The following is a 57225-nucleotide window of genomic DNA, read 5'->3' as shown; positions in this document are numbered from 1 at the left end:
AATGGCAAGGCTCAGACTGGGAAGCTGTAGACCAAAAGGCTGATGAGTTGATCGGCATGAGCAAGGAGCATTTCAAACAGACTGTAATCATTCCTCAGGGGAAATTCCGGGAATTTATCGATCAGTCCCCAAAGGAGCGGGCAGATATGATGCAGCAGCTCTTTGGATTGGACCGCTTTGACCTTTCTTCCAAAGCGGGGGAACTCAGAAAAGCAGCCGAACTGGAAAAAACTCGGCTAAAGGCTCTTTTGGATAATCTGGAAAGTATTTCTCCGGAATTCCTTCAGGAAAAACAAACCGAACAGGCCAATCTGGAAACAGAAAATCAAAAAGCTGTGCTAGCCTTGACCCAGACCGAGCAGGAATTTAGAAAGTTGGAGCTAAGCCGAAGGTCCTATCTCCAACTTCAGGAGCTGAAGGCTCAACTGAGTGGCTTGGAAAAAAAGTTGCCTGAACTAGAAGAGCAACGTCAGCTATATAAAGAATTCATCACAGCCAAAACTTACCTTCGGCCAATTTGGGATCAGCTTCAAGACCGCAAAAAGGATTTGGAAAAATACCAAGTCAGCGTGACCGATTGCGAGCGATTTAAGGAAGGTTTTGAAAAAGAAATCGCTCAACTCGAAGTGGAGGAGCAAGAACTACGCAAAAAAAATGAGGAGCGCTCCAGTCGGGAAGCCAAAATCCGGGACCTTCATAAAGTCATCGAAATCCAGGAATGGAGCGGCAAACTGGAAACGGCGCAGAAACAGGTAGAAACGCTACAGCCCGAATTGGAGTCTCAAAAAGCCCTCCTCCGCCAACTCGAGCTCGACATCCAAGCGCTGGAAAGCCAAGCTGAATCTATCCCTTCAGCTGATCCGGCACTTCTCAGTGATCTGAAAACCATCCAAAATCAACTGAAGCCAAACCAGGAAAGATTGGCTGATCTGAAGCGAATCAAGGGGAATTTTGAAGCGGAAGATCATAAGATCAAGACCCTGCTGGAAGAGATCAAGCATCGGATCCCTAAAGGTGAAAAAAGTCTGGAAACCTGGACCGAAACCCAAAAATCGAAAATTAGAAATTTGGAGGCCGAACGTGAAAAACTGATGAGAAAGCAAGGACTAAATGCTCATGCCCATCTTTTGGTCTCAGGCGAACCTTGCCCTTTTTGCGGAGCCATGGAGCATCCCTATCCGATCCAGACCCATTCCGAAGAAAGCGAAATCAAAGCGAAAGAATTGCAAATCAACCGGGAAAAGGACGAATTGGAGAAAATCCTCGCCTTGATCCAAAAGGAAAAAGTTGAGCAAAACAACCTGGATAATCTGGCACGAAACCTTCAGGATAAGCTTAAGGAAATTCAAAGTCTGGAAGTTCAACAGCAAGAGTTTTGGGCTAAGCTTCAGACCTGGAAGATCCAAACGGAGGAAGAGCTGGCTGTGCAAATCACTCAGCTCTCCCAGATCCATTCTCAAAAAGAAGCACTTCACCAGCAAATGCAAGTCAAGCGAAAAAACTGGTCGACCAGTCGGGAAATCACTGAAAAGTCTGAGAAGCAATTGCAGCTTGCACAAATGGCCGCCCAGGAAATCACCTCTAGAATTCGCACCAAGCAGGAGGAAATCAAGGATCCGACTTTCTGCAAACCCTTTTTCTTGAAAGAAACTGCGCAAATCCTACATTCAATTCTCGGCGTAGAAAAAGACATCGAAAAAGCCGCCTCGGAGCTGTTGGGAAAACAAAAGTATCTTCAGGAAAGAAGAGCTGCCCAAACCAAAAACCTGGCAGACATCGAGCACTATAAAAATCAGGTGAAGGAAAACACCGAAAAAATCAAAGGTTTAGAAGAAGAGTTTGAAAAGCTGAAAACCAAGCATGGGTTTTCAGACGAGAACTCCTTAGTTCGGCTTTTTCACCATTCTCTGGATGCGGAAAAAACAGCCTTGGAAATCCAGCAATTCGACCAAAAACTGGCCATTACACGATCTCGAATCGCCGAACTTCAGGCAGAGGAAGGAGTTCAGGCCTTTTCAGAAGATAGTTTTTTATCCAAACAGCAGAAACTTGAGCAGCTTCAAGTCCAGTCCAAGACCCTGCAAAATCAACTTGTTCTGCTTCAAGAATCCCTGAAAGAAATGACCTTGAAGCTGAAAGAAAAGGAAAAATTGGCCCAATCTTTCCATGAAATCGAAAATCGGGAAAGTGGACTTCGGGAGCTGGAAAGACTGTTTTTTGGAAAAGGGTTTGTCAAATACGTCAGTTCCATTTATCTCCGAGAGCTTTGCAATACCGCCAACCTGCGATTTATGAAGCTGACCAAAAACAGCCTGAGCTTGGAAATTGACGACAGCAATACATTTTGGGTGGTGGATTATCTCAACGGAGGGAAAAAGCGCCTGCTGAAGACACTTTCTGGAGGGCAGACTTTCCAAGCTTCCCTTTGCCTCGCCCTGGCCTTGGCAGAAAAAGTCAAAGCACTCAATCAGGCAGACCAAAGCTTTTTCTTTCTGGACGAAGGCTTCGGAGCCTTGGACCGAAACTCCCTACGGGTGGTGTTTGAGACGCTCAAAGCACTAAGGCACGAAAACCGAGTCGTCGGCATCATCAGCCATGTGGAAGAACTGCAGCAGGAGATTGGGGTATTCGCTCAGATTGAACTTGACGCAGAAAAAGGATCTCAGATTCGGTATTCTTATTAGTATTTGCCACAAAGGCCTCCAAGGGTAAATTAAGAGCGCAAAGGGTTTCTAACAATGGAGGCCCTATTTGGTAGCCAAATCTGTGAAAATCTGTGTCTTTTTTCTCTTTAAATCTGCTGGAAACTCTTTCCGAAAAACAATAGAATCTCCTTTCGTACCTTGGTGATTTTGTGGCTAAAGGAATCTATTGAGTAATTTTACTCAGCTTATTGAGTAAAATCTAAAAAAGTGAATTTACCAATTGATATACAGCTATTTATAAAATAATTTTTAAGCAAAAAAAAGACAGCCAAATGACTGTCTTTTATCCAAACAAATCCAATACATTCATCTGCAAGAAGTCTTCCCATGGTATCCCATCGGTGCCGATAACCAGGGATTTTTCAGGACTGAAAGCTTTTGCAAAGGTATTCAAGCCAGCCAATCCACCGACTTTGGAGGTCTTTACTTCCATTGCAATGATCCGTTTTTGGTATTCGACTATGAAATCCACTTCATCATTGGCTTCCCTCCAATAGTAGAGGTTTAGCTTTTTGATCTTGAAAGATTGATTGATCAGGTGGGCACCTACAGCAGACTCGACCCAGCGCCCCCAAGCCCGATGATCGGCCTTGAGAGTTCCGAAGGTCTCATTGGATATCCCCGACATGATGGCAGTGTTGTGCACTTGGAATTTGGGGCTTGAGGAGCGCTTTCGTACCACATTGGGACTATATTTCTCAAGTCCTCCTAATAGCCCAGCCTCATTGAGCAGTACCAGATAATTAGCGAGGGTAGTGGTATTGCCCGCATCGGCTAGCTGTCCCATGATTTTGGTATAGCTGAGCACCTGACCAGAATAGGAAGAACCGATTTCGAATAGGCGCTTCATGAGCGCCGGCTTATCCACCCGAGTCAGCATAAGAATATCCCGGGAAATGCTCGTCTCCAAAAGAGAATCTCGGACGTAGGCCTTCCACCGGTCTTCGTCCTCTTTGAGTGTGATCGCACCGGGATAACCTCCAAACCAGATGTATTCTTCAGCAGTAAGCCCGAAAGCATGTTTCATTTCCAGATAGGACCAATGACCCAAATAGGTGGATTCAAATCTCCCCGCTAGCGACTCGGTCAAGCCCTGCTGTAGCATCAATCGGGACGAACCCAGTAAAATGACCCGAATGTCCAACTCTTCCATCGTATCCCGATCCCATTCGGCTTTGACCTGCTCGCTCCAGTTATCGATTTTTTGGACCTCATCGATCACGAGCAAATAGGGGGTTTGAGGAGATAGCTGCCGCTTGAAGCGGGCATTTTCCCATTGTTGCGTAATCCACATCCGATCCGTAGCGGCCACGGCATCTGCGGCTACCAAGTCATAAGGATAATTCAAATCCCGGATCACCTGACGAACCAAGGTAGTCTTACCCACTTGTCTTGGTCCATAGATAACCTGAATGAACCTCCTAGGCTCATCTTGAAGTCGTCTTTGAATAGTCTCTTTTTCAGCTCTTTGGAAACTCATTAGCTATTTTCTCAATATACTGAGTAAATTTACTTAATACGTTGAGTAATTTCCAAATTACAACCTCTTTTTATTGATTTACAGCGATTTATAAAATAATTTTTTCTTCTTTTTTTGCTCAAGTCAAAAAAAGACAAAAAAATACCCCGACAAGTGCCGGGGACTTTTTACTAAATAGACCTTACAAGAAAAGTCTTATACTCCAAATGGAGGAGTCTCACCTTTGGGTCAGACGAATATATTTTGGTTTACCCAGTTGATTTCTTCAGCCCTAATCGTATGATCCGAATCATCAAACAGCCTAACTGTCACCTCTCCACCCATTTGCTCCAGCAAACTCGCAGACTCCTTAATTCTGGAAGCCGGGACGTGAAAATCCCGATCACTGCTACCGATAAAAATCGGAGTCCCCTGAAAGTCACCGGAATAATTTTCCGGCTTCAAGTTTTCCCCGATTAAACCTCCAGTAAATGCCACCACTCCTCCCCACTTTTGGGCATGACGGGCGGCAAATTCAAGACTCAAACAAGCCCCTTGGGAAAAGCCCATCAGCACCACTTTTGAGGCAGGAATTCCAGATTCAAGAATTTCAGAGAGCACGTTTTGGATCAATTCCAAGGACTCTTGCAGCGCAACTGTGTTGCTTTCTTCAGGAGACATAAACCCAAACGGATACCAAGAATTTCTGTTCGCCTGAGGAGCCAAAATTGCATAATCGGTCAAATTCAAGTACGAACTAAGGCTTAAGATACTGTCAGCGGTCGCCCCTCTCCCATGAATCAGGATTATGGCTTTACCAGCTTCGCCCAATGGCAGACCTTTTTGTTTGATTTCAGACATACTTTTCTGGGTTTAGAGTTACCGGAATCAGCGCGGATTCAATTCTCTTCCTACTGGCTTCTGCCCAATCCGGCAACTTGAGCAATTCACCTAAATGAGCTTCTTCTTCGTCAATCGCAAATCCAGGTTCATCTGTGGCAATTTCAAACAAAACTCCACCTGGTTCTCGGAAATAAATGGACTTGAAGTAGTTTCTATCTTTAACTTCGGTCACCATATACCCATTCTCCATAAGAATCTGCTGGATTTCCAACTGAGAAGCCTCATTGGCGGTTCGGAAAGCGATGTGATGGACCGTGCCAGCACTTTGCATTCCTCGGTTTCCAGCAGGATTGACTAGGATATCCACGATATCTCCTGCTTTTCCTTCTGTCCCGTACCGATACCTTTCCCCTTCCTGACCAATAAACCGGTAATTCATGTGATTCAGTAATAGCTTCTCCGTCTCATCCTTGGATCTGAGGTTGAGTGTCGCACCATAAAATCCACGAATAGAATGTTCTTTGGGAACAGGGCCATAAGTCCAACCTTCACGATCATCCGAATCATTGGCGACCAGTTCGATTCCCATTCCGTCGTGATCCTCAAAACGGATTAGTTTATCTCCAAAGCGAGTTTGGACATCAGAAACCAGCACCCCAAATTTTTTCAATCGCTCAATCCAAAAAGACAGAGAATCCTTAGACACCGAGAATGCGGTATAAGTCAACTCCCCGGTACCTTTGGTTCCTTTCCTTGCTCCTTTGAAAGGAAAGGTGGTGAAGACGGTACCCGGACTCCCTTGCTCATCTCCAAAATAGAAATGATAAACATCCGGAGCATCAAAATTGATGGTCTTCTTGACCAATCTCAAGCCGAGAATTCCGGTGTAGAAGTCAATATTTTTTTGGGGATCACCGGCAATAGCCGTGATATGGTGAATTCCTGTGATAAGGGGTTTCATGATTTTCCTTTCTTTTGGGTTAAAAAAAAGCTGCCCGAAGGCAGCTTTCAAAATTTAGGCAGTAGCTTCTTCTGCTACTTGCTGCTTGACGAGCTGCACACTGAGATGCAATCTTACTTGGTCACTTACCACCACGCTGCCAGCTTCGGTCACTGCAGACCAGGTAAGGCCAAATTCTTTTCTGGAAATCTTTCCTTCGATTTCAAATCCGGCCTTGGTTTGTCCATAAGGGTCAGCAACCACTCCGCCAAAATCTACATCGAGTTCCACTTGCTTTTTGGTTCCACGGATTTCCAAGTCTCCGACCAATTTATAGTCTCCACCGGACTTGGCCACTTTTCCATCAAAAGTCAATTTAGGATGATTTGCTGCATCAAAGAAATCAGGTGATTTCAAATGGGCATCTCGGTCTGACTGATTGGTATCGATGGTGTCAATATCCGCTGAGAAAGAAACTGCAGCTCCGTCAAAATCTTCACTGCTAGATTCTGCAATGCCCTCGAACTTTCTGAAATAACCTGTCACGGTAGAAATCACCAAGTGCTTCACTTTAAACGATACTTCTGAATGTGTGGGATCAATGGTCCATTTTGTAGTACTCATAATTGTTGTGTTTAGGTTTAGAAATTTATTTATACTGTGTTAACATTATTTGTCTATACATTGATTTGGGTAAATTTTTTTACCCTCTTAATTTATCCAAAAGATCATTCAGCAAGTGAACCTCTTCTTCCGAAAGATGAATCATTTCCCGATTGGCTGACTCCACTTGGAGTTGCAAATCTCCCAGCATCTTCAGACCTTTTTCTGTGATGACAATATCCACCTGACGCCTGTCTGAAGGACACTCAGTACGCTCTACAAGGCCCTTGATTTTCAGTTTTTCCACCAACCTTGAGGCATTGGACATTTTATTCAACATCCTTTCCTGAATGGAAGAAACTGTAGTAGGTACCCCATTCTGACCCCTAAGGATTCTCAACACATTGTATTGCTCGGGAGAGATCCCGAAAGGCTTCATGAGTCCATTTTGGGAAGTCACCATGTAGCTATGGGTATACAATAAATTCACCACAACCTTGTTGTAAGGATCTTTAAACTCCTTCTGTTGGATGGCATCTTCTATCTTTCCCATTTTATCTACAAGTAATTTAAATGTATATACACACAAATATGAGAAAAGGTTTCCATTTCTCTGAAAAAAATTATTTTTTCTGAATTTTGGCCGTAGCCCTTGGCGCCAAATTTCTCTTGATCCCGAATTATCATAGACGAAGATTTTTTCAATCTACCGCTTAAGCAGGCATTAAAACCATATCCTCAAGTTACTGGAAAAAAAGCGGTAATAAAGGAGATTATTTTTTCAACTCACTAAAAATCAAACCCAAAGCCGTTTCCAATTTAAAAATACACTTAAGACAATCTATAGCCAAGATCAAAATCTCAGAAGGAAGTCACTAAGGTTTTCCTGCCGTTCTAGCCCAAGTTTTTTCCTGACTCGATATCTTCCTATTTCAACGCCTCTTACAGAGATCCCGAGAAGGTTTGCTATTTCCTTTGTATTTAAATTCATCCTGATGTAGGCACTGAATTTTATCTCTTGTGGAGTGAGATCAGGATATCTCTCCTTGAGCCGAGTGATAAAATTCCCATGTACCTGATCAAAGTTTTGAGAAAAAAGTGCCCATTCTTCCCCTCCTTCCAAATCCTTGTCAATGGACTTGACCAACCTGTTTAATTGAGAATTAAGCTGCTTGTTTTTCTCTTCACTGCTTAGATTTTTTAGGGAGTTTTTGATGTCTTGAAGCAGCTTGTTTTTTTGGATCAAGTGCATCGCAGAGGAAGTCAATTCCTGATTTTTGAAGTTTATCTCTGCCTCAAGTTTTGAATTTTTCAACTTGATGATTTCTTCCTCAGTTCTTTGGGTCAAGTCCTCGAGCTCACTTTCCTTCTTTTGCAAGGCCCGGTTTTTTTCGATTTCGATGGCTTTGGTTTTCTTTTTGTATCTCTTATCCAAAAACATGAAACCCATCCATAATCCTGCAACAATTAGGATCGTGTAGATTACATAGGCCCCAAGCGATCGGTAGATTGGCGGCTTGATCGTAAAGGAAAAAGCTATGGGTTCAGATTCTTCTTCAAAGATATTCTTGGATTTGACCCAAAAGACATAATCGCCTTCCCGGAGGTTGGTGTACTCTTTTCGGCTTTCAGTGGTCCATGGACTCCATTCGGCATCATAATTTTCCAACATCACCTGATATTGAACCATTCCGGAGCTTTCGAAATGAGGGGATGAAAACTCAAACAAAAATGAATTCTGAGAAAAAGTCAGGTCCCGATCCAGACTAATAGAAGGGTCTTGGTCGGGCGACTTATGTCCAAAAAACAAGCCTTTGGATTCCTTTCCATGGTTGGTGATTTCTTTAAAAAAGACTTTGGGGAGCTCAGTTCTTGGGAGATCTTTTTGGGGGTTATAATGAATGAACCCTTCTTTTCCTCCTATCAAAATGTTTTGATTATTCAGTACGATGACATTGGCCAAATCATCATTCCAGAGTCTTTTAATCTTATTGAAGGATTTAGAGTTGATCTGTTTTTTTCCATTCGCCAAGGACTTAATCACTCCCAAGCGATCTTCTTCAATGAAGTAAATGTTTCCTAATTCATCTCCTTCCAAATCTGCTACCCGTGTGCCATATCCGAAAAGATCATTGAATTCATCCCATGGAAAAAATCGGTCTTTGGCAGCTTCGTATTTGTAAAAACCACCGTTTGCAGTGAAGATCAACTGATTGGCAATTTTATAAACATTGATCAGCTCATCGTTTGGAAATCCCTGAGCGCTATTATACAAGACACTTTCCTCGACTTTTTTGAAGTCATCGCTAAATTTAATCCTATACACTCCTTTGTACCCATGAGCCACCCAAAGGGTATTTTCTTCAAATTCCATGACTCTAGAGGATTCATCAAACCCCTCAATTTTTTGAAGGAAAACAGGTCTATCATTTCTCCATTCAAAAAGATTCAAACCTGAATATGTCCCTTGAATCAATAAACTAGGAGAGGAAGGAACCTGCTTAAAAATCCAGGCACCTTGGGCAGAATGGAGAGGAATTGCCTTACGATTCTCTATGAGCATTGCCCCGTTGTTGTGACCTACAATCACTTTTCCCCGGATATCCTGCACTGAATAAACCTGCCCTTCTGTCCCTTCTACAATGCTTATATTACCATTTTCCCATAAAAACAGTCCGTTATTGGTGCCCAAATAAATTGTATTGCCTTTTTTCAAAGCCGCATATCCAGAACCGGTCAATCCTAATCGATCGTCAATTCTGGTAAATGGAGAAACCAAATCAATTCTTGCAAGGCCATTATTCATCGCCAACCATAGCCCCTGCTGATCATCTTCAAAAATGTAATGAATGGTCAGATCCATCAACCCGGATTCTTTGTCCAGATGATAGCGTAATTGACCATTTTGATCCAAAATAAAAACGCCCGCATTTTGGGTTCCAAGGGCAATCCCTCCGTCTTTTAGCCTTGTACTATAATTGATGAGGTATTCATTTTTCCAAAAAGAGCTACTCAGTGGAAAAGGCTTTATCTGTCCGTCATACAAGAATAGGCCATTTGAAAATGTGGAAATCAGCCATCGATTACGATCATACGCGAGAATGTTGGAAATTCGCTTATCCGCAAAAAAATCTCCGTTCAGAACCACTTCAAAACCGGTTTCGGTCAGCTTATTTAATCCTTCTCCGGGAATCTGGGTATAGATTTGATTTTCCACTTGGAAGGAAATATCCAAGCGTTTGGGGGAATCAACTGTACGTAATTCATTTTTTTCGAAGATATAAACGCGCTTGAATGTGCAGAAATAAACCTGGTCACCTTGAGCAAAGACTTTCCAAGTTTCATCAAAATCACGCAAAGAAGTATCCAGACTATCTGCCAAGGAAACATAAGTCAATTCCCCCAAAGGGTCTCCCTGCAAGAATCCAAAATCTCCCTGACTTCCAACATAGATCCTTCCATTCTGACCAAAGAGAGCTGATCTAACTTTGGTATTATTCAGGCCATATCTCTGCCATGACCTGCCATCGTATTCTAAAAGACCCAAATTATTGGCGATAAAAATCCTACCCATATTATCCTGGGTAATGTCCCAATTTTGGATCCCTGCTTCATAAACTGTGGCGGGATAGTTAGTAATAAAAGGAAGACCCTGAAACTCTGAAGTATTTTGAGAAAAAAGCTGGATTACAGGAAAAACCCAAAGAAACAGCCAAACGCTCCCCCTCACGAATCTACTATTGATATGGACTTTCATATTCATCAGAAAATGAATTTAAGTGATTTTCCTGTGAAAAAACAAAATTCAGAAAATCAGCCTTTGGAGCCAAAATAAACAGATTTTCATACAAATGATGAAATTTTGATGTATAGAATTTTTAATTCTGATGAATAGTTGTAGCAGGTGATTTTTTGGGATTAAGAAAAAACGGAAAGATCTTCCAACAAAAAAATAGACCCATGAAAAACGCTTTATCAAAAATTGCAGTTTTGTGCTGCTCTTTAGCCCTAATTTGGGCTTGCGACAATGGATTTGCGGATATACCAGTTAATGACGATCCGCCTAAGATCACTCTAGGTCCAATCACAAGTGGATTGGTGGAAAAGCAAGATTTTAAAGTTCAGGTAACTCTATCTGACGGAAAAGATGAAGGAAGAATAAGTACTCTTTCAAAGTTTTCTTACTCCATCAAAAGAGGTGCGACGGTAATCACTTCCGGTGGTCAGGATCTTTCCGGAGATTTTCAGATTGTTCAAATCGAAGTCAAAGGAGGATTTGATCCAGGAGACTACAACTTAGATCTCAAGGCGACTGATACCAACGGAAATGAAAGCGTTGATAATGTTTCTTTCAAAGTAGCGTCTGCTAAGCCTGCTTTTGACATTTCAGGGGTATGGAAGATGGAGCCTGTAGCTGGAGCCATGAAAGTAGGCCCTGCGCCTGGAAGTTCAGAGTGGTGGCAAAATTCGGCCGGAGATGTAGCGGCAAGAGCTTGTTTCTTCGATGACACCTTCACTTTTGAGACGAATGGATCTTTCAAAATGGATTTGGGTAATTCCACTTGGCTAGAGACTTGGCAAGGTGTGGCAGCCGATGGCTGCGGTGCACCTAAGTCACCATTCGATGGAAAAGGAAGCTACACTTATACCTACACCTCTACTACCTTGACTTTGATCGGCAAGGGAGCACACGTGGGATTAGCTAAGGTGAATAATGCCGGTGAGATCTCCAATGGAGCAGCTATTGCTGATCAAATTGCCTATACCATAGTAGAACAAACCAAGGTAGGTGATACCAGAAAAATGACCCTTAGAATTCAGGCTGGAAATGGAGTTTGGTGGGATTTCAAATTGATTTCCGGCGGAGCATCTCCTGCATCTGCAATTGTTGGCAAATGGAAGATGGAGCCAGTTGAGGGAGCTTTGTCGGTAGGACCTACTGCAGGCAGCCGTGAGTGGTGGTTCAATACTACTGCAGATGTTGCGACCAGAGCATGTTTCTTTGACGACACTTACACATTTGCTGCTGATGGCAAATTCTCCATCGACATGGGCAACCAAACCTGGCTAGAAACTTGGCAAGGCGTAGGAGCTGATGGCTGCGGAACACCAAAAGCACCTCATATCTCTGCAACTAATTTTAATTATGAATACACTGGTTCTACCTTGAAACTTATCGGTCAAGGTGCTCATGTGGGCCTATCCAAGGCTGTCAATGCTGGTGAATTGCCTAATGTAGCAGTTCCAAACGATGTAACTTACCAAGTGGCAAGTTTAACAGAATCCAATGGAATTAAGAAAATGACCCTACAAATTCAGGCTGGATCCGGAGTTTGGTGGACATTTAAGCTTATCTCTGAATAAATTTTTCAATTTGCGTTGGGAGCACGTCTCCCAACGCAATAACCCTGATAATCATGAAACAATGGATTAATCTGATTTTACTTTTTCCAGTCATAGGAATTGCTGCTTGTGTCTCTGAGGATGGAAATAAGCCAAGTACAGGAGGGAATCTTTCTATTACTATCCCTTCCACCGGTTTCACCTCCCCTAAATCCTATCCCGGGATGACCTTAGTTTGGGAGGATGAATTTGAGGGAACTTCTCTGAAATCGGAGTTCTGGTCCCATGAAACCGGAACTGGACAAGACGGATGGGGGAATAATGAACTTCAGTATTATCGACCTGATAACACCTCTTTTAAAGACGGGCACTTGGTCATTACAGCAAAGAAAGAATCATTCGGAGGAAGAGAATATACTTCCTCAAGGATCATCACCAAGGATAAAAGACAATTCCGGTACGGAAGAGTAGATATCAGAGCAGTCCTGCCTAAAGGCCAAGGGATTTGGCCAGCACTTTGGATGCTAGGTTCTAACTTTTCTACCGTCGGATGGCCTGCTTGCGGTGAAATCGACATCATGGAAATGGTGGGTGGAAAAGGAAGAGAAAACACTGTTCACGGAACTGTCCACTGGGAACATGACGGGTCGAGGGCAGAATATGGAGGGAACTATAAGCTATCTTCTGGAACCTTCGCCGATGAATTTCATGTATTTTCCATTGTATGGGATGCGCAATCCATCCGATGGCTAGTGGACAACAAAGAATATCACGTCATCGACACTAGGCCGGCACAATTGGATGAATTTAGAAGAACATTCTTTTTCATCTTCAATGTTGCTGTCGGTGGAAATTGGCCGGGATCTCCGGATGCTACCAGCACCTACCCTCAGCATATGATTGTCGATTATGTCAGAGTATTTCAAACCAATTAAAAAAAGCCCTTCGGGGCTTTTTTTAATTTCCCTCCAACCAAGAACGGATTAAGCTGTTAACTACTTCGGGTTTTTCGATACAGCTACTATGCCCAGCACCAGCAATCCGGTGCAATTCTGCATTTGCGATGCCCATTTGGATAAACTTAGCCTTTTCAGGTTTGGTTGCCACATCTTCATCCCCAACCAAGATCAGTGTGGGGCATTTAATGCTGGCTAATTCTGCTTCCACACCTTTTCGGTAAATCACACCTTCGACCGGCCCTGTGATGGATTTTTTATTCCCCATCAATTGCTTCCTCCAATATTTCACCTGAGGCAAGTTCTTGGGGTCCGATAGCCAGGATTCGGCGAACATGATGGGCATGACCTTGTTTGCCACAGGTAATATGACTCCCATCCATTTGACAATTCCATTGAGCGTCTTGTATTTGGGAAGATTTTCCACAGGTTCAGCGTTCGCCGAAGTTTCCATCAGGATCAGACTTTTGATCAAATCAGGTCTTCTTGCAGCCAGTCTTATGCCCACAAAGCCCCCCATAGACAGCCCAGCAAAGTGTACTTTTCCGAGATTCAAGTTTTCAATCAAAGCGGCTGCATCGGCATAGACCGTTTCCATATCAAAGGGCCCTTTGACTTCGCTTTTTCCTTGTCCTCGATGATCATAGGCAATCACCCGGTGAGTTTTGGAAAGCTCGTCAATCTGGGCAATGAACATTTCATGGCTCCACAATAGGCCATGAGAAAAGACCACAGTCTCCTTCCCCTCCCCTTTTTCTTCATAAAAAAGATTTACACCGTTTGCTTCAATAAAAGGCATTATGATTCATTTAGCTTTGATCATAAGTTAAAAAGAAAATGGGAATGAATCCGTCTTGAACTCATCCCCATTATCTTACGCTATTCCAATAATTACCAATCCAAACCCGGCTGGGTAAGTTTGGCATTTTCTCTGGCTTTGTGCTGATCCACGATAGTCTTCACATCTTCCAGCATTTTTTTAGCATCATAGACGATACCGTCTTTCACAGTGTATTTCACCCCACCAACCCGTACCGGAGTATTGGAATCGTCAATTCGAATGGTTCCCGTACCATACAATACCTTTAGGTTCTGAAGTGGATTTTCCTCCAAAATGACAAAATCAGCCAATTTTCCGACCTCTACGGATCCAATTTCCTTCTCCATACCCAAGGCTTGTGCGCCATACAAGGTGGCACTTCGAATCACTTCCAATGGGTGGAAACCAGCTTCTCTCAACAACTCCAGCTCCCGGATGTAAGCAAACCCATAGAGCTGATAAATAAATCCAGAGTCAGATCCGGCAGTTACCCGGCCTCCACGGTTTTTGTACTCATTGATAAAGGTCATCCAAAGGCGGTAGTTCTCTTTCCACTGTACCTCTTCTTCCGTAGTCCAATCAAACCAATAAGATCCGTGAGACTGTCTGCTGGGCGCATAAAACCTCCAAAGAGACGGCAAAGTGTACACCTCATGCCACTCTTGGGTTCGGGCTCGCATCAAGTCACGATTAGCCTCATAAATATTAAAGGTTGGATCCAAGGTAAAATCAAGCTCCAACAGCTCATTCATGACCTTATTCCAATGCTCGGAATATGGAGGCGCTGCCTGCTTCCAAAGCTTGCCAGCCTCACCGAATCGATGCTGCTCGTTTTGGTAATTGTAATCCAATCTAAAGTCCTGAATGGTTCGGTCTTGGAACAAAGCTTCCGGCAAGCCATACCAGTGCTCCATGGAAGTTAAACCAGCTCTCGCAGAATGCAACACGTTCCAGCGGGCTACATCCATCTGCTGATGGTGCATGGCAGAGCGAAGTCCGATCCGTTTGTTTTCAGAAAGGGCTGCCTGCATGACTTCTGGGTTTGCTCCAAAGAATTTGATTCCATCGGCTCCTTTTGCTTTATTTTCATTGACCCAAGCCTTTGCTTGTTCGGCGGTAGTGATGGGTTTTTCTGCTCCCTGTCCAAATGAGGTGTATGCCAAAATTCTCGGCGCAGTGATTTGATTAGCCAGGGACTTTTTCTTTTGATCCAAAACCCAAGCTAAACCATTTCCAGCAGATGGATCCCGAATAGCGGTCACCCCGTGAGCCATCCATAGCTTGAATACATATTCCGCTGGAGTTCCTTGGCCAGCGCCTCCAATGTGCGCATGCATGTCGATCAAGCCGGGCAATAAAAAGTGACCCTCTAAGTCCAAAACCTTTGTCTTTTCGTCCGCCTTAGGTCTTCTGCCTTCATTGATCGGAAGTCCTGGATAGCCTACAACCTGAATTTGAGCTATCCTGTTTTTCTCCACCACAATATCGACAGGACCAATCGGAGGTGCCCCTGTCCCATCAATCATAGTCACACCCCGAATAATCAGCCTATCGTAAGGACCGTCACCTTCGGCCCGATCTGGTGCGGGCATAATTTGGGAAATTGCCGAAACGGCAAACATCGCCGCGGCAATTAGGGAAAACATAAATTTCTTAAGCATAGCTAGGTGGTTTCTTTGATTGGATAAGATAAGCCAAAATGGGAAATCTAAAAATCGCTTTTGGACGGACGGAAAATGAAAAAGCCCCGGAGTAGTTCCCCGAGGCTTCATTCAAACTAATGTTTGGATTACAGGTCTTTGAATTTCTCCATGATGTCTTCAGAAATTCCCGTGAAGGAGTATCCCCCATCGTGAAATAGATTCTGCATAGTCACCATTCTGGTCAAATCTGAGAACATCGTTACGATGTAGTCCGCACAGGCATCTGCTGAAGCATTTCCCAGCGGAGAAAGGGCTTCTGCAAAATTGAAGAAGGAATCAAAACCTCCGATTCCAGTTCCCGCAGTAGTCTTGGTTGGAGACTGGGAGATCGTATTCACTCTCACTTTTTTCAGCTTTCCGAATCGGTAGCCATATCCTCGGGCGATACTTTCCAACAAAGCTTTCGCATCTGCCATATCCGTGTAGAAAGGATAAACTCGCTGAGCAGCGATGTAAGAAAGTCCCAAAATAGATCCCCACTCATTCATCACGTCCTGCTTCTCTGCTACATGCATCATCTTGTGGAAAGAGATGGCTGACACATCGTAGGACTTCATCGCCCAGTCGTAATTCAAGTCACCGTAAGATCTTCCCTTACGGATATTAGGAGACATACCGATGGAATGAAGCAGGAAGTCAAAGTTTCCGCCCAAAAATTCTTTGGCTTCGGCGTAAAGCTTCTCAATATCCTCCACGACAGTGGCATCCGCTGGAACGACGATGGTGTTACATTCTTGGGCTAGTTCGTTGATAGCTCCCATTCGCATGGCAATTGGAGCGTTGGTCAGTACGAATTTACCTCCCTGTTCTTTGACTTTTAGGGCAGTTTTCCAGGCGATGGAGTTTTCATCCAAGGCTCCGGTGATGATTCCCACTTTTCCTTTAAGCAAATTTTCTGGCATATAGCTATTGGGTTGATTTCAAAATCCGGGTTAAAAATAGGGAAAAATCGGGAGTCTCCGGTCAATTCATCAGGAGCTCTTTGGCACTTTGAACCGCAGAGGCAGAAGGGTTCGAGCCTGCAATCATCTTGGCCAGCTCCTGAACGCGTTCTTCTGAGGAGAGCAATTTGATCTTACTGATGGTTTTTTCGGAAGAATTATCCTTGAAAACAAAATAATGCAACTCACCCTTGGCGGCTACTTGAGGCAAATGAGTAATGCAAATCACCTGATGATTCTCGGCAATTTCCTTCATCATCCTGACCATCTGCAAAGCTACTTCTCCTGAAATCCCAGTATCAATTTCATCGAAAATCAGGGTTGGAAGGGCCATTTTGTCGGCCATGAGGTACTTGATTGCGAAAAGCAAACGGGAGAATTCCCCTCCGGAAGCTACTTTTTTAAGGGGCTGGAGCTGTCCTCCTTTGTTGGCTGAAAAAAGCAATTCCACCTCATCCAGACCATTATGGCTTGGATTGATTTCTTTTCGCTCAAACCTCACCTTCGCATTTTCCATCCCCAGACCTACCAAGAGGCCTTCAATCGCCTGTTCAAAATCTCTGAAGCAAGACTGTCGCTTCTCACTAAGAAGCTTCCCTGCCTCCAGCATTTTGGATTCACTGGCCTGATAAGTCTTTTCCGCTTCAGCCAAGCTTTCATCCAAATTTTGAAACTGAAAAACCTTGTCCGCCAGCTGACTCTCGATTTCCATCAATTCCTCCACGGAATTTACACCGTGTTTTTTCTGAAGCTGATAGATCTTGCTTAGCCGATCACGAATCTGATCGAGCTTTTCGAAGTCCACCTCCACCTTACTTTCCTCATCCCCCAAAGTGTCTTCCAGATCCTTCAATTCAATGAGGACTGACTGAAAGCGCTCCCGAAGTGTTGAAAATTTATGGGCAAGTCTTTCCAGGCTTAGCATTCCTTGCTGAACTTGACCAGCGCTTTGGATCAAGCCAAACTGCTCGTCCTGAAACAGGCCAAGCATTTCGTTGATTTTGAGTTTGATCTCTTCAGCATTTTCCAGGATTTCCTGATCTGATTCCAGTTCACTTTGTTCTCCGGCCACCAAAGAAAGGGCACTCAATTCATCCAGCTGAAACTGGTTAAAATCAGCTTCTTTTTGCAAATCAATGGCCTTTTGTTTCAGCTCTTCAAAAAGCTTTTTGGCTTTCTTGTATTCCTTGAAGGCAGATTGATAAGTCAGCAAATACGTTTCGGTCTGAGAAAACGCATCTACCAAACTCAATTGGTAAGCACCTTCTCCTAGCTGCAAAGTATCATGTTGGGAATGAACATCCATCAGTCTGGCTCCGAGGCTTTTCAGGGCATCCAGCAAAACCGGCGTATCGTTAACGAATGATCGGGACTTTCCTCCAGGGCTTATTTCCCTTCGGATAATGCAGCTTTCTTCATAATCCAGCTCATTTTCTTCAAAAAAATGCTGCAAGCCATACTCTTTGATATCGAAGACTCCTTCGACCACACATTTTTTATCCTCATGAAGCAGGACTTTGGTGTCTGATCTATTTCCCAAGAGTAATCCAACAGCTCCGAGCATGATAGATTTTCCCGCACCTGTCTCACCGGTGATCATGCTCAGGCCTGGTGAAGGCTGCATCATCAGTTGGTCGATCAGGGCGTAATTGGATATGCTGAGAGTTTTGAGCATGGGTGAAAAAACTTAGCGCAAAGCTAAAAAATCAAGGCAAGCTTTTCAGCAGGTCATTGTACTTTTTGGCATTATTTGGATCTACTTCCAAAAGGATCTTTACTGCTTCATCCTTGATTTCAAAGGGAGCATTTTTTAGAATCTGGCTTATCTCTTCACTTTTTGCATCCATAAAGGAAATGGTGAAAATCCCGTTTGGCTGAAGCTTGTTTGCCTCGCCTACAAGTCGAATCGCTTCCAGAATATTCTTGTAGGCCGTCTCTGGATCGGACTGAATCAAATCCATGCCCTGGCGATGGTAGAGGTAATAGGCGTCTCGAATGGGGGCGTAAATCGGAGAAATAAAGATATCATTGATAAGCCAGTACCTGCTCCTGCGATCATTTGGGTTTTGCACCCAGCCGGGTCTACCTGATTGCTGAGCATTGTTGACGATATCATTCGCCACTTCGAAATAGGGATTGCCTCCTCTGCTCGAAAAGGTATCGTAGTCTATCCCCAGTGCGATGTTGGCATAAAAAGCCAGCAGGGAACTGATATTGTTCAAGAATGAAACCCGATTGAATTCCAAGGGCTGGGACTCCAGGTATTCAAAAGTCCAATTTCGGTCGGCAAAATTAAAAACCAGAGATTCATAATTGGTTCCATAAACCGGACGCACCACCTGAATTTGAACTGTGGCATTATATACTCCAATTTGAGGAACATCATTGATGGTGATCAGCAGGTTGCCTTTGATTCTTTCTTCCGGTCGAAACTCATCGTCTGTCCAGGACCTTCCATTGAGGAATTGCTGGAAGTTGTTTTTCATCTGGTTGAAAATGTCGGTGTTTTGAAACCGCGACCGATCACTATTGATGATTACAGAAAAGTTGAGCTCCTGAGCCTGAAGAGTGGCAAAGTTGAGCAGAAAGAAAAGCAAAAGTCCTATTCGCCTCATAGGCTTAAACATAGCAAAAATCCCTCGATCAAACCCAAACAGGAAGCTTTTTTACTTCATTGAGAATCATTTTGGCAATGGCAGATTTTGGCAAAAGCTCGGATTGAACCACAGGGCCTGTTTTGGAAAAAATCTTCACCTTGTTGGTATCATGCTGAAATCCTGCACCCTCCTCCTTGGTTGAATTCAAGACCACTAGGTCAAAGTTCTTCTTTTGCATTTTTGCCTTTGCATTCGCTTCTTCATTTTCGGTTTCCAAAGCGAATCCCACATGAATTTGATTTGGTTTTTTATTTTTCCCCAATTCAAAGGCGATATCGACATTCTTTACCAAATCCAGAGAAAGCGTAGGATCCGACTTTTTGATTTTCTCAGGGGCCACCGTTGCAGGAGCATAATCTGCTACTGCCGCTGTGAATACACAAATATCCATCAGAGCATGTAGTTTGGAGGAAGCCTCATACATTTCCTGAGCTGATCGGATGGGATAGAGATGAAAACCTTCCTTTTCCAAAGGAATACTCACAGGACCTGATACTACATGCACTTCAGCTCCTTTGGATTGGAAAGCTTTTGCTATCGCCAGCCCCATTTTCCCACTGGAATGATTGCTGATAAAACGAACAGGATCCAAAGCCTCCTGCGTTGGTCCAAGAGTCACCAGCACCTTTTTACCTGAGAATTCCTTGGATGTTGAAAAAAAACGCTCCACATGGTGAAGGATATGCTCCGGCTCCATCATCCGGCCCTGACCGGAAAGTCCACTAGCTAATTCTCCCGATTCTGCATCCAGGATCAGATTTCCGAAAGAAGTTAATTTTTCAAGATTTGTCCGAACGGAAGGATGCTGATACATGTCCAGGTCCATCGCAGGAGCCATCATTACAGGACATCTGGCAGAGAGATAGGTCGCAGACAGTAAATTGTCACACAACCCATTTGCAAACTTCCCAATGGTGTTTGCACTGGCGGGAGCAATAATAAAAAGATCAGCCCAAAGGCCCAGCTCCACATGATTGGTCCATTCCCCGGTCTTCTTATCCGAAAATTCCGAGTAAACCGGCCTTTTGGATAAAGTGGAAAGAGTCAAAGGGGTAATAAAATCAAGAGCAGAAGCGCTCATGATGATTTGCACTTCTGCTCCAGACTTGACAAGAAGGCGGGTTAAAAAGGCAGACTTATAAGCAGCGATACTGCCTGTCACCCCTAAGAGAATCCGCTTTCCTTTAAGATTCATGAGAATTACTCTCCTGATTCTTGCACAGGGAATCTGTGGTAAACTTTACCTTCCATAAACTCTTCCATGGCAAGCGTAGAAGGCTTAGGCATTCTTTCATAAAACTTGGAGATTTCAATCTGCTCCTTGTTTTCGAAGACTTCTTCCAAATTGTCTACTGTAGAGGCAAATTCAGAAAGTTTATTGTTCAATTCTTCCTTCAGATTTGTGGAAATCTGCTTGGCGCGCTGTCCTACGATGTGAATGGACTCATAAATGTTGCCTGTCTTTTCAGCAACTTTGTCCAGGTCACGGGTAATGATGGATGGATTGATAGCCATATTATTTGATTTAATTGATTCTGATTGAATTATTTATTTGCAGATTCATCTGCCTCTTGAGCAGCAGCCTTTTGAGCAGCCAAACGCTCATTGTATTCTTTTTTCAACTTCATATGCTCCTCATACTCCTTTCGGGTCTGAGACTCAATTTTCTTGACATTTGAAGCAAATCCGCTGTCCGGATATCTTCTGTAGAAATTGGTTGCAAACTTCAGCGCATCGTTAAGTCTTTCTTCTTTTTTGTCGAAAGCACTGTTTTTGGCATATCCGAAACCTACTTCCACCAGTTTGAAGGCCAATTCCTCATTGTATTTGCTTTCAGGGTAATCCTTCGCAAAATTTTGGAAGTTGATGATACAAGCTCGGTAGAAATCTCCGGGGAATAGACCGTCTTTCAAACGGTAGTACATCTGAGATTCGCTATAGGCTTTGAGTTCGAATCTTTGCTCCAAGTCCTGAAGCATATCCATCGCACGTTCATAGCTGGCAGATCCTGGGAATCTTGTTACAAATTGCTGAATAGCCGCTACCGCCTCTCTGCTACTTTGCTGATCCAGGTTGTAATCTGGGGCATCCAGATACAGAGAATAGGCATGCATGAAAAGTGCTTCTTCTGCTAGAGGACTTCGGTTATACGTACGATAGAAGGTATTAAAATATCCTGCTGCCTCGATGTATCTCCTGGTCTTGAAATGACAATTCGCATAATTATACTCAGCCATTTCAGCCTTCTCCGATCCTTTGATAACAGGTAAAACCTTGTCGTATAGAATGATGGCCTTATTGTACTCACCTTCTTGGTAATAGCGGTTGGCGCCGTTGTATAATTCCTCCCAGTTGGTGCTTTTTTCCAGCTTGTTGAAAGGACCGCAAGCGGCTGCTAGGACAAGAAAGAGGATGAAAAGGAGAGATTTGTACTGCATAATCATTTACAAGACCGCAAATATACGGGAAAATTGTTGGGAGTCAAGGAACTGGACAAGACGCTGTCGAGGATCACTTCTTCACTTGAAGTTTCTTGGTTACTACGTTTTTATTGTCCACAAATAGGGTGTAGAAATATACCCCGGGCTGAAAATCAGTAACATTGATGACCAGAGATGATCTGCTTGGATCAAGCTCGTACTCTGCAATTGGGTTACCGATAAAGCTATTGATGGTGATTTTGGCCTTTGATTTCGGATCAAGGATTTCATAATCCAACTGAGCAATTCTGCTACTTGGATTAGGATAAATTTCACTGATTGAGATGCTCTTGTGATAGAATTCATCTTTGGAGGAAGACTTTACATCGTATTTGGCTTCAACGACAAAGCTGTCTCTCATATTCTCCACATTCACAAATAATAAGTCAAAACTGCCTCTAGTCTCGGTTATACCCATTTCGAACTCCAAATAGAAATCAGTGAATATCTCACCTGGAGCCAGTTTTAGCTGAATTTTTGACAAGTCTCTTTTGGGATCGAAGCATTGATCGCCCAAACAAATCTTCACTTTTTGAGAGGATCCAATTCCTCCTCGCAAGTTTTTGAGAAAGTAAGTCTTGGTCTGAATGGATTCGTTTTGCAAGAGGATGGTTTTGCGATGAACGCTTCCGATGTCCCCTCTGAAATCCACCGCCTCACTCAATACCCGAACCTCCTGCGCCAGAGAAGTCAAGGGCAGTGCCAAAAGGATTGACATAAAAAATTTGAGTAAGAACTTCATGTAAATTTTTATTCGATAAGCGGCTAATGGATTGATTCAGACACTTTAATATACGCACAAAAATATCTTTTTGGTTACGGATACAATAAATTTCCGGGTTAATTGTTGTTAACCTTTTGAGAGAACAAAAAAGAATCTGAATTCCCAAAATGCCTTAACTATTTGTTCTGCAGTTTTGGTTTGACTAAACCCGTTTTTTTGAGTTGATCCTGAATTTGCTTGTCTGAAGGCATTTCCAACTGAACATCAGGCACATTGAAATAATTTTTCAGCCCAAGATCAATTTCTTCGACTTTCCGCCAAGAATCTATCAATGCCTTGTCTGGCTTTTCCTCAATTCTCCAGGCAAAGCCCTCCAATCTGGAGGTTTTGTCATCAATATCCTGCACGGGTGTAAACCTGCCATCGGGCCTTACTGCAAAATTTGCCTTTTGAACTAATCCGTCTTTGAAAGTCATTCGGATACTTGCGCTGAGAATCTTGTTTACGCCCTGAGTCAGCGTATCCGCCTCCAAAGCATAGTACAGGGATTCCCCATTCCCATCCACCTGCAAAGTCTGAATCTGACCTTCCCGGAAATAGCCGGTCATTTGCCTCCCTTTCATTTGATTGAAATTGGTCAAGGTGTCTGTCATGATTGCAAAAGCTTTTTCTTTCATGAAGACTCTGTCCAATTGCTCATTGGCGATAAAGAAAATCATGCTATCTGCTTTGATTTGGCTTTTGTCATTCCAAAGCACCGGATCATTAAAAAGATGGATGGAAGAGTCTGAATAATTGTAAAACAAAGAATCTGCTATTCCGGCCAAATCTGTTTTGTAGAGCTTCACCTTGTTGAAAGCCTGCAGATATTTGGCTGAATCTGCCTCGCTATCCCTGGAAACCAAAGTGTCTGCAGTCATGTATAGCGTATCTTTCTCAAAGTATCTTCTCACCAAGCTATTTCCATAAACGAGGCTGTATTTCTTATTTTCCCAATACTTTCCTTCATCACCGAATACCTCCACTTGCCGTTCTTTATTCAGCACCCTCACATCGGTCTTCCCTTCGTAATACCCGGAGTCTTCCTCATAATAGAGCTCCATCGCCTTCACACGGCTAGTTTCATTTTCCACTATCCCGTCAAAAAACCGGAAATGCTTCTTTTGAGTGTCATAGAAACTCCCCTTCTGGGCATCCAAAGTATATCCTTCCTTTGACACGATATTGGTAAGCCCTACTGTTTCTGCCGTTTTGGGAATCGTGTAATACTCCAGATTTTCAGTCTTTAAGGTGTAATCGGGATTGACCAAGACGACATTTTTTGCGAAAGTCACTTTCTCCCGATTCAACTCATACACCCCTTCCACGCTAGTCAAGACATTGACTGAATCGACCACCTTTCCTTTGTTGAAATAGGTCGCCACGTTCAGTTCCCGGTTATAGTCCAAGTAATCGGTCGTCAGTGTGGTCTTTTGGTTGGTAAACACCACCTTGTTCCGGAGTTTGGCAATTTTGGTATTCCCATCATACTCCGCATATCTGCCAGTGGTGACTACCGGATCTTTGATATCAGTGATCCTTACATTCCCAAAAAGCTTTGCTTTATTTTCCCCTCTGAAAAAGTGCGCAGAATCACAGGAAATCAAAGAGTTTTGGTGTTTCATCTTCACATTCCCCAAAAGTCGTTCGAATCCATTCGCTCCCAGCAAAAGATCCGCCTGATTGATTTCAAGCGTTGAACCTCCCTGCCCCAATACTTTGCCTGAGAAACTCAGGACAAGAAGTCCAAAAAAGAAGAGTTTTAGGGTTTTCCGGAAAATCATAGGCTTTTGATTCGGGCTCAAAATTAGAAGAAAGGACGGGAAAGTGAGGCCTTGAAATTGGATTTAAGTACACAGACTTCTCTGTCTCTGCAAATTCAATGCTTGGGATACGGAGAAAAAAGTATTTTTGATCCATGCTTACACAATTTTTAACGCACTGCTCCTCCCTTTTGGATTGCTCTGGAAAGAGTAAATACCTTTTGGCTTTTAGCGGAGGGATGGATAGTGTTTGCCTGGGGGATTTACTCCTTAAAGCTTCTATCCCCTTTGAAGTAGCTCATGTCAATTTTGGCTTGAGAGGGAAAGAAAGTGAAGGAGATCAGGCTTTTGCGGAAGATTGGACCAAGGACCATGGATTGATCCTTCATTGTAATTTGGCCAATGCCAAAGATTTGGCGGAGGAAAAAGGGATTTCCATTCAAATGGCGGCCCGCGACATTCGCTATACCTTTTTTGAGAAAATCAGAGCCCAAAGAGATCTTCAGGGAATCCTACTAGCTCACCATGAGGACGACCAAATTGAAACTATTTTACTCAACCTGCTCCGAGGAACCGGAATCGAAGGCCTCTATGGAATGGCTGACAAAAAGGGATGGCTAATTCGGCCTCTATTATCCTTTAGCAGAGCAAATATCGAATCCTATATCAAAGAAAATTCACTCTCCTGGCGGGAAGACAGTTCCAATCAAAAGACGGATTACAAACGGAACAAACTCCGGCATTTGGTTCTCCCAAGCCTGCTTGGAGTAGAACCTGATTCCAGAAAAAATCTGTTGTCCAGTTTTTCTAGGCTTAAGGATACGGGGAAAGCTTTTCAAGCTCTTTTCGAAAACTGGAAATCCCAGCACCTCCAGCTGGAGCAGGAGTACCAATTTCTTCCATATTCCTCCTTTCTAAATCAACCCGGCTCTGCCAGTTTGCTTTACTTTTGGCTGAGAGGATATGGCTTTAATTCCGAACAAGCTCAACAAATTCAGGAATCCAGTCAGGAATCAGCGGTGGGAAAAATATTCATCAGCCCAAGTTATCAGGCCAACCTGGACCGGGAAGGAATCTTTCTCTCAGAGCTTAAGCCTGAATTTGAACCCCTGAAAATAGATCGCCAAGATCAGCTACTCATTTTGCCTGAAGGAGAATACCGAATCCTGACCTCAGAAAAGGAAGTTTCATTGGACAAAAATCCCGAGAATGCCCAAATGGATGCAGATTTGCTGCAATTCCCTTTGGAAATCCGCACTTGGGAGGAAGGAGACAAATTCAATCCTTTGGGAATGAACAGCAGTAAAAAAGTGTCCGACTTTTTGATTGATGCCAAAATCCCGCTTTTTCAGAAGCAAAGCGTAAAAGTCCTCGTTTCAGGCTCTGAAATTGCTTGGATTATTGGGTTTAGAATCGCAGATTGGGCCAAAAGAACAGCTGCTACGCAAAGGGTAATCTATTTTAAAAAAACCTAGATCATGCGGAATCCATTTTCCAAGACCTACGAACCCGAGGATCTTCGGATGTTTGATTTTCTTCAAGAAATCAAATTCTTCGAAAGACTCCGACAAAAAGAAATGGCTAGGTTTCTTCCCGCCATGCATCACCGGAAATATGTCCGGGATGAGGTGGTATTTTTCAGCAAAGACCCCAGTCAGGCGCTTTACCTGATCAAAAAAGGGGTAATCAATCTGACCATCGACATCAAGGATAACTTTGAAACTATCATGGAGCTATCCAAAGGTGAGGCCTTTGGAGAGAACTCCCTGCTGGAAAACACCAAAAGAACTTACACGGCGCTGGTCGTGTCAGAGGAAGCGGAGTTGATCGTCATCCCTCATTTTGCCATTCAGGAAATCTTCGACAGCAATCCTAAAATCAAGGCAAAAATGATGACTTCTCTGGCTGAATATTACAATGCCAACAATCAAAGGCTCTTCAGATCGTATCGGGAATCCTTTGGCTTTTTCAGCCTTCGGCAGATGTTTGAGTAATCTCCTCATCTTCTACCCTTTTCATTTGTCAAAAATCCCCTGTCCCGGCCAAAGTATTCTGATTCTGGCTTCAATTCCTAGTGCTTGCTTACTATCTTAGCGCCGCTTTTTAAGGCATTCAAACATCAAAAACCATAAATATCATGAGCAAAGTAACCGTAGTAGGTGCAGGTAACGTAGGAGCCACCTGTGCCGACGTTTTAGCTTATCGCGAAGTAGCCGAAGAAATTGTTTTGGTCGATATCAAAGAAGGTATCGCTGAAGGTAAAGCTTTGGATATCTGGCAAAAAGCCCCAATCAACCAATACGATAGCCGCACGGTCGGAAGCACCAATGATTACAGCAAAACTGCCAACTCCGATGTAGTGGTAATCACTTCAGGTCTTCCAAGAAAGCCTGGCATGACCCGTGACGACTTGATCGAGACCAACGCCGGTATCGTGAAGTCTGTGACTGAAAATGTGATCAAATATTCTCCAAACGCCATCATCATTGTGGTTTCCAACCCATTGGACGTGATGACTTACCAAGCTCATTTGACTTCTGGTCTTCCAAGAACCAAAGTAATGGGTATGGCTGGTATCCTGGACACTGCACGTTACAGAGCATTTTTGGCTGAAGAGTTGAATGTATCCGGAAAAGAAATCCAGGCGATCCTAATGGGTGGTCACGGAGATACTATGGTGCCACTTCCTCGTTATACTACAGTAGCTGGTATTCCTGTTACTGAATTGGTAGCAAAAGATAAGCTTGACGCTATCATCGAAAGAACCAAGTTTGGCGGTGGTGAATTGGTAAAACTTATGGGTACTTCAGCATGGTATGCACCTGGATCAGCTGCTGCTCAAATGGTAGAAGCTATCCTGAAGAATCAAAGAAGAGTATTCCCTGTTTGTATCAAACTAGACGGAGAATACGGAATCGATGATTGCTACTTGGGCGTACCTGTAATCTTGGGCAAAAACGGTATCGAGAAAGTTATTGAACTTGACCTGAATGCTGAAGAAAAAGCATTATTGGAAACTTCCCGCGGTCACGTGAAGGAAGTAATGGACGTATTGGACAAGTTGGGCAAATAAGCTTCCACTTATCCAAAAATTTGACCCAAGGATTGCCCATCACTAGGCAATTCTTGGGTCTTTTTCGTATTATCACAATCTATTCACCCATTTAATTACCTAGTGAAAATCTGGAAAAGTCTATTGGTTTTAGTAGTAGTCCTGGCAGGGGCCTGGGGAGGATATACCCTTTACCAAAAGTATTTTTCCGGAAATAAAATCGACAATTTATCCCTGATCTCGGCAGAGGCAGCCTTCACCTTTGAGACTGCCCAAGCTGACCAGACCTGGAATGAGTTAATCCAGCAACCTGTCTGGGAAATCCTATCCCAACTCCCGGCTTTCGAGAATTTTTCCACCAATCTCGTAACGCTGGACAGCCTCACCGGAAAATCAGGTTTCGTCACCAAAATCCTACGAAACAATAAAATTACCCTAAGCTACCATGCCACTGGAGTGGAGAGTTTTGAGCTTTTGTTTACCCTCGATTTAGGCAACAAGAATCCTTTGGACCTTATTGAGGAGGTCAAAAGTTCTATCCCTCAGAAATCGAGATTTCAATCCAGAGCCTACAGCGATCAGGAGATTTGGGAATACTTTGATCCTGAAAACAACCGGAAATGGACCATTACCTATTTGAATAATATCCTGCTCATCTCTCCATCCTCTTTTTTGGTGGAAGATGCTATCCGGCTGTACCTCAGCGACAATCCTAAATCCATCGCAGCCTTGTTGGGCGACTCAAATCCGAATCCAGATGGATTAGGGAGGTTAATTCTGACTTCAAAAGGTCTTTCCAAACTCCTTTGGGGGATGGGTACCAAAAAAGAAACTCCTATGATTCAGGAGATGGCGACCCACCAGCAAGTCGCCCTGATGAATCTGTACTTCGAGGAAAACATGCTGGTATTTAGAGGCTCTGGAATTTTGGATCAAAAAGTAAGCCTTCTTCCTTCGGTCAGGGCCAATTTCCCTGCTTTTGAAAAATTGATTTCCAACCGGACCCTTTCTCTCACTCAGATAAATGTTGACGGGATTTTTGAGTCCCAGAAACTTGAAAACCGGGCCTTCACTCCCAAGTCAACGGTCAGTGGAGAGATTCAAGCCCGACTTTTAGACCGGGGATTCCTGGACAATTTCACCGGAGAGCAGTATTTCCTAGAGCTAGAGTCCATGGGAAATCAGGAAAACAACCTTGCACTTTACACCCGTGCGACCAACCCGGAGCAGATTTGGGCTTATCTCAGCGAATACATCAACGATACCGAGGGGCATTCCAAGGATTTTTACCGAGATCAGGAAGTCCTGTTTTTCCCAGAGGAAGAATTCCCTGCTCATATTTTCAACGGAAAATTTCCGGGATTCCCGCAGACCCATATCGCCTTGATCGGAGAAATTTTGGTCATGACCAATTCGGCTTCCGGAATGAAGATGATCCTAGATGACATCCAGTCCGGGAACACCTGGAATAGATCTTCCGCCGCAGACTCCAAATCCATTAACCCGTCCTCAGGCTACAGTAAAACCTATTTTATCCCGGATATTTGGAGTAAGTGGACCAAAAATGCGAATCCCTCATGGAGCTCCTTTCTTCAGAAATACAGCGCTGTTTTTAAATCTTTTCCCTACCTGACTTTTCGAATCAATGAAGTCGGAGGAAAAAAAGAAACCAGCCTTTTGATTCCATTCGAGGCAGGTCGAGCCGCAGACACGAAAGGCCCACCATCCTTTGTCCTCAGCCCTAATCAGAAAGTGGCATTTGCATCAAGACTGGTCTATGGCCCAAAGGCTGTCCTGAATTTCAACGACAATACTGAAGATCTGCTGATTCAAGATGAGAACCACATGTTACATCTGACCAGCTCTGATGGAGAAACAGTTTATTCAGTACCGCTTTCTGGTCCCGTGATCTCGGATGCCTTCCAGATTGATTTTTACAAAAACGGAAAAATTCAACTCCTCTTCGCCACCTCCGAGAAAATCTACGGAATCGACCGACTGGGAAATTCTCTTCCCGGTTACCCTTTGAGTGTAGGAAATGAATCTATCACCCACCTCAATCTGGTGGACTATGACAACACCAAGGATTATCGATACTTCGTTTCTACCAAGGCTGGAAACCTCTGGCTTATTGACAAAACAGGTCAAAAACTGGAGGGCTGGAATCCTCTCAAACTCGGGGAAACCTTAGTCCAAGCTCCTGCTCACATTCGTGTTGTGGCAAAAGGTGATTACATGGTCGCTCAGGGAAAATCAGGCAATTACCACCTTTTCAACCGGAGAGGAGAAAAACAACCCGGAGGCCCCATTGCGTTTGGAAAAGAAATTGGCACTCCACTATTGGTATCTTCTGAAGGAAAAAACAAAGGCCAATCCATCCATGGAATTACCCAAACAGGAGAGCTGATCAGTGCCAGCTTCAGTGGAGAAATAACCTACCGAAATCAACTGGTCAAAGAAAACCGGGATGACCGATTTGAGTTGATCTCCGACCAATCCGGACTGACTTACCTGATTCTTATCCATCAGTTCAACAAGACCTCAATTTTGGATTCCGAGGAAAAAATTCTTTTCCAAATACCGCAATCCGGGGAAGATTTGGAGTTTAATTTTTATGATTTTGGAGCAAACCGCAAGATCCTGGCCGTGACAGATCCTGTTCAGGGATTCGGGTATTTGTATGATCTGAAGGGCGTCTTACTCACTGAAACTCCACTAGAAAGTACCGGAAAAATTCAAATCACTCACCGTCCTTCCACAAGTCAATACCGAATCCGGACTATTTCCGGCAAGCAGCTATTCGAGTATTTAATGCCGGATTAATCCCATTCTTTTTGGGTCCCAAAAGGGATTAAGTAAATTTGCACCGAATCATTTCGCCCAATATCCATGACTTTCAGAAGTTTTCTACTTGTCATTTCCCTTTTTTTAACTCCAATCATCGTCCAAGCTCAGCTTATTGTTGATCAAAATAACCCAGAGCCACTTCCCGAAGAGGTCAATCTGACCACTCCGTACCATACAACTATCAGCTTTTTTTATTACCTCGAAGCAGACAACTTTTCTCCAACTGAGGCAGCCAGAGCCATGAACTTCTCCAATATCAAGGGGAATAAAGGGGAACTGGCTATAAAGCTCAAGCAGATCTTGGAAGGTAAAGGAATTATCATCCACACCAGTGAAATTCCCAATGAGCCTAACTACCTGGATTCTGCAGGAGGCAATGATGCCAGATTTTACTTTGACCGGGTAAAGGCCCCTTCCATTTTCCTTGAAAAAGTCGGAAAGCAATGGAAATTCTCTCCTTATACTGTTTCCAGAATTGACAGGATCCATTCGGAAACCTATCCTTTTGGCACCGCCAAACTCCTGAATATTCTCCCCAAAATCGGCACCGATGAATACCTGGGGCTTCAGCTCTGGCAACTCTTTGGCTTGACCATTCTGATCCTTTTCACCTTTCTGGCTCACATGGTCTTTACCTTTTTGGTGGATAGGGGGCTTATTTACCTGCTCAAAAAACTAGGATATGGCTACATCGGGGAAAACTACCTCCTCCCCATCGCCAAAATCACCAGCTTTTACCTGATCGTAGTAGTCTTGTCCCTTTTGATGAGAGTTCTTCAGCTACCTGCAGAAATTTGGGCTTGGATTGTCATCATTTTCAACACCCTGAAGCCATTCCTGATCACGGTGATTTTTTACAAAATCGTCGATATCATCGCGGCGTATTTCCAACATCTGGCGACTAAAACCGAATCTACTCTGGATGACCAGCTGGTTCCTTTGGTCAGGAAAACCCTCAAAGCATTGGTCATCTTGGTCGGGACGCTTTTTATCCTCAGAGACGGACTGAATTTTGACATTATCCCTTTCCTTACCGGACTTTCCATTGGTGGTGTGGCAATTGCCTTGGCCGCTCAGGATACCATCAAAAACTTCTTCGGCTCCATCATGATCTTCATCGACAAGCCATTCCAAGTAGGCGACTGGGTGACTTCGGGAGATATTGATGGCACTGTAGAAGAGGTGGGCTTCCGCTCCACCCGTATCCGGACTTTTCGGAATTCTGTCATGTATGTGCCCAATGGAAAAATCGCAGATTCCGTGGTGGACAACCATGGGCTGAGAGTCTATCGAAGATTTTTCACCACCCTGACCGTGACCTATGACACTCCTCCACAACTCATCGATGCTTTTGTCCAGGGATTGAGAGAGATCGTCTTGGCACATCCGGATACTCGAAAGGATCTTTTCCATGTGTATTTCAACAATCTATCGGCCTACAGTCAGGACATCATGTTCTACATTTTCTTCGAATTGCCTACTTGGGGCGAGGAGCTGAGAGCAAGGCATGAAGTGCTGATCCAGATTGTCAAGCTTGCCAATTCTCTAGGAGTGCGTTTTGCGTTCCCGACTCAAACCCTCCACATGGAGAGTTTTCCGGAGAAAAAGGCCCTGATCCCGAATTATCCAGAGCAAGAGGCTTATCAGAAAAACCTTCGGGACTTCTTGAGTAAAGAGCTCGGCAAAAAGATCAATTGATCAAGGCTGGATGTTCAGATACGTTCGCTGAACATGGGTTATCCCTGATTCATCCTGAGTTCGAACCCAGAAAATGAACAGACCTTCCAACTCAGAAAATCGGGTTTCGGGAAGTCCATCAGGCGTTTTTTGCCAAAATAAAACTGTCCTCCAATCCGGAAACCTAGCTCCTTTGGCAGGCTGGGAAAACTGAGCTCGATCCATTTCCACCAAAGGTTGCAGTCCCAAATAATCAAAAAATCGAGCACTCGGAGCTAAGGGAAAAAGGCCAAAGTTATTTCCATAACTCGTCCAACTCAGAACTCCCGGATAGGTCCGCTCATTGAGGTAAAACTCCCGATTAAGCACCTCCAGCTTTTGCATAAATTTGGGATTGAAACTTGCCAATAGGTCTGAGTCAAACACCGGCATGGCATCTACCAAAATCAAGGGATTGGCGTCAAACTGCCTTTTTGCGGCTTCATCCAAAAGTCGGAACTCCTTCCTTTTGTCTCTAGTCCTGACCAACACGCTTGGGACATACTCTCTCAAAACCGTCTCCACATCCTCAAATCGGGTATAATCATCCAAGTTGTAAGTGTAATCGGCCACGAATCCTGTGACAATTTCCATAGAATCCAGCTCATAAACTTCCTTGTAATACGCCTCCACCTGCGCGGCTTTGATCAGCTTTTCCAGCATAGGCAAATCCTTTTCAGAAATCCTCAGCCTAGGGAATTGAAAATCAGCCCGGAAAGTAGTTTTAATGACCGGAGAGCTCACCTGAATTCCCGGCATTTCAGCTCCATTTTCCAGTTGGATAATCATCCGGTTCCAGTTTTTCAAGCCTCCGATATCATAAACCAATTTCCCCTCAGAGTCTGGCATGTCCGTGTAAAGGGCGCTTTGTTTTCCGTGAACCGAAAGAAAAAAAGTTGAGTTGGGATCCGGATTGGGGATCTTGACCTCTACGATATGACCAAAAAGCTCGGGGTAAAATTCTTGTTTCTCGAGAACGGAATAGGTCTGAGTGGCGGGAAGCTGTACTTGCTCTTCTATGAGATAGGGATTGGCAATGGAAAGCCCCAAAGAAATAATTTTACCCGAAGGTAAAGGCAAGGAATTGCCTACAGAAGCTGTTTTGGATAAATCCCTTTCGGATCTTACTTCCGGTAACACAGGAGAACTCTCCTCGTTTTGGGGAGGGATATTCGGGTTGATAATGGTGATAAACTGCTGGGCTATTCCCTTTTCCAAATCCAAATAAGGACTGATCCGGGTATAAACTCGAAGCAGGTAGTTTGCGGAGGGAATACTGGGTTTGATGTTGAAAAAATTCAAAGCCTTACCAGAGCTCAGGGGGATTTTCACATAGTCCACCGAATTATTTTGGGCATCAACCAACTCTGCATATAGCACTTGTGAAGGACTCGGGCTCTGTCCAAGGCTCACTTCTGCCTCTATCCAGATTTTCTCACCGGGAAAATAAAGCGTCTTGGGAATAGAAAATGTCACTTCTTCTACCTTCCCATCCGAAGAATTAATCTGAGCAGGGGATTTCCCTATCCCTCCAAAAACAAAGAGCAGCAGGCACAGAAATAACTTCAAGCCTGAATTAGGGATCGTGGAATTACTCATCTTTCCAAAAATCTGGTTTTACACGTGAGGCATATAAGGTGCAGTCAGCACATCTTCTCGGAGTCGGATAGTAGGCCACAATGGTGGTTCCCTGCATTAATTCCCTAGCAGGAAGGATAGATCCATCTCCAAACTTTGATTTGTAACTAGCTGAAATAACAGGCTCTTGATCCACCACGCAATCATTGAATGCTGGATCCAGGTAATTCCAAGGCGATACTTCCGAAAGATTGATATAAATCCTTTTCTGCTTGACCACTCCCATGCTGACTTGGCCAATCACGGGAATATTGGGATTATCCATATTTTGGATATTTCCACCGATCAGGGAAGGCAAAGGGCTGAATATAGAGCCGATGTCCTCGGTATTTTTCTTCAAAATTTCCCAGAATTTAACCGACTCTTCCTCAATGGCTTTTTGGGAAATCAGAATACTGTATCGCTCCATAATCCGCTCATCCCCGGTTGGAATTTCAGCAATAGTCTTCCGAAATACCACCTGTTCCTGGAACCTTGAACTGGTCTCCAAAAGGATGTCAGGGTTGGATTCTGACTTGAAGCAAAGAGCAATCTGTTCTGCCTCGGTTCGGTCTCGGACTGTTCCAATGGATGCATCATAAATGTAAGTAGTCCGGATTCGAGGTCTGTAGATCCAGGTCTCTTCATAAGTCCATAGAAAATCATCCGCATTCTGGTCACCCTGAGTGGTCACATATACTTCTACTCCCTCTGAATCTCTGACAAAGCCCGCATCAAGGATATCCGGCGTCAAGATGGGCCGCATGGGCTTGGACTGATATCGGTCTCCATTTCTGAGTAAAATCTCCAAGACATAGGTATTCTGTTCTGGGACATTATGCTGAAAAACGTAGGTTCCGGGATTGCTTTCCACCAAAGGATAACGCTCTCCGGTACTCGAACTCAAAATCACAATGGCTCCTCTTTCTGGCGCCAAATCAGGATCCACATCCAAAGGAACGGTCCAGCTAAGTTTCAGTTCACTTTTGGTCCCTTCAGAATCCAAATATCCCTCCACCACCAGAATCATGGTGTCTGAACTTGGGATTTCCGGATCAAAAGGTGTCCGACAGGCCCAGAAAAGGCCAAAACCCAAAAGAAATATCCAAGCTACCCTACGCATCAAAATCTAAAGTTATAGCTGATAAATGGAATGGGTTCAGCAAAAATGGAAAGCTGATACCCCTTTAATTTCCCTCCCTCAGGCACATAGTACACCGAGTAGGCGTTGTCTCGTCCGAGAATATTGTACACTCCTGCTGACCAAGAACCGTGAGCTACTTTTTTCACCTTGTGATTTCCCTCCAAATTGACCGAAAGATCTAAACGAAAATAATCCGGAATCCTAAAGGAATTCCGATCGGCAAAGTAAACTCGCTCCGAACCTCCATAATTAAACTTCGCCACGGGCAAAGTCACCGGACGTCCCGTACTATATTTCCCCGCTAGGGTGGTATTCACACGTCGGCTGAGCTCGTAGTTCAAGACCAAATTGGCATTATGCGGCTGGTCAAAATTGCTCGGATACCATTCCGACCGGTTGATTTGCTCTTTCCTCTCTAAAGGATCCGTTTGCAATAAGGATCTGCTGTACGTGTAGGCAATGGACCCATTCAGTCTGCCAGTCACTTTTTTCAGGTAAAGCTCCAATCCATAGGCCTTTCCCTGAGTCACCAATACATCCTGCTCAATTCTGTCATTCAATACCAACGTAGCTCCTGAACGGTAATCCAGCACATTTCTCATGTTGCGGAAATAAACCTCTCCGGAAAACTCAATGGCATTGTTGGCCAAATTTCTGAAATACCCCAAGGCATATTGAATCCCAGTCTGAGGCCTGAGAAAAGCATCACTGAGCTTCCAGGTATCTGTCGGGGTGATCACTGAGGAATTGCTCAACAGGTGAATATTTTGACGCATGGTATTGACACCAGCCTTGATCGAGGACCAGTTGTTTAAGGCATATCTACCCGAAAGCCTGAGCTCTGGACCCAAGTAAGACTGGATCAAATTGCCACTTTCATAGGAAGTTTCGCCGATGATATTCTCCGGAAAGAATGCTTCCCCCGGGGCATAGACCGGCAAGGTCTGGGGTCCAAAGTTGCCAAACCAATTGAGACGAACTCCTCCGCTGAGGGAAAGCTGCTCATTGACTTCAAATTCATCTCCCAAGAAAAGAGAAGCCTCTACTCCTTTTTCCTTTGGCACAAAATCAGGATTCACGATACTTTCTGCTCCAAATGGATCAATTTTTCCCGGATTCAAATCATATAAAATCCCATGAAACCCATAATTCAAAATATGCCGATCTCCCAAGTCCTGACGGAATTGGGCCTTCAGAAAACGCTGTTGAATTTCAAATCCATAGGAATAAGAATTGAGCGGATTGTCTTTTCCCAGGACATTAAAATCATAGCGGTCCTGCCCGATTGAAAAATTCCCCTCCACCTGCTCATTGAAATAATGCGTCCAAGTCAAGGCATAATTCAAATTGGAATAGCTGTAAACCGTATCCGGATCAAACTGAAATCTATCCTTGCTGTAATATCCAGACATCCGAAGCTGATCCTTTTCCCCGATCTGGTGGTGAATCGTGACATTGTAGTCCCCAAAATAGGCTCGGGAAGCTCCCAAGTCCGCTTTGTCTTCCAAGTAATCCAAGAGCCAATCCGAATAGGTCATCCGGCTGCCCAATACAAAAGTCGTTTTTTCGCCCAAGGGACCCTCTAAGCTCAACCGGCTGGTCATCGGACCTATTCCTCCAGATCCTCCAATCTTGTCTGACCTCCCCTTTTTGGGGCTCACCTGGAGCACCGAGGACAGCCTCCCGCCATAACTCACCGGAATTCCGGCCTTATACAGTTCCACCCCGGATACCATATCCGAATTCACCGCGGAGAAAAAGCCAAACAAATGGGAAGGATTAAAAAGCGTGTTTTGATCCAAAAGGATCAGATTTTGGTCGGCAGCACCTCCGCGCACATTAAAGCCCACACTCGCTTCTCCGGCAGTATTCACTCCTGGCATGGTCAGGATGCCCCGGATGATATCCACTTCACCCATCACCGCCGGCAGCTTCCGCATCTGTTGCACACTTAAGGTCTGCACGCCCATCTCTGGTCTGCTGACATTGGATAAAGCTCCCGAGCGGACTACGACTTCATTGAGAGAAAATACTCCCTCTCCAATGGTAATATCCAAACCCGCATCTCCTTGAATATCCAATAGCCGCTGCTCGGTGTAGCCCCCGATATTTTGAATCAAAAGCGTCTGATTTCCCTTTGGAAGTGTGATTTCGTATTTCCCTTCCCGGTTGGTGATGGTCTGGCGCTGACTTTCTTTTTCAAAAACGATTGCCCCTTCGATCGGCTTTTGGTTTTCCAAACTTAGAATCGTCCCGGAGATCTTGGCCTCTCTTCCGGGCCCAGGCGTGCCTAAGGTGTACCGTCGATTTCTCACAAACTCATCCTGAATCAAGGAAGTACCGTTTTGAGTTTGGGTTCGAAGGAGATAATCCGGAGGAAAACTGACCAGCAGCTTTTCCCCTTTGGAAATAAACACCTCCTTTTGACTAGAGATGGAAAATTTAAAATTGGTCTTGGCAAAAATCACTCCCAAGACATCTTCCAGCCTGTCCCGGTTTGCCTGTAAATTGACTGTAATCTCACTAAGCTCAGATTCCTTGAAGTAAAAGCGGTAGGATGTCTGCTCCTCCACCAGCTCCACAAATCTGCTGAAACTCGTTCCCGGAAAAAATCCGGAAATACGGTCTGCCTCTTGGCCAAAAAGCATGTGGCAAGAAAGAAAAAAGGAAAACAAAAGGAGTAATTTCTGCTTCATGCTAGGACTAGAGCTGGACTAAAAATCTTAAAAATGAATCCGGATCCTGTTTGAAATTGAGCTGTTGGGATTTAAGCTCTTTCTTGATCGTTTTCTTTTCCAGCCCCAGGATTTCGAAGGCTTGTTTTGACTTCTGAACCGGAAAAAATTTCCCGTTTTTCCAGAGGAAATAATCCTCCTTGATCAGGTAAACTTCATCGAACTTGGACATTTCCCGCAGGGGTTTGGTAGTTTTATACCGCTTCGCCAAGGCAGTAAATTCGCCTTCTCCGAGGACCTGATAGATTCCGTTTCCGTTCTTGGCATATCCTTCATTTCCTGAAAATTGCCGAAAACCGGCTCCATTGCCGAGGGTAAACCCGTCGATTTTCTCAGGCTTAATCAGGATTTTGCGGTTGAACACCGGATGGAAGGTCACTACCTGATCCCGGTAAATGTCATACAAAAGAGGTACTTCGGGATAGATGATGCCATTGATGGAAAGGCTGCCCTTTTCAAATTGTCGGGAAAAATAATAGGGATCGCCTTCGATGAGTCTGGAAGGCTCTGCATATTGCCCTCCGGTAATCAGCTCCTGGAAATGGGGAAATTCTTCTTGGTATTCGGGCAAAAAGGCCAGATTCTTACCAGCTACCTGAGCGAACAAACCTTTGCAAACAAAAAAGGAAACTGAGAAAAAGAAAAATATTATTTTACCCATCCCGAAAAATACGACGGAAAATCAGCTTAGATGCCTTTTCCAAAAAATATGTTTAAATGGTCAATTTTGGCCTTTAAGTGGATTAAATACTAAACTCAAACCTCATGACCACCCGAAGAAACCTCCTCAAATCCCTTGCCCTTACCCCACTGGCCTTAGCCTCCTCTTCCGTCTCCTCCTATGCTGAGCCCAAAAAAGCAAGTAAGTTCAAATTCTCTCTCAATACCAGCACGATTCGGGGTCAAAAGCTAAGTCTTCCCGAAATCATCGAGCTGGCTGCCCGTGCCGGGTACGATGGCTTCGAACCTTGGATGATGGAAATTCAGGGGTATTTGGATTCTGGAAAAAGCTTGGCTTCTCTGAAAAAGCTGGCTTCAGATGCCAGATTGGAGTTTTTTGACTGCATCGGTTTTCCGACCTGGATGGCTCAGGATGCAGAGAAGAGCAAAATTGGATTTGCTCAAATGGAAAAAGAAATGGGGATTTTGGCAGACTTGGGTTGTCCACGGGTGGCTGCCCCGGCCATTGGAACGGAGGCTCCCTTGGATCTGATGCAGGCCGGGGAAAAATACAAGCGATTGTTGGAACTGGGAAGAAAAACCGGAGTCATGCCTCAGCTGGAGTTTTGGGGAGCATTTCCCTCCTTTCATCATTTGGGGCAAGCTATGATGGTGGCTGCTGTGGCAGATGACAAAGACGCCAAAATTCTGGCCGATGTGTATCACCTGTTTCGGGGAGGTTCAGGATTTGAAGGCATGAAAATGCTCGATGGGCAGGCGATTGATATATTTCACATGAACGATGTACCCGCTTCGATTCCAAGACTGGAGCAGCAGGACAAGGACCGGGTGATGCCCGGAGACGGCGCTGCTCCTATGCAAGAATTGGCCAATACCCTCAAGGCCAAAGGCGGGGAAATTATCCTTTCCCTGGAACTCTTTAATCCTACCTACTATGCCATGGATGCAGGAGTGGTGGTGAAAGAGGGATTGGAGAAGATGAAAAGATATTTTTGATACTTCGACAGGCTCAGTACAAGTTTTGATTTACGAATTTCGAGGGGATGAGTAGGGTTGATGCTCAAGTTTTCCCTCACTAGGAGTTGAATGCATGCCTAAGCGGAGTTTGAAACCCACCTAGGAGTTGAATTTTTACCTAAGCGGAGTTTGAAACTCCGCTTTTATATTTTCCGAAATTTGTAATTCCGCATTCTTATCCAAAGGGGGTACTTCCCAAGTCCCCCCTCCCACTTCAATACCCCATCGTTGGACCTTTTTACTCCACGCTTGCGCCTTTTTGGTTCAACGTTGCACCTTTTTGGTCCGGCCTTGAACCATTTTGTTCCTAGGTTCCACCTTTTAACTCCGACGTTAAGTCTTTTTGGTCCAACGCTCCGCCTTTGAGGTCCATCGTTGAGGCTTTTTGCTCGAAGGCTGCGCCTTTTTGGTCCAATGCTGAGGCTTTTTGGTTCACGCTTGCACCTTTTTAGTCCAACAAGGTATGGATAGGCTTTTGTGCTACCAAGCTTTTGTGCCTAACGGCACAATTGTTAGCGATATTTCACGCTAGAGATTAACGAAACTTGAGTTTGTACCTTAAAGCACTTTTAAAGGATATTTATTTCGAATTATCCTTTTCAGGACACTACTGAACTCGGGAAAATTACTCTTTGAAATTGAAATCTAGCTATAACAATATGCTGAATTAGTCCCGTAGGGACGAAAGGAAAAGGTCCGGGGTAATGCAAACAATCCTTATTTGCGTATTCGTGGCCATTTTCAATAATCCGTATCCCGGTTGACCAATCCCACCGGCCCCCTTGTCAAGGGGGAGTTTTGGGCATACGTTTCCATTCCTAATTCCTAATTCCTAATTCTCAATTAATCCTATTTCGTGTCTTTGTGGCCAATTTTCCACTCTTCCAATTTAAAAATCTTTCAATCCCCCCTCACCCAAACAAATCCGAGCTCAGGTACCGGTCTCCCCGGTCGCAGGTAATGCAGACGATTACCCCTTCTTCGAGTTCTTTGGACAGTTCAATCGCAGCGTGAAGAGCTCCTCCACTGCTCATTCCGGCCAAGATGCCTTCTTCTTTGGCCATTCTTCGGGTCATCTCCGTGGCCTGATCTTGGGACACGTCGATTACCCGGTCCACCCGTTCCTTTTCAAAAATCGCCGGCAAAAACTCCGGAGACCATCGGCGAATCCCCGGAATACTAGATCCATCTGTAGGCTGAGTCCCTACAATCTGAATATTAGGGTTCATTTCTTTCAAAAATCGAGACACTCCCATGATGGTTCCTGTAGTTCCCATGGCTGAGACAAAATGGGTGATTTTGCCATCCGTGTCTTTCCAGATCTCAGGCCCGGTAGTCTTGTAATGCGCTAAGTAATTATCCGGATTGGCAAACTGGTTGAGCATGTAGTAGCCTTCTTGGGCATTCATTTCTTCCGCCAGTGTACGGGAATATTCTATGGTTTTCGCTGCAGGGGTCAAGATCACTTTGGCTCCATAAGCTTCCATGGAAAGCACCCGTTCTTTGGTAGAATTATCCGGCATGATCAGGGTCATGTCCAGGCCGAGGACTTTGGCGACCATGGCCAGGGCAATCCCTGTATTTCCGCTGGTCGCTTCCACGAGCTTGTCACCTTTCCGAATATCTCCACGGTCCAGAGCTGAGCGGAGCATGTTGTAAGCTGCCCGGTCTTTGACACTTCCTCCCGGGTTTTGGCCTTCCAGCTTGCAGTAGATTTTCACTTTGGGATTGGTGGGAATATGTTCCAATTCCACCTGTGGGGTATTGCCTATCAGTTCAAAGAGTCTCATCGAAATCATTTTTAAATACATAGCGGTCAGTCACCAAGCCATCTTCGTGATGGATCTGAGTTTGGTAATAGACCTTGGAATTAGCCGGAACAGACTTGGTTAGCCAGACATTCCCACCAATGGTAGAATTTTTCCCCACAATGGTTTTTCCGCCCAAAATGGTAGCTCCTGCGTAAATCACCACGTGATCTTCAATCGTCGGGTGACGCTTGACATCGGCATCAGCCTTATCCACACTCAAGGCTCCCAGAGTTACGCCTTGGTAGATTTTCACGTGATTCCCGATGAGGGTTGTCTCCCCGATAACCACCCCTGTCCCATGATCGATGCAGAAAAACTGCCCAATGGTAGCCCCAGGGTGAATATCAATCCCGGTACGGCTGTGTGCGAGTTCGGTAATCATTCTCGGGATCAGCTTGACCCCTTGCTGATGGAGAACGTTTGCGATTCGGTAGGCAGCGATGGCATAAAATCCAGGATAGCTGCGCAAAATCTCCGTTTTAGACTTAGCCGCAGGATCTCCCTCAAACATGGCTTGCACATCTTGGTGCACCCAATCGAAGACTGTTTCAAGTTTTTGGAAAAACTCCAAGGCAATCTGGCTCCCTTCTCCCTGATGAAGGTGCTTATTACGGTTGAGAATTGCTGCCAGGGTTTCTTTCAACAAAGTCAATCTGGCAGAAACTTCCTCTTCAGACTTTGCTTTCTGAAGGGCGTACTCGGGGAAGAGCAAGCCCAAAGTTTCTTCAAAAAACTGTTGGATTACTTTGGGAGATGGGCAATCCGAGCACTCTTGGTGTGCTTGGTAAATTTTTGAAACAAGGGAATTCATAGGTTTGAGGCTAGGTCTTTACAGCACAAAACCCACTCGAATCACATATGGTTCAGCATAGTAGGAAGTTTGCCTATCGTAAAGGACATTGTAAAGGAAAGTGAAATTGGCCCCTCCCCTATTTCCAAAGGGGGCAAAGTAGCCTCCACCCACAAATAAGGCATTGGCCCAGGTTCTTCGAAAGTCTAAATCTGTTTGGCTGTATCTATTCCAATTGATTTTTTCATATTCTGCATGGGCAAAAATATTGGGTAAGACATTGTATCTACCAAATACGCGTCCTCCATAGGATGAGCCGTTGGCTCCAAAAAATCGGTTGTCATCGTAATATTGGTAGGTCAATCCTACTCCACTGGAAAGTTTTGGGGTGATCATTACTCCGACTAAAGGAGAAATATCGATAAAAGTCAAGCCTCCAAATTGCATCCCTAGATTCCCTCCAAAGTAAACTCTGTCTTTAAATGAAACCGAGTCCCTGCTGATTTCCCGCTGCGCAAAGGTGGCAGAATGAGCCAGGGAAACTAAAAAGAGAACAAGTAGGAATGCTTTACTTTTGGACAACAACATAAAGGTCTTCTGTTTGCTTTTTCATGAAATATCTCTCGCGGGCGAATTTCTCCAGAAGCTCTGGATTGCTCATCAAAGCCTCTCTCTCCGCTTTGATTTGAGCCTTTTTTTCATGGTAAAACTCCTTTTGGTTTTCCAGATCCCAAAGCTTCTTACTTAAACGGATTTGATTGACAAGGTTATTGGAATCGATGAAAATCATCCAGAATAAAAAGAATAGGGTAGCCACTACATAAAAATTACTGCTGTATTTAAAGAGCTTTTTCATCTGTGAAGAATTGACTTTTATGGATCACTTCGATCATCACCGGAAAGTACTTTGGAAAAGCACCCATAGCAAGGGTCTTTTTTCCAAGATTCGATCTTTTAGAAATCGATTGGTAAAAGGAAGTTACAAAAATGGTGCAAGAAAAAAGGCAGCCCCGTTTCTGAAGCTGCCTTTGTAGAAATATTGTTGAGATTATTTCAATCTTCCTTTGAATACAGCTGATTCGCCCAGTTGCTCTTCGATTCTGAGCAATTGGTTGTATTTGGCCATACGGTCAGATCTGGAGGCAGAACCTGTTTTGATCTGTCCACAGTTGGTTGCTACTGCCAAATCCGCGATGGTAGAATCTTCAGTTTCACCGGATCTGTGAGACATTACTGCTGTGAATCCAGCTTTGTGAGCAAGATTTACGGCATTCAAAGTCTCGGTCAAGGTCCCGATTTGATTTACTTTTACCAAGATGGAATTGGCGGATTTCTCTTCGATACCTCTCTTCAAGAACTTCACGTTGGTCACGAAAAGGTCATCACCGACCAACTGCACTCTATCTCCGATTTTAGCAGTCAACATCGCCCAGCCAGTCCAATCTTCTTCAGCACATCCGTCTTCGATAGAATCGATTGGATATTTTTCAGTCAATTCGGCCAAGTAAGCCACTTGCTCTTCGATAGATCTCACCTTACCAGTAGGACCTTCAAACTTAGAGTAATCGTATTTTCCGTCCTTAAAGAATTCAGAAGAAGCACAATCCAATGCAATGGTCACGTCTTCACCTGCTTTGTATCCGGCTTTTGAAATGGCGTCCAAGATGCAAGCCAAAGCTTCCTCAGTTCCTCCGGAGAAATTTGGAGCGAATCCACCTTCATCCCCTACAGCTGTGCTGAGGTTTTTGTCATGAAGGATTTTCTTCAGGCTATGGAAAATCTCAGCACCCATTCGGATCGCCTCAGAGAAGCTTGGAGCACCTACAGGTCTTACCATGAATTCCTGGAATGCGATAGGAGCATCAGAGTGAGATCCACCGTTGATGATATTCAACATGGGAACAGGAAGGGTATTGGCATTCACTCCACCGATATAACGGTAAAGCGGCTGGCCTGACTCCATTGCGGCAGCTTTTGCGACAGCTAGAGAAACACCCAAGATTGCATTTGCACCTAGTTTGCTTTTGGTAGGAGTACCGTCCAAATCAATCATGATCTGGTCGATGGTATTTTGCTCAAATACGTCCATCCCTACCAATTCAGGAGCGATGAGTTCATTGACATTAGCAACGGCTTTCAATACGCCTTTGCCTAAGTATCTGCTTTTGTCTCCGTCTCGTAGTTCTACTGCTTCATTAACCCCGGTAGAAGCACCGCTAGGCACGGCCGCACGGCCAAAAGCACCATTTTCGGTTACTACATCCACTTCCACGGTTGGGTTACCTCTGGAATCCAGGATTTGTCTTGCATGAATTGATTGAATAAGGGTCATAGTTTTAAAAGGTTTATTAGAATTAGTTGTTGTTGATCATGGAAATAAAATCATCAAATAGATATCTGGAGTCATGAGGTCCAGGGGATGATTCCGGGTGGTATTGAACAGAAAAAGCTGGCTTGTTTTTCAGTCGGATTCCGGCAACAGTATTATCGTTGAGGTGAACGTGGGTAATTTCTACCTGGTCATTCTTCTCAGTATCTTCTCTGACTACATTGAAGCCGTGATTTTGGGAAGTGATTTCACTTTTTCCGGTCAAAAGATTCTTGATCGGATGGTTCAAGCCTCGGTGTCCGTGGTGCATTTTGTAGGTTTTGATCCCTACTGCTTCTGCCAAAAGCTGATGTCCTAAGCAGATTCCGAATACTGGTTTTCCAGTTTCCAAGATGTCTTTGACAGTGTCCACCGCATATTCCATTACCGCGGGGTCGCCGGGACCGTTGGAAAGGAAGTAAGCCTGAGGAGCCCATGCTTCCATTTCTGCCAGTTTGGTTTTGGCAGGATATACTTTGCAGTACACGCCTCTGGAAGCAAGATTTCTAAGAATATTCTTTTTGATTCCGAAGTCTAAACAAGCCACTTTCACGGGAGCATTTTCATCTCCGAAGAAATAGGGTTCTTGGGTACAAACTGTGGAAGAAAGCTCCAATCCATTCATGTCGGGAACTTTGGCCAGCTCTTTCTTGAGACCTTCCAAATCACCTTCAAATTCAGAACTGATGATTGCATTCATTGCTCCTTTTGTTCTGAGGTGTCTTACCAGCTTCCGGGTATCAATGTCAGCAATACCTGTGATACCGTATTTGACAAGGTATTCTTGGAGGGTGCCGGAGGCATCCAATCGGGAGTGGATTTCGGAGAAACTGTTGACCACAATACCTGCCACGCAAGGGTGATCAGACTCGACTTCTTCGGCGTGGACCCCATAGTTTCCAATATGGGAAGTGGTGGTCACCACTATTTGTCCGGTGTAAGACGGATCGGTGTAAATTTCCTGATATCCAGTCATTCCGGTGTTAAAGCAGATTTCTCCGCCATTGGTTCCTGGATTGCCGATTAGGGAACCATGAAACACTGTCCCGTCAGCCAAAAGAAGAGTTGCTTTCTTTTTTATCATTGTAGTTTAGGATTGCCCAAAGTTAACCAAAACTTGGGAGGAGGATAAGGAAATAGATATAAAAAAAGGATTGAACAGAAGTCCAATCCTTTTGATATTTGAATAGCGATTCAATTATTTTTCTTCGTTTTCGCCTTCAGTAGATGCTTCAGGAGCGCTAGGCTCTTCAGCTTTTGCTTCAGCTACAGGAGCTGCAGCAGGTGCTTCAGTAGCTTCTGCTTTACCAGTTGATCTTCTGGATCTTCTAGTAGTCTTCTTAGCTGGCTTAGCATCTTTCAACATCAATTCGTTGAAGTCAACCAATTCAATGATACACATCTCAGCATTGTCACCTAGACGGAAACCAGTTTTGATAATTCTGGTATATCCACCTGGACGGGTGCCAACTTTCTCGATCACCTCACCGAAAAGGGCTTTGATAGCCTCTTTGCTTTTAAGGTAGGAGAAAGCTACACGTCTGTTGTGTGTTGTATCTTCTTTAGCTCTGGTTACCAGAGGTTCTACAAACTTCTTCAATTCTTTAGCCTTGGCAAGCGTGGTGGAAATACGCTTGTGAAGAATGAGGGAAGTTGCCATGTTGGAGAGCATAGCCTTTCTGTGTGAGGCTGTTCTACCAAGGTGGTTAAATTTCTTACCGTGTCTCATTGTTGTTTATTCTTCGTCAAGTTTATACTTAGAAATGTCCATCCCAAAGGTCAGACCTTTCTCTTGGATCAGTTGCTCAAGCTCAGCAAGAGACTTCTTACCAAAGTTTCTGAATTTCATCATGTCAGAAATTTCAAGCTTAGCAAGATCACCTAGAGTTCTCACATCAGCAGCTTTCAGACAGTTGAACGCTCGAACAGAAAGATCGAGGTCGCTCAAAGAAGTCTTAAGCAATTTTCTCATGTGAAGGAATTCCTCATCGATAGGCTCTGGCTCTGCGATACCGGTAGAATCCAGGACCATAGTCTGGTCAGAAAACAACATGAAGTGCTGGATCAAGATCTTTGCAGATTCCTGAAGTGCTTTCTCAGGGTGGATAGAACCATCCGTAGAAACTTCAAGGATCAATTTTTCAAAGTCAGTTTTCTGTTCTACTCGAGTATTTTCTACGCTGTACTTCACATTCTTAATCGGAGTGAAGATGGCGTCGATTGCAATTTGACCGAATACCTGCTCTTTGGGCTTGGATTCTTCAGCTGGCAAATACCCTCTACCTTTTTCGACTGTCAATTCAATCTCGAAGTTTTTGGTCTCGTCAATATGACAGATCACCAATTCAGGATTCAGGACTTCGAAAGAAGAAGTGAACTTAGCAATGTCCCCAGCGGTGAAAACAGACTGATTTTTGATTTCCACAGTGATTTTTCCGTCAAATGCTTCGTGCACTTTCTTGAATCTCACCTGCTTCAGGTTCAAAATAATATCGGTCACGTCTTCTACTACACCCTCAATGGTGGAGAACTCATGAACCACTCCCGGTATTTTAATAGAAGTGATGGCGTATCCCTCCAAGGAAGAAAGCAAAATTCTTCTTAGGGCGTTACCGATGGTAACTCCATAGCCTTTTTCAAGAGGTTTGAAGGTGAACAAGCCATGAAAGTCGTCGGCTTTCTCCATCACCACTTTCTCAGGCATTTGAAATGCTAGTATGGACATATATCTCGTTCTTTTTTTTAGCTGAAAATAGTAAAATATTACTTAGAGTAAAGTTCGACAATGAGCTGCTCCTTGATATTCTCTGGAATATCATCTCTGCCTGGAACACTGACGAATTTGCCTGACAAAGAAGCATTATCCCACTCTAACCATGGATATCTGTTTGCTCCTCTTCCTGCCAAGCTGCTGGTGATAGCTTCAAGAGACTTAGAACGCTCTCTTACTGAAACCACATCACCAGGCTTCAAGGTATAAGAAGGAATGTTAACCACCTCACCGTTTACCAAAACGTGCTTGTGAGATACAAGCTGTCTTGCGCCACGACGGGTTGGGGCAATTCCCATACGGTACACGGTGTTGTCCAAACGAGCTTCTAGAAGCTGAAGAAGGTTTTCACCGGTGATACCTGATTTTCTGGAAGCGATGTCAAACATCTTAGCGAACTGTCTTTCCAAGACGCCATAGATGTATTTGGCTTTCTGCTTCTCAGCAAGCTGGATAGCATATTCAGACTGCTTCTTTCTCCTGCTACGGCCATGCTGACCTGGAGGGTAGTTTTTCTTTTGAAGCGCCTTGCTATGCCCTTCAATAGCCTCTCCAAATTTTCTGGAGATCTTTGCCTTAGGACCTGTATATCTTGCCATTCTGTTACTTTTTTAAAATTAAACTCTTCTACGCTTAGGAGGACGACAACCGTTGTGCGGCATAGGAGTCACGTCAATAATTGTCGTTACATCCAAACCTACGTTTTGCAAAGTTCTGATCGCAGATTCACGACCAGCGCCTGGACCTTTTACGAACACTTCGATTTTTCTCAAACCAAGGTCGTATGCTACTTGTCCGCAGTTTTGAGCGGCCATTTGAGCAGCGTAAGGAGTATTTTTCTTTGAACCTCTGAAACCCATTTTACCGGCAGAAGCCCAAGAGATCACTTGACCTGCATTGTTGGTAATGGAGATAATAATGTTGTTGAAAGACGCTCTGATGTGAGCTTGTCCTACAGCTTCAACTTTTACTACTCGCTTTTTACCTTTTGCTTTATCGTTTCTTTTCTGAGCCATAATCTAAATCAGGTTTTATTTAGTTGCTTTCTTTTTGTTGGCAACTGTTTTACGCTTACCCTTCCTTGTTCTGGCGTTGTTCTTAGTACCTTGACCGCGTACAGGAAGTCCTTTTCTATGTCTTAAACCTCTATAACATCCGATATCCATCAGACGCTTGATGTTTAATTGGATCTCTGATTTCAACACACCTTCAGTTCTGAATTCTTCAGCGATGATGTTACGGATGGCAGTAGACTCTTCGTCATTCCACTCACCTGCTTTTTTGTCGAAAGAGATACCGGCCTTGCTCAGGATCGCTTTGGCTGAACTTCTACCAATTCCGAAGATATAGGTAAGTCCGATTTCGCCCCGCTTATTGTCTGGTATGTCTACACCTGCAATTCTAGCCATGATTAACCTTGTCTTTGTTTAAACTTAGGATTCTTCTTATTGATGACGTAAAGTTTTCCGTTTCTTCTGATCACCTTACAGTCAGCACTTCTCTTTTTAATAGATGCCTTAACTTTCATATCAGTCTATTTATATCGATATACTATTCTGCCTTTTGTTAAATCATAGGGAGATAATTCCAATTTGACTCTATCTCCGGGGAGGATTTTGATATAATTCATCCTCATTTTTCCAGAAATATGGGCAATCAATTGATGTCCATTTTCCAGCTCAACTTTAAACATTGCATTAGACAATGCCTCTGTTATGGTACCGTCTTGCTCGATTGATGTCTGTTTGGCCATATTAGAATTTAATATTCTCTTCTATGTATTTGTGTGTTGTCAACACCTCGGTTCTATCTTCAAATATTGCGACTGTATGCTCATAATGGGCTGATGGTTTCCTGTCAGCTGTTCTGATCGTCCATCCGTCTCTTTCCTGCACTATGTTTCTTGTGCCCAGATTGATCATCGGTTCAATCGCAATCACCATTCCCTCTTTTAACAAGGGACCACTGCCTTTTTTGCCATAATTGGGGACCTCAGGTCCTTCGTGGAGACTTTTACCTAAACCATGACCGACTAATTCCCGGACCACAGTATAGCCTTTGGCTTCTACGAACTTTTGAATGGCATGTCCAATATCTCCAACGCGATTGCCGGATATGGCTTGCTCAATTCCCAAATAGAGTGAATCTCGGGTGGCTTTAAGTAATGCTAAGACAGAAGGGGAAACCTCACCTACAGGATATGTATAAGCGGAATCGCTATGAAAACCTTGGTGAAAGACTCCACAATCTACTGAGATTATATCGCCATCTTTCAATTCATATTCACTTGGAAAACCATGAACCACAACTTCGTTCACGGAAATACAAAGTGAAGCAGGAAACCCGTTGTAGCCCTTAAAGGAAGGAACTGCTCCGTGGTCTCTGATAAACTCTTCAGCAATTTTGTCAAGGAAAGAGGTCTTTACCCCCTCCCTGATATTCTTGGCGACTTCTCCATGAGCTCTACCCAGAATATCGGCACTCTCTCTAATCTTTTGTACCTCTTCCGAGGACTTGTAATGGATCATTTTAGGCAACCTGGTAATTGGAAGGGTTATTCTTCAAATTACCTGACTTCATCATTCCCTCATAGTGTCTCATCAACAAATAACTTTCAATTTGTCTCAAAGTATCCATGATCACACCTACCATGATCAATAGGGAAGTACCTCCATAAAACTGTGCAAATTCACCACCTACTCCAGCGATAATTGCCAGAGCTGGAAGAATTGCAACCGCTGCCAAAAGGATAGAACCCGGAAGCGTAATTTTGGAAATAATCCCATCAATAAATTCAGATGTAGGAGCTCCTGGTTTGATGCCTGGAACAAATCCACCATTTCTCTTCATGTCCTCAGCAATTTGCTCAGGATTTACAGTGATAGCTGTGTAAAAGAAAGTGAAAATGATAATCAATGCAGCAAACAACAAGTTGTACTGCCAGGAAGTGAAATCAGAGAAAGTGGTACCAATGTAATTGGCAATATCACTTTCACCAGCCCAAATCTGAGCAATCAATGCTGGAACAAACATTAAAGACTGAGCAAAGATGATAGGCATAACCCCAGAAGCATTCACCTTGATAGGAATGTACTGACGCTGTCCACCATATACTTTGCCGCCCACGACCTGTTTCGCATACTGTACAGGAATTCTACGCGTAGCTTCAGTAAGAGCAATCACTCCTACCACTACAAAGAACAAGACACCTGCTTCAATCAATAGTAAAAGCAACCCTGATGTATTTTTTTCCAAAACCTCGGCGATAATCGCACCAGGGAATCTGGAAATAATACCTATCATGATTAGCATAGAAATACCGTTACCGATACCTTTTTCTGTGATTTTCTCTCCCAACCACATACAGAACATGGTACCTGCGGAAAGAAGAACTAAAGAGCTAAACATGAAAAGGGAGGTACTAACCATTACCGCACCAGTTGGAAGAATGGTAGCAGTCACATAACCGACACCTTGTGCCACGGTGATGGCGATGGTTAATACTCGAGTGATCTGGTTGATTCGTTTTCTTCCGGATTCACCCTCCTTTTGCATTTTTTGAAAATAGGGTACTCCGACAGTAAGCAACTGCAACACGATAGATGCAGAGATATAAGGCATAATTCCCAATCCAAAGATGGAGGCATTACTAAAAGCTCCACCCAAAAAGGTATCAATCAATCCAAAAATTCCTTCTGGAGCATCACCAAGTCTAGAAGGATCTACACCTGGAAGTACGACGAATGAACCTAATCTGAAGATGATCAAGAATCCAATCGTATTTAGAATACGGACTCTCAAATCTTCGATTGAGAAAATATTTTTAACTGTCGAAATAAACTTTTTCATTTATTAAATCTTGTTTACAGTCCCACCGAGTTTTTCGATAGCTTCTCCAGCAGAGGCTGAAAACTGGTGTGCAGTGACGTCCAATTTGGCTTTCAATTCTCCTCCGCCCAATACTTTGATTTTATCGTTTTTAGAAGCGATTCCGTGAGAAACCAAAGCTTCCATATCGACTGTAGTCAAATTGTATTGTTCAGAAAGGGATTGCAAGGTATCCAAATTTACCGGTTTGAATTCAACCTTGTTCAAAGATTTGAAGCCAAATTTAGGAACTCGTCTTTGAAGTGGCATCTGACCACCTTCAAAACCGATCTTAGACTTATATCCAGATCTTGACTTAGCTCCTTTGTGACCTCTAGTAGAAGTTCCACCTCTACCGGATCCGGTACCTCTACCGATTCTTTTTCGGTTTTTGGTTGAACCTTCGTTTGGAGTTAATGTATTCAGTTTCATAATTAAGCTTCCTCCACTTTTACCAGGTGATTCACTTTATTTACCATTCCAGCGATCTGAGGAGTTTGTTCAACTACCACAGACTTGCTGATACGACCCAGTCCCAAAGCAGTGATTGTTGCCTTCTGATCTTTTGGTCTTTTGATCGTACTTTTTACCTGCGTGATTTTAATCTTTGCCATGATAATTATCCGTTAAAGACTTTAGCCATTTTCACACCTCTTTGCTGAGATACAGCGATGGCATCTCTAAGCTGGACCAAAGCATCGATTGTTGCTTTAACCACGTTGTGAGGGTTTGAGGATCCTTTGGATTTTGCCAATACGTCAGTGACGCCTGCAGATTCCAACACAGCACGCATCGCACCACCGGCAATTACACCAGTACCCGCTGCTGCTGGCTTGATCAACACCAAACCACCACCAAATTTTCCGATTTGCTCGTGAGGTATTGTACCTTTCAAAACTGGTACTTTTACCAGGTTTTTCTTAGCATCTTCGATGCCCTTGGTGATCGCGTCAGTTACTTCGTTTGCTTTTCCCAAACCGTAACCTACAACACCTTGGCCATCGCCTACAACCACAATCGCAGAGAAGGAGAATCTTCTACCACCTTTCACCACTTTAGCTACTCGGTTGATCGCTACTACTTTCTCTTTAAGGTCTGTATCTGTAGCCCTAATGGGTTTTCTTCTTACTTGAGACATAATGATTAGAATTTAAGGCCTCCTTCTCTGGCACCGTCTGCCAAAGCTTTAACATTACCATGATACAAGTAACCATTTCGGTCAAAAACCACAGAGGAGATACCGTTTGCAACAGCTCTTTCTGCTAATTTCTTCCCTACTTCTTTGGATACTTCTACGTTAGTGTTGGCTTTTGCCCCAAGTTCTTTGGAAGAAGCCTGAGCCAAAGTACGACCTTGAAGATCGTCAACCAATTGTGCATAAATGCCTGTATTGCTTTTGAATACTGACAACCGTGGTCTGGAATCAGTACCAGAAATCTTTCTTCTGATACCCTGCTTGATTCTAAGTCTTCTGGAATTCTTATTAAATGCCATAACCTATTATTTTTTACCGGCAGTTTTACCAGCCTTACGTCTAACTTGTTCACCAACGAAGCGCACACCTTTTCCTTTGTAAGGTTCAACCTTACGTAGGGATTTGATTTTAGCGGCTACTTGTCCGATCAATTCTTTATTGATTCCTTCTAGGGTAATGATTGGGTTTTTACCTTTTGGAGTTTCTGTCTTAAGAGAAATTTCCTGAGGCAAAGCCATGAAAATGCTGTGAGAGTAGCCTAAGCTTAACTCAAGCACTTGGCCCTGATTGGAAGCCTTGTAACCTACACCCACAAGTTCCAAGTCTTTTTTGTACCCTTCAGATACACCGATCACCATATTGTTGATCAAGGCTCTGTAAAGTCCGTGCATAGACTTGTGTCTTTTGGAATCAGTAGGTCTAGTGACAACTAGTTCGCTGCCTTCTACTTTCACCTGAATATCGGGATTCACATCCTGAGTCAGTGTACCCTTTGGACCTTTAACAGTGACAGCTCCTGGAACTGACACGTCTACAGTAACACCGCTGGGTAGATTTATTGGTTTTTTACCTATTCTAGACATGATAGTAAATTAATATACGTAGCAAAGTACTTCGCCACCGATACCTTCGGTACGGGCTTCTTTGTCAGTCATCACACCTTTAGAGGTGGACACGATAGCAATACCCAAGCCGTTGATTACGCGAGGTAATTCATCGTGCTTTACGTATTTTCTCAAACCTGGAGTACTAACTCTCTGAAGGCTCACGATTGCATTTTGCTTGGTAGTCGGATTGTACTTCAGGGCGATTTTAATAGTGCCCTGAGGTCCGTTTTCTTCAAACTTATAGTTTTGAATATATCCTTTGTCGTGCAAAACTTTTGTGATCTCCTTCTTAAGGTTAGAAGCAGGTATCTCAACGATTCTATGAGACGCTTTGATTGCGTTTCTCAATCTTGTTAGATAATCAGCTATTGGATCAGTCATAGTCATTATAAGTCTAGCGCCACCCGAATTGGGCGTGCAAAGTTACGAATTGATTTTTAGAATAAAAACTACTGTCGTTTTTTTACCAGCTAGACTTAGTCAGACCAGGAATTTTACCAGCAGCAGCCATTTCTCTGAAGGTAACCCTGTTGATACCGAATTTTCTCATGTATCCTTTAGGACGACCGGTCAGCTTACATCTGTTGTGAAGTCTTACCGGAGAAGCATTTTTTGGTAATTTGTCAAGGGCTTCGTAATCACCAGCTGCTTTTAGCTCGGCTCTTTTCTTGGCATACTTGGCTACCAGTCTTTCTCTTTTTCTCTCACGAGCTTTGATGGACTCTTTTGCCATGATTATTCTTGATTTTTATTTACGAAAGGCATACCGAAAGCTTTCAACAGTGCAAAAGCCTCTTCATCTGTATTTGCGGTAGTCACAAAAGTGATATCCATACCAGAGATTCTGTTCACCTTTTCGATGGAGATCTCAGGGAAGATAATCTGCTCAGTCACTCCCAAAGTGTAGTTTCCTCTGCCGTCAAATCCTTTGTCGGAGATTCCTTTGAAGTCACGTACACGCGGAAGTGCCACAGTCATCAAACGGTCCAGGAATTCATACATCTTCTCACCTCTGAGAGTTACTTTAGCTCCGATTGGCATACCTTCTCTCAACTTAAAGTTGGAAACGGCAATTTTCGCCTTAGTTGCTACGGCTCTCTGACCAGTGATCAAAGAAAGTTCTTCTACACCCTGATCGACTAATTTCTTGTCTGCTACTGCAGCACCGATACCTTTGTTGATGACAATCTTTGTCAACTTAGGAACCTGCATGACAGAGGAGTACTGAAATTTCTCTTTCAAAGCTGGAACGATATCGTTCACATACTTTACTTTAATTCTTGGATTAGCCATTGATCACCTCCCCGGTTGTCTTAGAGTATCTCACTAGTTTACCATTTTCGCCTGCCTTGCGTCCAGTTCTGGTAGCTTCACCAGTTTTAGGATCTACAAGCATCAGGTTACTCAAATGCAAGGCCGCTTCCTTCTTTTCGATACCTCCCTGAGGTTTTGCAGCAGTAGGCTTCACGTGTTTGGTGATCATATTGATTCCTTCCACGATAGCTCTTCTTTTTTCAGTATCTACAGAAAGTACCTTGCCGGTTTTTCCTTTGTCATCACCGGAAATCACCTTTACAGTGTCACCGGTTTTGATATGCAGCTTAGGCTGCTTGTTGAATTTTCTTTCCATGATTAAAGTACTTCAGGGGCCAAGGAAACGATTTTCATAAACTGCTTTTCTCTAAGCTCTCTGGCAACTGGTCCGAAGATACGGGTGCCTCTAGGCTCGTCGTTGTTGTTTAACAACACAGCAGCATTGTCTTCAAATCTGATATAAGAACCATCCTTTCTACGGATTTCTTTTTTGGTTCTCACGATAACCGCTTTAGAGACGGTACCTTTTTTCATGTTGCTTGATGAAAGGGCAGACTTTACAGTCACGACTACTTTGTCACCGATAGAAGCGTAACGCTTCTTTGTGCCACCCAATACGCGGATCACCAATACTTCTTTTGCACCGGAGTTGTCCGCAACGCTTAGTCTTGATTCTTGCTGTATCATGATTACTTAGCCCTTTCAATAATTTCAACTAATCTCCAACGCTTGTTCTTGCTCAGCGGACGAGTTTCGCTGATTTTCACCACATCACCTGGGTTACATTCGTTGTTCTCGTCATGAACCATAAATTTGGTAGTCTTTGCAACAAATTTACCGTAGATCGGGTGCTTCACGCGTCTTTCTACAGCTACAGTGATGGACTTATCCATCTTGTTGCTCACGACTTTACCAATTCGTTCTTTGCGAAGATTTCTCTCAATCGTAGCCATTTTCTTTTCTGTTAGCTAGTTATTTGGAGGTCAATGCAGTCTTCAATCTTGCGATAAGACGCTTGGTCTCTCTGATTCTGTTAGGATTCTCAATTGGAGAAATCGAATGGGCAAATCTCAATTTGCTTAGATTCTCCTGCTCAGCGACAATGCGCTCGGCGATTTCACTTGCTGAAAGTGATCTGATTTCAGTGTTTTTCATAGTTCCTGATTATTCAGCGTAGTCTCTTCTTACAACAAATCTAGTACTTACGGGTAGCTTCTGCTGCGCAAGTCTCAACGCCTCTTGAGCGGTCTCCAGGCTCACGCCTGTAGCTTCGAAAAGGATCGTTCCTGGCTTGATAACGGCTACCCAATATTCTGGAGCACCTTTACCTTTACCCATACGAACCTCTGCGGGCTTCTTGGTGATAGGCTTGTCAGGGAAAATTCTGATCCAAACCTGTCCTTCTCTCTTCATCGCTCTTGTCATGGCAATTCGTGCTGCCTCGATCTGGCGAGAAGTAATCCATCCTGGCTCAAGGGATTTAATGCCAAAGTTGCCAAAAGAAAGCTCGTGCCCTCTTTGCGCAATGCCTTTGACACGGCCCTTGTGCATTTTTCTATATTTAGTTCTTTTCGGCTGTAACATGATTTCTCACTTAGAACGGTGAAAATTAGTTATTTCTTTTTCTTCGTCTCGGACCGTTATCTCTGCCTTTTGGACCAGATGGTCTTTGACCTTTAGGTTCGTTGGCAGCTCCTTGGTTTGGAGAAAGGTCTCTCTTTCCGTATACCTCACCTTTGAAGATCCATACTTTGATCCCTATGATACCGTATACTGTAAGAGCCTCGGAGATAGCGTAGTCAATGTCTGCTCTAAGTGTATGAAGAGGAATTCTTCCTTCTTTGTACATTTCAGAACGAGCCATTTCCGCACCACCTAGACGACCGGAAAGTTTAACTTTGATTCCTTCAGCGCCTACTCTCATAGAAGCAGCGATTGCTTGCTTCATGGCACGTCTAAAGGATATTCTAGCCTGAAGCTGCTGTGCGATAGATTCACCGACCAATTTAGCATCCAATTCAGGACGTTTGATTTCGAAGATATTGATCTGAATATCTTTGTTGGTGATCTTCTTAAGCTCTTCTTTAAGCTTGTCTACTTCGGCTCCACCTTTACCAATTACTACCCCTGGTCTTGCAGTGTGGATTGTCAAAGTGATTCTTTTAAGCGTACGCTCAATGATCACCTTAGAAATACCACCCTTAGGGATTCTGGCAAGGACATATTTACGGATCTGCTGATCTTCATATAGTTTTTCAGCGAAGTCTTTCCCACCATACCAGTTGGAATCCCAGCCTTTTACTACACCAAGTCTGAATCCTATTGGGTTAATCTTTTGTCCCATAGTCTTTCTTAATTTGCCTTTTCGTTTGATTCTACAATATCAGCGGTAACATCTGCGTTGAATGCATCAACAACCAGGGTTACATGATTTGATCTCTTGCGGATTCTATGACCTCTACCTTGAGGCGCTGGTCTCAATCTTTTCAAAGATCGGCCTTCGTCTACCATGATAGTTTTTACATATAGATCAGCTTCCTCAAGTTTTGCATCAGGATTTTTTGCCTGCCAGTTGGCCACAGCTGAAAGGAGAAGTTTCTCCAATTTCATCGCTCCATGGTTAGGAGTGAATTTCAGAATGCTTAGAGCCAATCCTACTCTTTTGCCTCTCACGAGGTCAGCCACCAAACGCATTTTGCGAGGGGACGTAGGAACATTTCTTAATCTTGCTATTGCTTCCATGATTATCTCTTTCCTTTATCTTTTTTAGCAACGTGGCCTCGGAAGTTTCTAGTAGGAGCAAATTCACCTAGCTTGTGACCGACCATGTTGTCAGTGACAAATACTGGAATAAACTTGTTACCGTTATGCACAGCGAAGGTGTGGCCTACAAAATCCGGAGAAATCATAGATCTTCTTGACCAAGTCTTGATCACAGATTTCTTGCCTGATTCGTTCATGGCATCTACTTTCTTCACCAAGTGGTGCTCGATATAAGGACCTTTTTTTAATGAACGTGCCATAATTATTTAGATCTTTTGCTGATGATGAACTTGTTTGAATACTTCTTAGGTGTTCTGGTTTTCTTACCTTTCGCAAGAAGACCTTTTCTGGATCTTGGATGTCCACCAGAGGAACGTCCTTCACCACCACCCATTGGGTGATCGACAGGGTTCATCGCCACACCTCTTGTACGAGGTCTAACGCCCAACCATCTCTTACGACCAGCTTTACCCAATACGACGTTCATGTGGTCAGCATTGGATACAGTACCAATAGTGGCCATACAAACACCTAGAATAAGTCTCATCTCACCAGAAGGAAGTTTTACGGTCACGTATTTCGAATCACGAGCTACGATCTGCGCATAACCACCGGCACTTCTGGCCAATGCACCACCTTTACCAGGCTTCAATTCCACGTTGTGTACAATAGTAC

The 57225-nt window shown here is 43.8% G+C and carries 61 protein-coding genes (2 of these 61 cut by a window edge); 9 read left to right on the top strand and 52 right to left on the bottom strand.

Annotation, left to right across the window (positions count from 1 at the left end; all coding sequences use genetic code 11):
* Nucleotides 1–2684, top strand: the 3' portion of a protein-coding gene (locus G458_RS0119070; RefSeq protein ID WP_026953321.1) for an SbcC/MukB-like Walker B domain-containing protein. Its footprint begins 349 nt before the window's first position; 2684 of the gene's 3033 nt are visible here — the last part of the coding sequence; its start codon lies off the left edge, out of view; the stop codon is at nucleotides 2682–2684.
* A 304-nt stretch (nucleotides 2685–2988) separates the two neighbouring features.
* Here G458_RS0119070 and G458_RS0119065 read toward each other — a convergent pair whose 3' ends face one another.
* The 6 genes from G458_RS0119065 to G458_RS0119035 all read right to left on the bottom strand — a co-directional run bounded on the left by G458_RS0119065 (nucleotide 2989) and on the right by G458_RS0119035 (nucleotide 10313).
* Nucleotides 2989–4185 carry an ATP-binding protein gene (locus G458_RS0119065; RefSeq protein ID WP_026953320.1) on the bottom strand — a complete coding sequence of 399 codons (1197 nt, stop codon included), beginning with the start codon at nucleotides 4183–4185 and terminating at the stop codon, nucleotides 2989–2991.
* Nucleotides 4186–4413: 228 nt separating this feature from the next.
* Nucleotides 4414–5025 (bottom strand): alpha/beta hydrolase, encoded by a 612-nt coding sequence (locus G458_RS0119060; RefSeq protein WP_026953319.1) that lies wholly within the window; start codon nucleotides 5023–5025, stop codon nucleotides 4414–4416.
* Nucleotides 5018–5968 (bottom strand): ring-cleaving dioxygenase, encoded by a 951-nt coding sequence (locus G458_RS0119055; RefSeq protein ID WP_026953318.1) that lies wholly within the window; start codon nucleotides 5966–5968, stop codon nucleotides 5018–5020. The genes G458_RS0119060 and G458_RS0119055 overlap by 8 nt, the downstream gene beginning before the upstream one ends.
* A 54-nt stretch (nucleotides 5969–6022) precedes the next feature.
* Entirely contained in the window at nucleotides 6023–6571 is a 549-nt protein-coding gene (locus tag G458_RS0119050) for a YceI family protein (protein ID WP_026953317.1), read from the bottom strand.
* A gap of 79 nt (nucleotides 6572–6650) precedes the next feature.
* A complete protein-coding gene (locus G458_RS0119045; protein WP_026953316.1) occupies nucleotides 6651–7103 on the bottom strand; it encodes a MarR family winged helix-turn-helix transcriptional regulator in 453 nt (150 codons plus the stop codon).
* Nucleotides 7104–7403: 300 nt separating this feature from the next.
* Complete coding sequence (locus tag G458_RS0119035; RefSeq protein ID WP_084438903.1) at nucleotides 7404–10313, bottom strand: triple tyrosine motif-containing protein; 2910 nt, start codon at nucleotides 10311–10313, stop codon at nucleotides 7404–7406.
* A 197-nt stretch (nucleotides 10314–10510) separates the two neighbouring features.
* Here G458_RS0119035 and G458_RS0119025 point away from each other — a divergent pair, with 197 nt between their 5' ends.
* On the top strand, nucleotides 10511–11914 hold the full coding sequence (locus G458_RS0119025) for a hypothetical protein (protein WP_026953314.1): 1404 nt from the start codon (nucleotides 10511–10513) through the stop codon (nucleotides 11912–11914).
* Between the two features lie 53 nt (nucleotides 11915–11967).
* The gene (locus tag G458_RS21195; protein ID WP_084438902.1) at nucleotides 11968–12828 is read left to right on the top strand and encodes a glycoside hydrolase family 16 protein; all 861 of its coding nucleotides are present in this window, start codon (nucleotides 11968–11970) and stop codon (nucleotides 12826–12828) included.
* A gap of 22 nt (nucleotides 12829–12850) precedes the next feature.
* Here the strand turns inward: G458_RS21195 and G458_RS0119015 are convergent, their stop codons facing one another.
* From G458_RS0119015 to G458_RS21185, 10 genes are all read right to left on the bottom strand, one after another.
* On the bottom strand, nucleotides 12851–13648 hold the full coding sequence (locus tag G458_RS0119015) for an alpha/beta fold hydrolase (protein WP_026953313.1): 798 nt from the start codon (nucleotides 13646–13648) through the stop codon (nucleotides 12851–12853).
* Between the two features lie 92 nt (nucleotides 13649–13740).
* Nucleotides 13741–15330: an amidohydrolase family protein gene (locus G458_RS0119010; RefSeq protein ID WP_051287461.1), complete on the bottom strand. Its 1590-nt coding sequence runs from the start codon at nucleotides 15328–15330 to the stop codon at nucleotides 13741–13743.
* Between the two features lie 128 nt (nucleotides 15331–15458).
* A complete protein-coding gene (locus G458_RS0119005) occupies nucleotides 15459–16274 on the bottom strand; it encodes an enoyl-ACP reductase FabI (protein ID WP_026953311.1) in 816 nt (271 codons plus the stop codon).
* A 61-nt stretch (nucleotides 16275–16335) separates the two neighbouring features.
* Nucleotides 16336–17988, bottom strand: a complete 1653-nt coding sequence (gene recN, locus G458_RS0119000; protein WP_026953310.1) for a DNA repair protein RecN — start codon at nucleotides 17986–17988, stop codon at nucleotides 16336–16338.
* A gap of 31 nt (nucleotides 17989–18019) precedes the next feature.
* Nucleotides 18020–18928, bottom strand: coding sequence for a type IX secretion system protein PorD (gene porD, locus G458_RS0118995; RefSeq protein ID WP_035468484.1), 909 nt, complete (start codon nucleotides 18926–18928; stop codon nucleotides 18020–18022).
* A 28-nt stretch (nucleotides 18929–18956) separates the two neighbouring features.
* Nucleotides 18957–20165 (bottom strand): bifunctional phosphopantothenoylcysteine decarboxylase/phosphopantothenate--cysteine ligase CoaBC, encoded by a 1209-nt coding sequence (coaBC, locus tag G458_RS0118990; RefSeq protein ID WP_026953308.1) that lies wholly within the window; start codon nucleotides 20163–20165, stop codon nucleotides 18957–18959.
* Between the two features lie 5 nt (nucleotides 20166–20170).
* The gene (locus G458_RS0118985) at nucleotides 20171–20485 is read right to left on the bottom strand and encodes a DNA-directed RNA polymerase subunit omega (protein ID WP_026953307.1); all 315 of its coding nucleotides are present in this window, start codon (nucleotides 20483–20485) and stop codon (nucleotides 20171–20173) included.
* Nucleotides 20486–20514: 29 nt separating this feature from the next.
* Nucleotides 20515–21414 carry an outer membrane protein assembly factor BamD gene (locus G458_RS21190; RefSeq protein WP_051287449.1) on the bottom strand — a complete coding sequence of 300 codons (900 nt, stop codon included), beginning with the start codon at nucleotides 21412–21414 and terminating at the stop codon, nucleotides 20515–20517.
* Between the two features lie 67 nt (nucleotides 21415–21481).
* Entirely contained in the window at nucleotides 21482–22168 is a 687-nt protein-coding gene (locus tag G458_RS0118975) for a T9SS type A sorting domain-containing protein (RefSeq protein WP_157359864.1), read from the bottom strand.
* A 182-nt stretch (nucleotides 22169–22350) separates the two neighbouring features.
* A complete protein-coding gene (locus G458_RS21185) occupies nucleotides 22351–23997 on the bottom strand; it encodes an OstA-like protein (RefSeq protein ID WP_035468482.1) in 1647 nt (548 codons plus the stop codon).
* Nucleotides 23998–24131: 134 nt separating this feature from the next.
* Here G458_RS21185 and tilS point away from each other — a divergent pair, with 134 nt between their 5' ends.
* From tilS to G458_RS0118945, 5 genes are all read left to right on the top strand, one after another.
* Nucleotides 24132–25451, top strand: coding sequence for a tRNA lysidine(34) synthetase TilS (tilS, locus tag G458_RS0118965; protein ID WP_026953305.1), 1320 nt, complete (start codon nucleotides 24132–24134; stop codon nucleotides 25449–25451).
* Between the two features lie 3 nt (nucleotides 25452–25454).
* On the top strand, nucleotides 25455–25970 hold the full coding sequence (locus G458_RS0118960; protein ID WP_026953304.1) for a Crp/Fnr family transcriptional regulator: 516 nt from the start codon (nucleotides 25455–25457) through the stop codon (nucleotides 25968–25970).
* Nucleotides 25971–26113: 143 nt separating this feature from the next.
* Nucleotides 26114–27049 carry a malate dehydrogenase gene (gene mdh / locus G458_RS0118955; protein WP_026953303.1) on the top strand — a complete coding sequence of 312 codons (936 nt, stop codon included), beginning with the start codon at nucleotides 26114–26116 and terminating at the stop codon, nucleotides 27047–27049.
* A gap of 102 nt (nucleotides 27050–27151) precedes the next feature.
* Complete coding sequence (locus G458_RS0118950; protein ID WP_157359862.1) at nucleotides 27152–29851, top strand: hypothetical protein; 2700 nt, start codon at nucleotides 27152–27154, stop codon at nucleotides 29849–29851.
* Between the two features lie 66 nt (nucleotides 29852–29917).
* Nucleotides 29918–31573, top strand: coding sequence for a mechanosensitive ion channel family protein (locus G458_RS0118945; protein WP_026953301.1), 1656 nt, complete (start codon nucleotides 29918–29920; stop codon nucleotides 31571–31573).
* On the opposite strand, the gene G458_RS0118940 is transcribed toward G458_RS0118945, so the two are convergent.
* Genes G458_RS0118940 through G458_RS21180 form a run of 4 tightly spaced genes read right to left on the bottom strand, consistent with a single transcriptional unit; the run spans nucleotide 31574 to nucleotide 37658 of the window.
* Nucleotides 31574–33190, bottom strand: coding sequence for a hypothetical protein (locus G458_RS0118940; protein WP_026953300.1), 1617 nt, complete (start codon nucleotides 33188–33190; stop codon nucleotides 31574–31576).
* Nucleotides 33183–34331, bottom strand: coding sequence for a DUF4249 domain-containing protein (locus tag G458_RS0118935; RefSeq protein WP_026953299.1), 1149 nt, complete (start codon nucleotides 34329–34331; stop codon nucleotides 33183–33185). The genes G458_RS0118940 and G458_RS0118935 overlap by 8 nt, the downstream gene beginning before the upstream one ends.
* Nucleotides 34331–37048 (bottom strand): TonB-dependent receptor, encoded by a 2718-nt coding sequence (locus tag G458_RS0118930; protein WP_026953298.1) that lies wholly within the window; start codon nucleotides 37046–37048, stop codon nucleotides 34331–34333. The genes G458_RS0118935 and G458_RS0118930 overlap by 1 nt, the downstream gene beginning before the upstream one ends.
* Before the next feature lie 7 nt (nucleotides 37049–37055).
* Nucleotides 37056–37658 (bottom strand): hypothetical protein, encoded by a 603-nt coding sequence (locus G458_RS21180; RefSeq protein ID WP_157359860.1) that lies wholly within the window; start codon nucleotides 37656–37658, stop codon nucleotides 37056–37058.
* Between the two features lie 194 nt (nucleotides 37659–37852).
* On the opposite strand from G458_RS21180, the gene G458_RS0118920 reads away from it, so the two are divergent.
* A complete protein-coding gene (locus tag G458_RS0118920; protein WP_035468479.1) occupies nucleotides 37853–38764 on the top strand; it encodes a sugar phosphate isomerase/epimerase family protein in 912 nt (303 codons plus the stop codon).
* Nucleotides 38765–39696: 932 nt separating this feature from the next.
* On the opposite strand, the gene cysM is transcribed toward G458_RS0118920, so the two are convergent.
* The 32 genes from cysM to rplB all read right to left on the bottom strand — a co-directional run.
* Nucleotides 39697–40575 (bottom strand): cysteine synthase CysM, encoded by an 879-nt coding sequence (gene cysM, locus G458_RS0118910; RefSeq protein WP_026953296.1) that lies wholly within the window; start codon nucleotides 40573–40575, stop codon nucleotides 39697–39699.
* Nucleotides 40562–41407, bottom strand: coding sequence for a serine O-acetyltransferase EpsC (gene epsC, locus G458_RS0118905; RefSeq protein ID WP_026953295.1), 846 nt, complete (start codon nucleotides 41405–41407; stop codon nucleotides 40562–40564). The genes cysM and epsC overlap by 14 nt, the downstream gene beginning before the upstream one ends.
* A gap of 18 nt (nucleotides 41408–41425) precedes the next feature.
* The gene (locus tag G458_RS0118900; RefSeq protein WP_026953294.1) at nucleotides 41426–41974 is read right to left on the bottom strand and encodes a hypothetical protein; all 549 of its coding nucleotides are present in this window, start codon (nucleotides 41972–41974) and stop codon (nucleotides 41426–41428) included.
* Nucleotides 41955–42242, bottom strand: coding sequence for an FtsB family cell division protein (locus tag G458_RS0118895; RefSeq protein WP_026953293.1), 288 nt, complete (start codon nucleotides 42240–42242; stop codon nucleotides 41955–41957). Before G458_RS0118895 ends, G458_RS0118900 begins: the two co-directional genes overlap by 20 nt.
* Before the next feature lie 192 nt (nucleotides 42243–42434).
* Nucleotides 42435–43718, bottom strand: a complete 1284-nt coding sequence (gene eno / locus G458_RS0118885; RefSeq protein WP_026953292.1) for a phosphopyruvate hydratase — start codon at nucleotides 43716–43718, stop codon at nucleotides 42435–42437.
* A 22-nt stretch (nucleotides 43719–43740) separates the two neighbouring features.
* Nucleotides 43741–44838 carry a glutamine-hydrolyzing carbamoyl-phosphate synthase small subunit gene (gene carA / locus G458_RS0118880; protein ID WP_026953291.1) on the bottom strand — a complete coding sequence of 366 codons (1098 nt, stop codon included), beginning with the start codon at nucleotides 44836–44838 and terminating at the stop codon, nucleotides 43741–43743.
* Nucleotides 44839–44952: 114 nt separating this feature from the next.
* Nucleotides 44953–45483 (bottom strand): 50S ribosomal protein L17, encoded by a 531-nt coding sequence (gene rplQ / locus G458_RS0118875; protein ID WP_026953290.1) that lies wholly within the window; start codon nucleotides 45481–45483, stop codon nucleotides 44953–44955.
* Nucleotides 45484–45489: 6 nt separating this feature from the next.
* Nucleotides 45490–46479: a DNA-directed RNA polymerase subunit alpha gene (locus G458_RS0118870; RefSeq protein WP_026953289.1), complete on the bottom strand. Its 990-nt coding sequence runs from the start codon at nucleotides 46477–46479 to the stop codon at nucleotides 45490–45492.
* A 38-nt stretch (nucleotides 46480–46517) separates the two neighbouring features.
* Nucleotides 46518–47123, bottom strand: a complete 606-nt coding sequence (gene rpsD / locus G458_RS0118865) for a 30S ribosomal protein S4 (RefSeq protein WP_026953288.1) — start codon at nucleotides 47121–47123, stop codon at nucleotides 46518–46520.
* An 18-nt stretch (nucleotides 47124–47141) separates the two neighbouring features.
* Nucleotides 47142–47540 (bottom strand): 30S ribosomal protein S11, encoded by a 399-nt coding sequence (gene rpsK / locus G458_RS0118860; protein WP_026953287.1) that lies wholly within the window; start codon nucleotides 47538–47540, stop codon nucleotides 47142–47144.
* Between the two features lie 15 nt (nucleotides 47541–47555).
* A complete protein-coding gene (gene rpsM / locus G458_RS0118855; RefSeq protein ID WP_026953286.1) occupies nucleotides 47556–47933 on the bottom strand; it encodes a 30S ribosomal protein S13 in 378 nt (125 codons plus the stop codon).
* A gap of 2 nt (nucleotides 47934–47935) precedes the next feature.
* Nucleotides 47936–48052, bottom strand: coding sequence for a 50S ribosomal protein L36 (gene rpmJ, locus G458_RS21175; RefSeq protein WP_035468476.1), 117 nt, complete (start codon nucleotides 48050–48052; stop codon nucleotides 47936–47938).
* A gap of 6 nt (nucleotides 48053–48058) precedes the next feature.
* Nucleotides 48059–48277: a translation initiation factor IF-1 gene (infA, locus tag G458_RS0118850; RefSeq protein ID WP_026953285.1), complete on the bottom strand. Its 219-nt coding sequence runs from the start codon at nucleotides 48275–48277 to the stop codon at nucleotides 48059–48061.
* Between the two features lies 1 nt (nucleotide 48278).
* Nucleotides 48279–49052 carry a type I methionyl aminopeptidase gene (gene map / locus G458_RS0118845; RefSeq protein ID WP_026953284.1) on the bottom strand — a complete coding sequence of 258 codons (774 nt, stop codon included), beginning with the start codon at nucleotides 49050–49052 and terminating at the stop codon, nucleotides 48279–48281.
* Nucleotide 49053: 1 nt separating this feature from the next.
* Nucleotides 49054–50373, bottom strand: a complete 1320-nt coding sequence (gene secY, locus G458_RS0118840) for a preprotein translocase subunit SecY (protein ID WP_026953283.1) — start codon at nucleotides 50371–50373, stop codon at nucleotides 49054–49056.
* Nucleotides 50374–50376: 3 nt separating this feature from the next.
* Nucleotides 50377–50823, bottom strand: a complete 447-nt coding sequence (rplO, locus tag G458_RS0118835) for a 50S ribosomal protein L15 (RefSeq protein WP_026953282.1) — start codon at nucleotides 50821–50823, stop codon at nucleotides 50377–50379.
* A 2-nt stretch (nucleotides 50824–50825) separates the two neighbouring features.
* Nucleotides 50826–51005 (bottom strand): 50S ribosomal protein L30, encoded by a 180-nt coding sequence (gene rpmD, locus G458_RS0118830; RefSeq protein WP_026953281.1) that lies wholly within the window; start codon nucleotides 51003–51005, stop codon nucleotides 50826–50828.
* Between the two features lie 5 nt (nucleotides 51006–51010).
* On the bottom strand, nucleotides 51011–51529 hold the full coding sequence (gene rpsE / locus G458_RS0118825) for a 30S ribosomal protein S5 (protein WP_026953280.1): 519 nt from the start codon (nucleotides 51527–51529) through the stop codon (nucleotides 51011–51013).
* 5 nt (nucleotides 51530–51534) lie between these two features.
* Entirely contained in the window at nucleotides 51535–51885 is a 351-nt protein-coding gene (rplR, locus tag G458_RS0118820; RefSeq protein ID WP_026953279.1) for a 50S ribosomal protein L18, read from the bottom strand.
* Between the two features lie 6 nt (nucleotides 51886–51891).
* Nucleotides 51892–52449 (bottom strand): 50S ribosomal protein L6, encoded by a 558-nt coding sequence (rplF, locus tag G458_RS0118815; RefSeq protein ID WP_026953278.1) that lies wholly within the window; start codon nucleotides 52447–52449, stop codon nucleotides 51892–51894.
* A 9-nt stretch (nucleotides 52450–52458) separates the two neighbouring features.
* Nucleotides 52459–52854 (bottom strand): 30S ribosomal protein S8, encoded by a 396-nt coding sequence (rpsH, locus tag G458_RS0118810; RefSeq protein WP_026953277.1) that lies wholly within the window; start codon nucleotides 52852–52854, stop codon nucleotides 52459–52461.
* An 82-nt stretch (nucleotides 52855–52936) separates the two neighbouring features.
* Nucleotides 52937–53206, bottom strand: coding sequence for a 30S ribosomal protein S14 (rpsN, locus tag G458_RS0118805; RefSeq protein WP_026953276.1), 270 nt, complete (start codon nucleotides 53204–53206; stop codon nucleotides 52937–52939).
* Nucleotides 53207–53208: 2 nt separating this feature from the next.
* The gene (rplE, locus tag G458_RS0118800) at nucleotides 53209–53766 is read right to left on the bottom strand and encodes a 50S ribosomal protein L5 (protein WP_026953275.1); all 558 of its coding nucleotides are present in this window, start codon (nucleotides 53764–53766) and stop codon (nucleotides 53209–53211) included.
* The gene (gene rplX, locus G458_RS0118795; protein WP_026953274.1) at nucleotides 53759–54103 is read right to left on the bottom strand and encodes a 50S ribosomal protein L24; all 345 of its coding nucleotides are present in this window, start codon (nucleotides 54101–54103) and stop codon (nucleotides 53759–53761) included. The genes rplE and rplX overlap by 8 nt, the downstream gene beginning before the upstream one ends.
* Nucleotides 54104–54105: 2 nt before the next feature.
* Nucleotides 54106–54474, bottom strand: coding sequence for a 50S ribosomal protein L14 (gene rplN / locus G458_RS0118790; RefSeq protein ID WP_026953273.1), 369 nt, complete (start codon nucleotides 54472–54474; stop codon nucleotides 54106–54108).
* Between the two features lie 2 nt (nucleotides 54475–54476).
* Nucleotides 54477–54740: a 30S ribosomal protein S17 gene (gene rpsQ, locus G458_RS0118785; protein ID WP_026953272.1), complete on the bottom strand. Its 264-nt coding sequence runs from the start codon at nucleotides 54738–54740 to the stop codon at nucleotides 54477–54479.
* A gap of 19 nt (nucleotides 54741–54759) precedes the next feature.
* Nucleotides 54760–54942 (bottom strand): 50S ribosomal protein L29, encoded by a 183-nt coding sequence (gene rpmC / locus G458_RS0118780; protein WP_026953271.1) that lies wholly within the window; start codon nucleotides 54940–54942, stop codon nucleotides 54760–54762.
* 9 nt (nucleotides 54943–54951) lie between these two features.
* On the bottom strand, nucleotides 54952–55371 hold the full coding sequence (gene rplP, locus G458_RS0118775) for a 50S ribosomal protein L16 (protein ID WP_026953270.1): 420 nt from the start codon (nucleotides 55369–55371) through the stop codon (nucleotides 54952–54954).
* Between the two features lie 25 nt (nucleotides 55372–55396).
* Nucleotides 55397–56131 (bottom strand): 30S ribosomal protein S3, encoded by a 735-nt coding sequence (gene rpsC, locus G458_RS0118770; protein WP_026953269.1) that lies wholly within the window; start codon nucleotides 56129–56131, stop codon nucleotides 55397–55399.
* Nucleotides 56132–56139: 8 nt separating this feature from the next.
* Complete coding sequence (gene rplV, locus G458_RS0118765; protein WP_051287443.1) at nucleotides 56140–56529, bottom strand: 50S ribosomal protein L22; 390 nt, start codon at nucleotides 56527–56529, stop codon at nucleotides 56140–56142.
* A 2-nt stretch (nucleotides 56530–56531) separates the two neighbouring features.
* A complete protein-coding gene (gene rpsS / locus G458_RS0118760; protein ID WP_026953267.1) occupies nucleotides 56532–56810 on the bottom strand; it encodes a 30S ribosomal protein S19 in 279 nt (92 codons plus the stop codon).
* A 2-nt stretch (nucleotides 56811–56812) separates the two neighbouring features.
* On the bottom strand, nucleotides 56813–57225 hold the 3' portion of the coding sequence (gene rplB, locus G458_RS0118755) for a 50S ribosomal protein L2 (protein ID WP_026953266.1). The gene runs 412 nt beyond the window's last position; only the last 413 of its 825 coding nucleotides appear in the window; its start codon lies off the right edge, out of view; it ends in the stop codon at nucleotides 56813–56815.

It is taken from the genome of Algoriphagus mannitolivorans DSM 15301, assembly GCF_000429425.1.
In the GTDB taxonomy this organism is placed as follows: domain Bacteria; phylum Bacteroidota; class Bacteroidia; order Cytophagales; family Cyclobacteriaceae; genus Algoriphagus; species Algoriphagus mannitolivorans.
Note: the sequence above shows the minus strand (reverse complement) of the source record. Positions and strands in the feature narration are given on the sequence as shown.

Coding starts and splice junctions, on each gene's coding strand:
- G458_RS0119065 (WP_026953320.1), bottom strand. CDS start 4,185: ATGAGTTTCCAAAGAGCTGAAAAAGAGACTATTCAAAGACGACTTCAA.
- G458_RS0119060 (WP_026953319.1), bottom strand. CDS start 5,025: ATGTCTGAAATCAAACAAAAAGGTCTGCCATTGGGCGAAGCTGGTAAA.
- G458_RS0119055 (WP_026953318.1), bottom strand. CDS start 5,968: ATGAAACCCCTTATCACAGGAATTCACCATATCACGGCTATTGCCGGT.
- G458_RS0119050 (WP_026953317.1), bottom strand. CDS start 6,571: ATGAGTACTACAAAATGGACCATTGATCCCACACATTCAGAAGTATCG.
- G458_RS0119045 (WP_026953316.1), bottom strand. CDS start 7,103: ATGGGAAAGATAGAAGATGCCATCCAACAGAAGGAGTTTAAAGATCCT.
- G458_RS0119035 (WP_084438903.1), bottom strand. CDS start 10,313: ATGAATATGAAAGTCCATATCAATAGTAGATTCGTGAGGGGGAGCGTT.
- G458_RS0119025 (WP_026953314.1), top strand. CDS start 10,511: ATGAAAAACGCTTTATCAAAAATTGCAGTTTTGTGCTGCTCTTTAGCC.
- G458_RS21195 (WP_084438902.1), top strand. CDS start 11,968: ATGAAACAATGGATTAATCTGATTTTACTTTTTCCAGTCATAGGAATT.
- G458_RS0119015 (WP_026953313.1), bottom strand. CDS start 13,648: ATGCCTTTTATTGAAGCAAACGGTGTAAATCTTTTTTATGAAGAAAAA.
- G458_RS0119010 (WP_051287461.1), bottom strand. CDS start 15,330: ATGCTTAAGAAATTTATGTTTTCCCTAATTGCCGCGGCGATGTTTGCC.
- G458_RS0119005 (WP_026953311.1), bottom strand. CDS start 16,274: ATGCCAGAAAATTTGCTTAAAGGAAAAGTGGGAATCATCACCGGAGCC.
- recN (WP_026953310.1), bottom strand. CDS start 17,988: ATGCTCAAAACTCTCAGCATATCCAATTACGCCCTGATCGACCAACTG.
- porD (WP_035468484.1), bottom strand. CDS start 18,928: ATGAGGCGAATAGGACTTTTGCTTTTCTTTCTGCTCAACTTTGCCACT.
- coaBC (WP_026953308.1), bottom strand. CDS start 20,165: ATGAATCTTAAAGGAAAGCGGATTCTCTTAGGGGTGACAGGCAGTATC.
- G458_RS0118985 (WP_026953307.1), bottom strand. CDS start 20,485: ATGGCTATCAATCCATCCATCATTACCCGTGACCTGGACAAAGTTGCT.
- G458_RS21190 (WP_051287449.1), bottom strand. CDS start 21,414: ATGATTATGCAGTACAAATCTCTCCTTTTCATCCTCTTTCTTGTCCTA.
- G458_RS0118975 (WP_157359864.1), bottom strand. CDS start 22,168: ATGTCAATCCTTTTGGCACTGCCCTTGACTTCTCTGGCGCAGGAGGTT.
- G458_RS21185 (WP_035468482.1), bottom strand. CDS start 23,997: ATGATTTTCCGGAAAACCCTAAAACTCTTCTTTTTTGGACTTCTTGTC.
- tilS (WP_026953305.1), top strand. CDS start 24,132: ATGCTTACACAATTTTTAACGCACTGCTCCTCCCTTTTGGATTGCTCT.
- G458_RS0118960 (WP_026953304.1), top strand. CDS start 25,455: ATGCGGAATCCATTTTCCAAGACCTACGAACCCGAGGATCTTCGGATG.
- mdh (WP_026953303.1), top strand. CDS start 26,114: ATGAGCAAAGTAACCGTAGTAGGTGCAGGTAACGTAGGAGCCACCTGT.
- G458_RS0118945 (WP_026953301.1), top strand. CDS start 29,918: ATGACTTTCAGAAGTTTTCTACTTGTCATTTCCCTTTTTTTAACTCCA.
- G458_RS0118940 (WP_026953300.1), bottom strand. CDS start 33,190: ATGAGTAATTCCACGATCCCTAATTCAGGCTTGAAGTTATTTCTGTGC.
- G458_RS0118935 (WP_026953299.1), bottom strand. CDS start 34,331: ATGCGTAGGGTAGCTTGGATATTTCTTTTGGGTTTTGGCCTTTTCTGG.
- G458_RS0118930 (WP_026953298.1), bottom strand. CDS start 37,048: ATGAAGCAGAAATTACTCCTTTTGTTTTCCTTTTTTCTTTCTTGCCAC.
- G458_RS0118920 (WP_035468479.1), top strand. CDS start 37,853: ATGACCACCCGAAGAAACCTCCTCAAATCCCTTGCCCTTACCCCACTG.
- cysM (WP_026953296.1), bottom strand. CDS start 40,575: ATGAGACTCTTTGAACTGATAGGCAATACCCCACAGGTGGAATTGGAA.
- epsC (WP_026953295.1), bottom strand. CDS start 41,407: ATGAATTCCCTTGTTTCAAAAATTTACCAAGCACACCAAGAGTGCTCG.
- G458_RS0118900 (WP_026953294.1), bottom strand. CDS start 41,974: ATGTTGTTGTCCAAAAGTAAAGCATTCCTACTTGTTCTCTTTTTAGTT.
- G458_RS0118895 (WP_026953293.1), bottom strand. CDS start 42,242: ATGAAAAAGCTCTTTAAATACAGCAGTAATTTTTATGTAGTGGCTACC.
- eno (WP_026953292.1), bottom strand. CDS start 43,718: ATGACCCTTATTCAATCAATTCATGCAAGACAAATCCTGGATTCCAGA.
- carA (WP_026953291.1), bottom strand. CDS start 44,838: ATGATAAAAAAGAAAGCAACTCTTCTTTTGGCTGACGGGACAGTGTTT.
- rplQ (WP_026953290.1), bottom strand. CDS start 45,483: ATGAGACACGGTAAGAAATTTAACCACCTTGGTAGAACAGCCTCACAC.
- G458_RS0118870 (WP_026953289.1), bottom strand. CDS start 46,479: ATGTCCATACTAGCATTTCAAATGCCTGAGAAAGTGGTGATGGAGAAA.
- rpsD (WP_026953288.1), bottom strand. CDS start 47,123: ATGGCAAGATATACAGGTCCTAAGGCAAAGATCTCCAGAAAATTTGGA.
- rpsK (WP_026953287.1), bottom strand. CDS start 47,540: ATGGCTCAGAAAAGAAACGATAAAGCAAAAGGTAAAAAGCGAGTAGTA.
- rpsM (WP_026953286.1), bottom strand. CDS start 47,933: ATGGCTAGAATTGCAGGTGTAGACATACCAGACAATAAGCGGGGCGAA.
- rpmJ (WP_035468476.1), bottom strand. CDS start 48,052: ATGAAAGTTAAGGCATCTATTAAAAAGAGAAGTGCTGACTGTAAGGTG.
- infA (WP_026953285.1), bottom strand. CDS start 48,277: ATGGCCAAACAGACATCAATCGAGCAAGACGGTACCATAACAGAGGCA.
- map (WP_026953284.1), bottom strand. CDS start 49,052: ATGATCCATTACAAGTCCTCGGAAGAGGTACAAAAGATTAGAGAGAGT.
- secY (WP_026953283.1), bottom strand. CDS start 50,373: ATGAAAAAGTTTATTTCGACAGTTAAAAATATTTTCTCAATCGAAGAT.
- rplO (WP_026953282.1), bottom strand. CDS start 50,823: ATGAAACTGAATACATTAACTCCAAACGAAGGTTCAACCAAAAACCGA.
- rpmD (WP_026953281.1), bottom strand. CDS start 51,005: ATGGCAAAGATTAAAATCACGCAGGTAAAAAGTACGATCAAAAGACCA.
- rpsE (WP_026953280.1), bottom strand. CDS start 51,529: ATGTCTCAAGTAAGAAGAAAACCCATTAGGGCTACAGATACAGACCTT.
- rplR (WP_026953279.1), bottom strand. CDS start 51,885: ATGGCATTTAATAAGAATTCCAGAAGACTTAGAATCAAGCAGGGTATC.
- rplF (WP_026953278.1), bottom strand. CDS start 52,449: ATGTCTAGAATAGGTAAAAAACCAATAAATCTACCCAGCGGTGTTACT.
- rpsH (WP_026953277.1), bottom strand. CDS start 52,854: ATGACTGATCCAATAGCTGATTATCTAACAAGATTGAGAAACGCAATC.
- rpsN (WP_026953276.1), bottom strand. CDS start 53,206: ATGGCAAAAGAGTCCATCAAAGCTCGTGAGAGAAAAAGAGAAAGACTG.
- rplE (WP_026953275.1), bottom strand. CDS start 53,766: ATGGCTAATCCAAGAATTAAAGTAAAGTATGTGAACGATATCGTTCCA.
- rplX (WP_026953274.1), bottom strand. CDS start 54,103: ATGGAAAGAAAATTCAACAAGCAGCCTAAGCTGCATATCAAAACCGGT.
- rplN (WP_026953273.1), bottom strand. CDS start 54,474: ATGATACAGCAAGAATCAAGACTAAGCGTTGCGGACAACTCCGGTGCA.
- rpsQ (WP_026953272.1), bottom strand. CDS start 54,740: ATGGCTACGATTGAGAGAAATCTTCGCAAAGAACGAATTGGTAAAGTC.
- rpmC (WP_026953271.1), bottom strand. CDS start 54,942: ATGAAAAACACTGAAATCAGATCACTTTCAGCAAGTGAAATCGCCGAG.
- rplP (WP_026953270.1), bottom strand. CDS start 55,371: ATGTTACAGCCGAAAAGAACTAAATATAGAAAAATGCACAAGGGCCGT.
- rpsC (WP_026953269.1), bottom strand. CDS start 56,131: ATGGGACAAAAGATTAACCCAATAGGATTCAGACTTGGTGTAGTAAAA.
- rplV (WP_051287443.1), bottom strand. CDS start 56,529: ATGGAAGCAATAGCAAGATTAAGAAATGTTCCTACGTCCCCTCGCAAA.
- rpsS (WP_026953267.1), bottom strand. CDS start 56,810: ATGGCACGTTCATTAAAAAAAGGTCCTTATATCGAGCACCACTTGGTG.